Genomic DNA, 55,833 nt, shown 5'->3' with positions numbered 1-55,833 from the left:
ATCGCCGATCTGGTACACACCAGCCGCAACGACAAGCTAACCCCATGACCAATGAGTCTGTGCGGCCAATCGGGAATATCGTGCGGAGATGAAACTGCTAAAAGAACCTTTGGTCCATTTTCTGGGCGGAGCGTTAATGGTATTCGCTTTTTTTTGGGCCACCGGGTCGAACCGTGATCCGGCGGACTATGAAATCACCATCGGTGAATCGGATGTCGCGCGATTACAGGCTGGCTGGGTACAAAATTTCCGCCGGCCACCCACACAGGACGAGCTGGACGGCCTAATCGATCAAGAGATTAAGGAGGAAATTTACTACCGCGAAGCATTGCGTCTCGGTCTGGATCGCAACGATCCACTTATCCGCAGGCGCCTGTTTACCAAAATGCGGTTTCTGGACAATCAGGAAGATGCCGAAGACAATCCATCAGATGCGCTATTGCAGAAATGGCTGGATGACCATCCTGATAAATATGCCCTGTCTTCAACCTATGATCTGGAACAGGTCTATCTCGGCCAAGATCCGGAGTCCTCAACTTTGGCCCAGCTGGATGGCTTGAATCAGGGAGCCGTCGAGCCCAACACAATCAGACAACCAATTTCGCTCCCTGCCAAACTGGTTCAGGCAGAAGTCTCCCAAATTACGCGGCAGTTCGGAGAAAAGTTCGCCGCAAAGCTCAGCACTCTGCCCATTGGTCAGTGGCAGGGGCCGGTAGAGTCAGGATTTGGGCAACATTTCATCAAAATCACCGCGAAAATACCCGGCAAAGCACCGGCACTGAAAGATGTTCGACAATCAGTCAGCAATGATTGGCAAGCCGCACAAACAGCGCGTTTGGAGGAAGCTGCTTTCGACAAATATCGCAAGCAATATGATATTAAAGTTTCTGGCCGGGAATGAAGACCTGCCTGCTCGCCATTGCCTGTTTCGTGGGCCTGTTTTGGGCATCTGACGCCCATGCCGATGAACTGCGCCCCGCTTATGTGGAACTGAACCAGATATCTCAGGACGAGTGGTCCGTACTGTGGAAGGCGTCCGCGCGCTCCAGATTGGGCCGCACGGGAGAGGTCATAATTCCTGAATCCTGTACTCCTGTTGGCGAAGCCGAACGGCGCTTTGCCGCATCCAATATATTGACCCGCCAAACATTAAAATGTTCCGGCTCCATTGCCGGACAGTCCATTGGCCTTAAAGGACTGGAACTCGCGACAACTGATGCGCTGGTCCGGATCGCACCGCTTGATGAAGAAACGCAAACATTGCGCCTGACACCCGATGCACCGATTGCCACAATCGTTCGGGAGGAAGCGATTGCCAATGTCGCATGGACCTATACCGTCATCGGTATCGAGCATATTGTGTTTGGCTTTGATCATCTGTTATTTGTGCTGGCGCTTGTCCTTTTGCTGAAAGGCGGCTGGCTGGTCGCCAAAACGGTGACCGCTTTTACCATTGCCCACAGCATCACGCTGATCGGTTCCACACTGGGCTATCTATCCCTGCCCTCGCAACCGGTGGAGGCGATAATCGCCCTGTCGATTATCTTTCTCGCAGTTGAAATCGTAAAAGCACAAAAGGATCATGAAAACCACGGGCCGCGTCTGTCGGAACGCTTCCCGTGGATCGTCGCCTTCCTCTTCGGTCTGCTCCACGGCTTTGGTTTTGCAGGCGCATTGGCTGAAATCGGATTGCCGCAGGATGATGTGCCAATGGCGCTGCTCACATTCAATCTGGGTGTTGAAATCGGACAGTTGATCATCGTTGCAATTGCCTTTGCTGTGTTGGCTTTGATCCGCCGCTTTCAGCAATCATGGCTACAACCTGCCAAGACAGCGACCTCCTATGCCATCGGCATCATCGCCACCTATTGGTTTATCGAACGGATGATCGCCTGAACGGGTCTAGCCGCGCACATCATCTATTTGAGCGACGCGCAGTTCGATTTTTTTGAGCTCACCCAAAATGGTAAGCGTATTCATCCGGTCGAACAGCCACATTTTCAGCAAACCGATGGCAATGAATGAAATGATACAGCCCGACGACCACAGGATGGTTTCCCGAACTTCTCCGGCTTCGATCGCCTGCCATCCGCAGATAAATGCAAATATGGCAAAGCCAAGCGTGTAGAGGCCCATCAAATAGGTCCAGAAACGCATTGGACCCTGAAAGGTGGTGCCCAGCTGTTCAAACAATCCGCGCCCGTCTTCCAAGTCTTCCAAAAACGCGCGGTCGTCGGCGCTAAGCGAAGCTCCAAGCTTGTCATCAAATTTTGTCATCATGTTTCTCCTTCATTTGGTTCGTCATCCAGCGCTGCCTTTAACTGTCGGCGCGCATGAAACAGTCGGGATTTTGCTGTGCCAATTGCCGTACCCGTTACCTCGGCAATTTCCTTGATCGTCAGGCCTTCACCAAAATAGAGCAAAGCCGCCGTCCGGTGATCATCGCTCAAACGATCAAAGGCTTGATCAATGGTAACCTTGTCTTCGCCGCGCGGCGCTACGGAAATGTCCGCATCTTCAACTGCGACGGCATGAAGACTTCGATGCTTTTTGTTCTTGCTTATCTGGTCTGCACATTTGCGGTGCAGGATCGTGTAAGCCCATGCCGGAAATCGGGAGGGATTGCGCAACCTGCGCCACCCTTTGCAAATACCGCTCCATGCTTCTTGCACGGCGGCACGCGCCTGTTCTTCGTCACGCAAAAGCCGATAGGCTGTACGCATCAGACGCGGATGCCACCTCGCCGCCAATCGCTCTCCCGCGCGCCGGTCTCCGGCCTGAATGCGGTTGAGCAACAATTCGTCATAAATCCGGTCTGTATCACTGTAGCGCATAAACATCCTGATGGCCTTTACCCCTATAGTCGGGGCAAAGCGCCAAAAGGTTCAACTTGGCAAAAAAATTTGCGCTATTGCGCCGTGTAGCCCCCATCGACAACAAATTCCGCGCCAGTGACATAGCTCGATTCATCCGATGCTAGAAACAAGACGCAATTCGCAATATCCCTTGGCTCACCTAATCTGCCTGCCGGTATTGCCGCCTCTATCGCCGCATAATTGTCCGAGTTTGTGTCTGCACCTGCGCTTTGCATATTGGTGCGAATGATCCCCGGGTGCACTGTATTGACGCGAATATTCTCTTCCGCCACTTCCAGCGCCACCGATTTGCTGAACAGTTTTACAGCACCTTTCGATGCTGCATAGCTGGCACTGCCACGGAAACCGACTAGCCCGGCCACAGACGACAGGTTGATAATCGATCCCCCGCCGGATTGCCGCATTGCCGCGACAGCTGCCTGGGTTCCGATAAAACTACCCTCAACATTGACGTCAAACTGACGGCGAAGCGCCGGCACAGCTCTGTCGCTGTTAATCGCCGCCACATCCAATATACCGGCATTATTAACCAGCACGTCCAGCCGTCCATGGTCCGCCAGCACTGCCGCCATCACTTCTTCCCAATCCCGCTGCGAGGTTACATCCTGTTTGACGGCCGTTACATTACCGCCCTTTTCGCTGATCAAAGCAGCAGTTTCCTCTGCTCCGGCATGATCGATGTCGCTGACCACGACGATCGCGTCTTCTTCCGCCAACCGTTCCGCAATGGCAGCACCAATACCCGGGCGAGAGGCACCGCCCGTGACGAGCGCGACCTTGCCTTCCAATCGTTTGGTCATCGAATTAACCTGCAGGTGGTCGGTGCGCGTCGTCTGACCAGTCTTGCCGCATCGCCCATTGCTCCAGCGTTTCAAACTCTACTTCTGGCAAGCGTTGCTGCATGAAGTCTGTGCATACCTCAAAAGGCTTGGTCTCGGCTTTGTTATTATATTCGTAGAAGGCCGCGATTCCCGCAGACATGGTGGCGCGATTTTCTTCCGGCACGTCGTCACCAAATGCACCGACCAACAGGTCACCAAATTCCGTTGGCGTGCAGGGATCATATTTGATCTCGCGACCAAAAACTTTGGATAGGATTTCGGCGACCTGTGGTGGCTTGATACGCTGCGGTCCACCGATATTCATCCATGAGCCTTCAAAATCGGGCCGCTCCATTGCAGCCACCATGCACTTGCCGACATCATCCAGGCTGATCCAGTTCGCCTCCAAATGCGCTTCATGCGGATAGACATAGCGGCTTTCGTCAACAATGAACGGACGGGCCCAGTTGGTAAGCAGGTTATCCATGAACAGCACCGAACCGAAAACCGTAGCCGGAACACCTGAGCGAAAAATCTCATTTACTGCAATCGTGTTATTACCATAGGTGAAAGGATCGCCCGGACGCTCAGGGATCCAGCTGGAAGTATTCCAGATAAAGCGTTTGCCGCCCGCTTTTTGTACAGCCGCAGCAACCCGGCCAGTTAGAGTCGCCCGATCCTCACGTGCTTGCAAAGGATGGGTATAAAAAACCGCATCCGACCCCTCGAAAGCCGGAACCCAGGTTTCTTCGTCATACAAGTCGAAAATCCGCGCTTCATCGGCAACGTTGCTGCCGCCCAGATCAGGTGTTTCGCTGCGAGAAAGCGCTCGCACCCTGTGACCCGTTGCGCCCAGTTGTCTGATTTGTGCCAATCCCTGACGCCCGGTTGCGCCGACCACTGATACCAATGCCATCTCGAATCCTCCTTTATAATTAATCGGGAGGCTAGTCGCACTGGCACCTCTGCCCAATGCTCCATTTTGTCAGGCTATTAATGTTAGGAGGCTTGCTCGTTCAACATCCTCTGCCAGCGCTGCATACCGGTAATCCAGCGCTCCGGATCGCTGCCTTTTTGTTTGATATAGTCCGCCACTTGCGGATGCGGCATGATCAGGAAGCGCTCTTCTTCGATGGCATCCAGCGTAATCTGCGCAACTGCTTCGGCCGTCAGCATACCGTCTTTCGCTACCGTTGATGTATCAATATCGGCTGTCATTGCCGTTGCCACGCCTTGCGGACAAAGCACCGATACTTTCAGCCCGTCATCTCCGTGAGTGATCGCAAGCCATTCGGCAAAACTGACTGCCGCATGTTTGGTCACCGAATAAGGCGCTGACCCAATTTGTGCGAGCAGGCCTGCGGCAGAGGCCGTGCTCAAAATATACCCACCGCCGCGGGCCAGCATTTTTGGAACGAGGGTACGGGCGGCACGAATATGCGCAAGTACATTAATGTCCCAGATTTTCTGCCAGCCATCGTCACCGACCTCGACGCCGCCCTCCATGATAATCCCGGCGTTGGACACAAACAGGTCAATTGGACCAATGTCCCGCTCGACAGTCTCAATAAGAGATGTGATATCAGCCTCCAAAGACACATCCGTCTGTATCGCCGTTCCGTCGATTTCAGTGGCAACGGCTTGCGCGCCCGCAACGTCCCGGTCGGCACATACAACATGCTTGGCACCCACAGCAGCAAAGCGCCGCGCCATAGCGGCCCCGATACCGCTTGCCGCTCCCGTGATAACGATGATTTTGTCTTTGAGATTCATAAATCCGATGTCCTGTCCAAACTGTTTCTCAGGACGTTAGAGGATGGTTTAGGAAATATACAGACCGCGATTGGCTTTTCTGATCAAGCCGGTTCAACAATTTGCCAGGCGGTTGCACTGTCATAGACAAACCGCTCTTTCATGATGCCATCAGCGGACCAGACCTGATGAGAAATTTCATTGAGTCTGCGCGTCACACCTTCTTTGTCCGTTGCATCAAATGTCCACATGATAATCACGTCATCACCATCCACCAGCACCGTTTCAGGTGGATGTGTTTTCATCTCTTGCAACCGGCCCATCGCTTGTTTTTCATGCGCAATCAGATTGTCGCGACCGCGGCGTGGTGGCTCGCAATTTTCCTGCATCGTTGCATCTGCATGATAAAAATCTTTTATGGCCTGGGCATGATCCCCATGCACCACGGCGTGAATAAACTGCTCAACTCTCTTGCGGCTTGGCATTACGAACCTTTCATTCCCAATCTCTCCGCCCAATCATAGCGGTGTTTTTTTCATGTTGACAATTTTATCCACATCTAATTACTACATATATGTAGTTTATTGCAAGAGGAGATTGATATGGGCGCGATTGATGTCTGGGCGCAGATGACAACGGAGCGGATGGCCAAAGCCCCATGGCTGGAGACCTTGCTGCGATGGACAGGTCAGGCTGGAGACCCCCTCATCCCGTCTACCGAGTCTACCTTGCGGGCAATGGACGCAGCGGGCGTGGATATCTCCCTTTTGTCAGCCTGGCATGGACCGCAAGGCTCTCTGATCAGCAATGAAGAAGTAAGCGATCAAATCGATAGCGCGCCGGATCGGTTTCGTGGCCTTGCGACCGTTGATCTCAGCAATCCGATGCAGGCCGTCCGGGATATCCGCAAATGGGTAGACGGTGAAAAATTTGTCGGTGTTCGTGTAGTGCCATGGTTGTGGGATCTTCCGCCCAATGACCGCCGTTATTATCCCGTTTATGCGGCCTGTGTTGATCTTGGCGTACCGTTCTGCACGCAGGTCGGGCATACCGGACCGCTGCTGCGATCAGAAACAGGCCGCCCCATTCCTTATCTTGAAGATGTCTTACTGGACTTTCCGGAGCTGATCGTCGTGGGGGGTCATGTCGGCTTTCCATGGATTGACGAACTAACATCGCTAACCATCAAGTTTCCCAATTTCCATGTCGATACGTCGGCTTATGCCGTTCATCGTCTTCCCGACGACTTTGTCAGCTTCATGAAGGGGATCGGGTCCAAGCGGGTAATGTTCGGAACGAACTGGCCCATGCTTTCTCCAGAACAGTGCCTGCAGCATCTGGATCGGCTCGGCCTTTCTCGCGAACAAGAGGATGCTTTTCTGTTTGGCAATGCCCGCCGTGTGTTCAATCTCTAACCGGTATAGCTGCGGTGGCAAACAGTGCTGAGTAAGCGGCAAGGCGGCGGATATTTTTTGTGCAGACATATTTTAAGAACTCCCTCGATTTGGGGGTGCCCTAGGGACTGCTTGTTCCAAGAATATGCGTTGTTCGTGACTCTGCTGTGACGGTGCTATTGCAGTTTTATGTTCTCACAAATGTCAACCTGATGCGAAGCTGTATTCTCCGCCTTTCTCAAGACCTCTCAGATAAGCAGGGCGCGATTGTAATTCCTTAACAAATGCGGCCAGCTTCGGATGTGTCTCGGCTCTGCCCTGAGCGATGGCCACTTCTGCCGGGAAGCTGAGCATGACGTCTGCAGCGCTGAGGCTATCGCCAATAAAATGACCGGACGGGCTAAGCTCGTTTTCCATGAAGTCGAAATGGCTGGTCAGCTGTTCGTTGATCCGCGGCATTAACGGCGCGCCGGCCTCTTCCAGCCGGCCCACATAGAGGTTCAGCAAAATTGGCGTCATTGCCGACCCTTCGGCAAAATGCATAAGTTCAAGATGACGAACATAGTCATCCGTCCCGCGCTCTGGCACATATTGCCCGCCGCCGTGATGCGCACAGATATGTTCGACAATCGCGCCGGATTCGATGATCATACGTCCGTCATCTTCAATCATCGGTGATTTGCCCAGCGGATGCAGCGCGGTCAGGCTGGGCGGTGCCAAATTGGTCTCGGTATCACGCTGATGGTGGCGAATCTCATAAGGGCGGCCGATTTCCTCAAGCAGCCATAATATCCGCTGGGACCGGCTATTGTTGAGATGGTGGACGATCAATGTCATTTTTGGCTCTCCGGGAAATATGGGTTTAACATGTGTAAAACAGCGGCTACGTATCTCCCTGCATAATGCTAATGCGACAATATCCTAGGATTTTGTTCGTGATAGCGTTCCCAAAGGCAGCCGGAGAATGTGATCAATATGGTCTCAGAAACACCCATCGTAAAAACATATATCACTGCCGACGCCTTGCTGTCGGACAGCTTTCGGCTGGGCATGCAGATATTGAAGAGTGATTTTTCTCCGACCCATATTGTCGGCATCTGGCGCGGCGGTGCACCGGTCGGCATTGCGGTGCAGGAGATATTGGAATTCCACGGCGTCTCGACGGATCATATTGCCATAAGGACATCTTCCTATTCCGGTATTGATAAACAGGAACGATCCGTGCGGGTATTTGCGCTCGGCTATTTGATCGATACGCTCAATCCGGAAGATAATTTGCTGATTGTCGATGATGTGTTTGACAGTGGCCGAAGCATCGAAGCGTTCCTCAAAGAACTTGGAGAGCGATGCCGCCATAATATGCCGAAGGATGTTCGGGTGGCCACGGTCTATAGTAAACCTTCGCGTAACAAGACGGCTCTGAAGCCCGATTTCTTCATTCACGAAACCGAGGACTGGCTGATATTTCCGCATGAGCTGGATGGACTGACCAAAGAAGAAATATGCGCAAATAAATCGGATGCCGCGGTCATTTTTGATGAAGAAGAAATTCCCAACCCTGTCATGATAAAGAGCTAGATATGTCTTTTGCATCCCCCGAACAGCGTCAAGCCTTCATTGCCGGTATTCCGAAAGCCGAACTGCATTTACATATTGAAGGATCGCTTGAACCGGAAATGATGTTTGCGCTGGCGCAGCGCAACGCCATCGACATACCCTTTGCTTCGGCCGAAGAAGTGCGCAAGGCCTATGCCTTCTCAAATCTGCAGGATTTCCTGGATATCTATTATCAGGGAATGAATGTCCTGCGCACCGAACAGGATTTCTATGACCTGACCATGGCCTATTTTCGGCGTATCCACGCTGACAATGCAATCCATGCCGAGATATTTTTTGATCCGCAGGGCCATACCGAGCGCGGGGTCGCCTTTTCGACCGCAATAGACGGCATATTGCGCGCCATGGACGATGCGCAATCGGACCTGCAGATATCCTCACAGCTGATCATGTGTTTCTTGCGCCATTTAAGCGAAGAGGACGCGCTCGCAACGCTTGGCGAGGCAACGCCTTATCTAGATAGAATCGCTGGAGTTGGGCTTGATTCATCCGAACTGGGTCATCCACCTTCCAAATTTTCCAAGGTCTTTGCCAAAGCTAAAGCCCTTGGCCTCAAGGCAGTGGCCCATGCCGGCGAAGAAGGGCCGCCGGACTATGTCTGGGAAGCCCTCGACATTTTGAAGATAGAGCGCATGGACCACGGCAACCGGTCATTGGAAGATCCTCGGCTTGTTCAAAGACTGCAAGACAATCAAATGACGCTAACTGTCTGTCCCTTGTCCAATTTGTCGCTGTGCGTAGTGGATGATCTTAAGGATCATCCGCTGAAAAAAATGCTGCACCTCGGCCTGCGCGCCACCATCAATTCCGACGACCCATCCTATTTTGGCGGATATCTGAATGATAATTACGAGGCAACGGCGTCAGCCCTGGACCTCGACAAGGATGACATTGTCGCGCTAGCCCAAAATAGCTTCCGCGGTTCGTTTCTCGACGAGGAAACCATTGCGCAATCTCTCCGCCATATTGACGACTATGTTGCGCGATTTGATGGATAAATGGGCTGAACCGAAGCCAGTTCATTGGAATTCTGTGTTTTTTGCTGTTACTGCGCCAGACAATGGTCCCGAATGACCGAGGAATGAATCTATGAACCAGATGGATGACAAATTGCATCATTCTAACACCATATTGGTTACCGGCGCAGCGGGATTCATCGGCCACGCGGTTTCTCAACAGCTGATCGCGCGCGGGGAGAGCGTCATCGGTATCGATAATCTGAATGATTATTATGATCCGAAGCTGAAAGCGGCGCGGCTTGAAAACTTACAGAAATTGCCAGGGTTTCAATTTGCCGAACTGGATGTTTCCGACGCCAATGGTGTCAGCAAACTGGTGCAAGAACATGCCGTGAAGCGCATCATCCATCTCGCCGCCCAGGCCGGTGTGCGTTATAGCATCGACAATCCATTCGCGTATCAAAAATCGAATCTGGAAGGCCATTTAAGCCTGCTGGAGGCCAGCCGCCATGCGCCGGATTTTGAACATCTGGTCTATGCGTCATCCAGCTCTGTCTATGGCGACAAACCGATGGGCGGCGCGGGTTTTGTAGAAGAAGAACCCGCTGTTGATCCTGTGTCGCTTTATGCAGCGACCAAACGCTCCTGCGAATTGATGAGCGCATCCTATGCAAAGCTTTACGGCTTTCCGCAAACCGGCCTGCGGTTTTTCACCGTCTACGGGCCATGGGGCCGGCCGGATATGGCCTATTTCGGATTCACCAAAAAGATCCTCGCTGGCGAGCCCATCGAAGTTTATGGCGAAGGCAAAATGGCCCGGGACTTCACCTATATTGACGATATTGTTGATGGTATATTGGGGTCTTTGGACAATCCGCCAGCCTCTGGCGAACATCGGGTCTTGAATATCGGTGACAGCCGGCCCGTCGGTCTGATGGACATGATCGAAGCGCTGGAGCAGGCACTGGGTATGGAAGCGGAAAAAATCATGCGTCCCATGCAGCCCGGAGACGTCACCGCGACCTATGCCGATGTGTCGAAACTGCATGCGCTGACGGGCTATGAACCGGAGGTCATGCTGGAAGACGGCTTAAAGTGCTTTGTCAGCTGGTATCGCGACTTTTACGGCAATTCACCGCCGGAATAATTATTGATCGAGATATTCTCGCCGGTGCGAACCACGCATAACCTGTTGGGCGACAAGGTGGAGCTGCTCGTTCACGCTTTCATCCGTACATAGTCCGTCTTTGAATATTCCGCCGGACGCATTGATCCCCACACCAAGCGGTGTCGGCCAGCCGCGCAGCGCATGAACAATCGAACGCATCGCCGCCAAGGTTGAACCCGTCGCTTGCCAGCCATAGGCGGTAACAATCAATCCGACGGGCAGGCCATCCAGATAGACCCGATCATCGCCCGCCGTTTCCTCAACATAATCAACGGCGTTTTTGACCAGACCCGAGATGGTCCCATGATAACCGGGACTGGCCAATATGATCCCATCAGCTCGGCGGACGGATTCTACAAGCGCCTTACCAGTTTCATTGAGTCCGGCAGGATCCGAAAGATAATGCGGAAGAGCGCAAAGCCGTTCCGATCCGAACAATTCTGTCTCAGCACCGGCTTCCGAAGCGGTCTTCAGGGCAATGGCCAATGCCTGTTCGGTCGAGCTGTGCGGATTGGTTGTGCCGCCAAGGCCCAATATGAATGGTCTGTCTTCATTTTTCGCCATTGAACCTCTTAACAAGGCTTTTCAAATAATTGCAACGGCCAACTGGGATCAGCGATCATGGCAAAAAGAACAGGTTGCAGCCGGTGTCCGGACCATGTTTTAATTGACCAGTTAAAGCCGATTCGATATCGCGCTTGACGGCCATATTGGCGCTTATCAGATAAATTCGAAGGATTCCTCCCATGCGTAAATTTACCGAAGAACAGCATATGTTCCGCGATGCTTATCGCCGCTTTCTGGCTGATGAAGTTGCTCCGCGCATGGACGAATTTCGCGAAGCAGGCATAGTCGATCGGGAAATTTTCAAGAAAGCTGGTGATCAGGGCTTCCTGATGATCTGGCCAGACGAAAAATATGGCGGGATGGGCGATGATGATTTCCGCTATGAGCAGATTATCATTGAAGAAACCACCCGGGCAGGCTGCGCCGAATGGTATAATACTCTGCATAGCCGTTTGGTTGGCCCCTATTTCAAGAATATCGGCAACGAGGAACAGCGTGAGCGTTTCCTGCCCAAATGCGTGAGCGGCGAAACCATCCTTGCCGTCGCGATGACCGAACCCGGCGCGGGCAGTGATCTCTCCGGCATGAAGACCACAGCGACTGACAATGGTGATCACTGGGTGCTGAACGGATCGAAGACGTATATCTCCAATGGCATCAATGCCGACGTCGTAATTGTTGCAGCCAAGATTGCCGGCCTTGATGACAAGCATGCGATGGTGTTGCTGATTGTCGAGCGCGGCATGGAGGGTTTTGAGCGCGGCCAGAATCTGGAAAAAATCGGTCTGCACGCTCAGGATACGGCCGAGCTTTTCTTCAACAACGTCAAGATTCCAAAAGAGAACCAGCTCGGCACACCGGGCAAGGGGTTTATCCATCTGATGGAAGGCCTCGCGGAGGAACGGCTGATCGGCATGGTTGGATATGGCGCCTCCGCTCGCCGCGCCTTTGACGTGACTCGTGAATTTGTCATGGAACGCGATGTGTTTGGCAAGAAGCTGTCGGACATGCAGAACACCCAATTCAAGATGGCCGAGATGGATGCCAAGATCGATATGCTGCAAGTCTATATCGACCATTGCGTCGAGGTGCATAACCAGGGCGGGCTCAATGCCAATATCGCGGCGAAGGGCAAGATGCTGGGCAGTGAAATTGAATGGGAAATGGCCGATCTGGGTCTGCAATTGCATGGCGGCGCGGGTTATATGAAGGAATATGAGATCAGCCGCATTTTCACCGATGCGCGGATGAGCCGCATCTATGCCGGCAGCAGCGAGATCATGCGCTATATTGTCGGCCGTGATGTGTTCAGCCAGAAATATCAAAGCATCCTGGAATAGGGCCTGACTCGAACAAGGTTCTGGCTTGAACAGGCGCCCGCCTCGGTTAGACTGATCAGAAGCAGAAGAAAGACAGGGCGAGTCGCCTATCTTTCGCGATTGACGTTTACGTAAACTGCTTGACTGTGCTGCAGCGCAACATTAACTATGCACTTAATAGTTCAGATTTTTTCAAAATAAGGAATATCGCATGACCGAAGCCTATATTTATGACGCTGTGCGCAGCCCGCGCGGGAAAGGCCGCAGCGACGGCAGCTTGCACGAAATCACTGCCCTGGATCTTGCATCTCAAGTGCTTGCTTCGGTCAATGACCGCAACGAACTGGACGGTCATGAAGTCGAAGATATTGCTTATGGCTGCGTCTCTCCCGTGGGTGAACAGGGCGCCGTGATCAGCCGTATGGCAGCGCTGAAAGCCGGCTATGCCGACACCACCTCCGCTATTCAGGTCAACCGTTTCTGCGGTTCTGGCCTCGAAGCCGTTAATATCGCAGCTGGCAAGGTTAAATCGGGCGAAGCGGATCTGGCCGTTGGCGGCGGCGTTGAGTCCATGTCCCGCATCCCCATGGGCAGCGACGGTTTGGGCGGCATGGCTGACCCCACCCTCGTTTTTCAGGAATATTTCGTGCCTCAGGGCATTTCCGCCGATCTGATCGCAACCAAATATGGCTATAGCCGCGATGATGTCGACGCCTATGCGGTTGAGAGCCAGAAACGCGCTGGCAAAAGCTGGGAAGAAAAACGCTTCGACAAATCCATCCTGCCAATCAAGGACGTCATTGGCGAAACCGTTCTCGACCATGACGAATTGATGCGTCCCGAAACCGACATGCAGTCTCTAGGTTCGCTTAACCCTGCGTTCCAGATGATGGGTGAGCAGATGCCCGGCTTTAACGATGTCGCGATCCTGAAGCATCCTGACGTCGAGAAAATGAATCATGTCCATCACGCTGGCAACAGCTCGGGTATTGTTGACGGTGCAGCGGCCGTGCTGATCGGTAACGAAGAAGCAGGCACAAAATATGGCCTGAAACCGCGAGCCCGGATTGTTTCCATGGCCTCTATCGGTTCAGAGCCCACCATCATGCTGACCGGCCCTGAATTTGCTGCCCAAAAAGCGCTTAAGCGCGCGGGCATGGATGCCAGCGACATTGATGTTTGGGAATTGAACGAGGCATTTGCCGCTGTGGTCCTGCGCTTCATGGAAGCAATGAATGTCGATCATAGCGATATCAATGTGAATGGCGGCGCGATTGCCATGGGCCATCCTTTGGGCGCCACGGGCGCGATGATCCTTGGCACGGTGCTGGACGAGCTGGAACGCTCCAACAAACAGACCGCTTTGTCGACGCTGTGTATCGGCGGCGGCATGGGCATTGCCACCATCATTGAGCGAGTGAACTAGAGCGCGGCGAGAGCCTCCAATCACTCCAATCCCATATTTAGCAGGACAAAATTCATGACTTACGAAACACTCACCGTCGATATTGACAGCGACGGCATTGCCCTTGTCACCATCGACCTTCCCGGCCAGTCGATGAACGTCTGGAACGAAGGCCTGATGGCTGACTTCCCGAACTTCGTCGACGAGCTGATTGCCAATGACGACATTAAAGGCGCGGTTATCACGTCGGGCAAGAAATCCGGCTTCCTCGCCGGTGCCGACCTCAACATGCTTGGCTCTTCCAAGGCTGAAACAATGAAAGAAGCCTTTGAGCAAGCCTGGGGATTGAACGCTATCTTGCGCAAGATGGAAACCGGCGGCAACAGTGCCAAAGACCTGCTGAAAGGCAAGGCGCATGCGAAACCTGTCGCTTGTGCAATCAACGGTCTGGCTCTGGGCGGCGGATTGGAGCTGGCACTGGCCTGCCATTACCGTGTCTGTGCCGATCATCCGAAATTACAGCTCGGCCTTCCCGAAGTGCAAGTCGGTCTGCTGCCGGGTGGCGGCGGAACCCAGCGTCTGCCGCGCCTTGCAGGATTGCAAGCTGCGGGCATGGCCATCATGATGGGTCAGCCGATGAATCCCCAAGCTGCTCTCGCACAGAAAATTGTCGATGAAGTCGTTCCTGCGGAAGACGTGGTCGCCAAGGCCAAAGAATGGGTTAAAGCCAATCCAAAGGCTTCTGCTCCGTGGGACAAAAAGGGCTGGAAATTCCCCGGTGGTGCCGGTTCCATGGACCCGCGCGCTGTGCCGCTTTACCTCGGTTCATCCGCGATGGCGCTGAAACAGAGCAAAGGCAATTATGAAGCGGTCAAGGCGATCCTGTCCTGTCTCTATGAAGGCTCAATGCTTCCAATTGACACCGCGCTCAAAGTGGAAAGCAAATATTTCACCAAACTGCTCACCGGCCCGCAAGCCAAGAATATGATCCGGACCTTGTTCGTGAACAAACAGGCCGCGGACAAAGGTGCTATGCGTCCCGAAGGCGTTCCACCGACTGATCTCAAGACCGTTGGCGTTCTCGGCGCGGGCCTGATGGGCTCTGGTATCACGCATGTGACGGCCAAGGGCGGAATGAATGTCATCGTCCTCGACCGCAATATGGAAGAAGCGCAAAAGGCGATCGACTATAGCCAGAAGATTGTCGACAAAGGCGTGAAGCGCGGCAAGATGACGCAGGAAAAAGCCGATGCCTTCATGGCGCGGATTACCCCGACCGATAATTATGACGATCTGAAAGATGTCGACCTGATCATCGAAGCCGTTTTCGAACGCCCAGATGTCAAAGCCGATGTGATCAAGAAAACCGAAGCAGTGATTGGCAAGGATGTGATCTTCGCCTCCAACACCTCCACGCTTCCGATCACCGGTCTGGCCAAAAACAGCGAGCGCCCCGATCAGTTTATCGGCATGCACTTTTTCTCACCGGTTGAGAAAATGCCATTGCTCGAGATCATCCCGGGTGAAGAAACCGGCGACAAGGCCCTGGCCGTGGCGCTCGACTATAACGCCAAAATCCGCAAGACGCCGATTGTGGTGAAAGATGTGCGCGGCTTCTATACCAACCGCGTCTTCCCGCCTTATGCCAATGAAGCAACCATGATGGTGGCTGAAGGCGTCAACCCTGCGCTGATCGAGAATGCCGCCATATCCATGGGCATGCCTATCGGTCCGCTGGCGATTGTCGATGAAACCACTCTGCAGCTTGGCTATGATATCATGACGTCAACCAAGGAAGAAATGGGCGACGCCTATGTTCCTAGCGGGACCGAGGATTTGATGGAGCTGATGGTCAAGAAGATCGACCGTCGCGGACGGCGTTTTGGCGGTGGTTTCTATGAATATGCCGACGATGGCTCCAAGAAACTCTGGCCCGGTCTGAAAGAGCATTTCCCGCTCGCCGAAGACCAGCCAACGGTTGAGGAAGTCAAGCAGCGCTTGATGTACATTCAGCTGATTGCCACAGCGCAATGTTTCGACGAAGGCGTTGTCTCCGATCCGCAATCTGCCGATCTCGGCGCGATCTTCGGATGGGGCTTTGCGCCATGGACCGGCGGCCCTATGAGCCATATCGACACGATTGGCGTCGACAATTTCGTGCGCACCGCCGATATGCTCGCCCAGAAATATGGAGAGCGGTTCAAGCCGCCGATGAGCTTCCGCGAAAAAGCGGATGCGGGTGAGAGCTTTTACAAAGCGGCATAAGCCAGCTTACAAAACGAACAGGAAAGGGCTCCTTCGGGGGCCCTTTTTATTGGGTCTTTTATTGGGGTAGCCGTCTGGCAAGCGCGTCAAATTGTTCGGAAAGCTGATCCAGTTTCGACGACAGGCTATCTAGCGTCACCCTGTCGGTTTCAATGGTGTCATACGCCACCGCATAATGGCTGTGGAACAGGGATATCATCTCATCCACAACTGGTCCCTGCAGCCGCTCTGTGCGGTCTGTATCCATTGTCATTTCAATCGACCGCGCGCTATATTCCAACGTGCCGTAAAATATATCACGCGCCTGCCAGAGCACCGCATCGCGCCGAAGTTCCCCGCGATCCTGTCCGCGCCGGAACAGACTATCGAACACCGCCACATAATGACGCAGATGATCGCGCGACACGCTGACTTCGCTATTATTGCGGCGCAAGGCAAAGGTCAGGTTGATAAAGTCCGCATTCGCAATAACGGTACCCAGGTGATATTCCGCCAGCGCCTGTAAACGTTCAAAAAAATCATCCACTTGCGCAGACGCCATGACCGCTTCCGCCTCCAAGGTCAGGCCATCCCAAAATTGCTGTAACACCGCCAGCATCAATTCCGCTTTGGATTCATAATAGCTATAAATCGTGCCTTCGCCGATGCTGGCGCGGCGGGCAATTTCGGACATGCGTGCGCCATCAAAGCCATGCTCAACAAAGACGCCACGCGCGGCTTCCAGAATAGCGCGCTCCTTGCGCTCCAGCTTGGCACGCTGTGTCTCCGGATTGGCTGCTTTGGTGGTCAAAACCTGTCCCTTATTGAGCTTGACTCGAAAATGCCGAGTGCTATTCAAATAGCCATAGGAGACTCGATGTGTCAAATGACAAGATCATCCGGATTGGCGGAGCCAGTGGTTTCTGGGGCGAGTCCGATATGGCGGTGCCGCAGCTTTTGAAAGCAGCTGAGAATGGCAGCGGTCTTGATTATATCGTCTTCGATTATCTCGCGGAAATTACCATGTCGATCATGGCGCGGGCCCGGGCGAAAAATCCCGATCTCGGCTATGCGACCGATTTCGTCTCTGCAGTGATCAAGCCGAATATTGGCGCTATCGCCAAACAGGGTATCAAGCTGATCTCCAACGCTGGCGGTACCAATCCGGTTGCCTGTGCAGCGGCCGTGCGCGAGGTGATTGCAGAAGCCGGGCTGGATATTAAAGTCGCCGTTGTGACTGGCGATGACCTGACCGCCCGTGCGGCGGACTTTGCCGGCGCTCATGAAATGTTTTCCGGCGAAACTTTTCCAGACCCGAAGAACATCGCGAGCATCAACGCCTACCTCGGTGCTTTTCCGATTGCAGCCGCTCTCGATCAGGGAGCAGACATAGTGATCACCGGCCGCTGTGTTGATAGCGCTGTGACACTCGGAGCCTGCATCCATGAATTTGGTTGGAGCCGTGATGATCTGGACCAACTGGCAGGCGCCAGCTTGGCCGGACACATATTGGAATGCGGGCCGCAAGCGACCGGTGGCAATTTCACAGACTGGAAAAGCATCGCGGACAGCATGGACAATGCCGGCTACCCGATTGCAGAAATTTCCAGGAACGGCAGCTTCATCGCCACCAAACCGCAAGGCACAGGCGGTATCGTCAATATCGGCACGATCGGCGAGCAGATGCTCTATGAAATTGGTGATCCGCAAGCCTACATGCTGCCGGACGTGGTTTGCGATTTCAGCGCGGTGACTTTGGAGCAGATAGGCGATAATCGCGTCGCCGTTTCCGGTGCCATCGGCCATGCCGCGCCGGACAGTTACAAGACCTGTGCCACCTACTCCGATGGCTGGAAGATGGTCGCGCCGTTTTTCTTCATCGGCATGGACGCGAAAAGAAAAGCAGAGAGCTTTGCCGAAAATGCTCTCAAGCGGACACAAGCCAAATTGCGCGCGTCCAATGCCGGTGATTTTGACGAGGTGCTGATTGAGACACTAGGCGATGACAGTCATTTTGGTGCCTTTGGACAGGCTGCGGAAACACGCGAACTGGTTCTGAAAATCGGCGTCAAACATCGCGATCCGAAAGCAACTATGTTGCTGCTCAAGGAAGCAACCGGCATGGGCCTCGCCACGCCGCCGGGATTGGCGCTGTTCGCTGGTGGGAGGCCCAAGCCCTCCCCGGTAGTGCGGCTGTTCTCCTTGCTGGTGCCGAAATCGGAAGTTTCGCTTTCCGTGACGGTAGGCGATGATAGTCAAGAATTTGCTGAAGCCAAGGGAGCGGCTTTTAATACCGCATCCATCCAGCGCCCTGATCCACCTGCTCAGCCTGGCAACGCAGAGCCAATGACAGACGTGCCGCTGGTCACCCTCGCCTGGGGCCGGTCCGGGGACAAGGGCGACAAATCAAACATCGGCATCTTGCCGCGTGACCCGAAATTCGCGACCTATATCTGGGCGGCACTGAGCGAGGAGAAAGTGCGTGAACGTTTTGCCCATTTCCTCGCGAAACCCGACGCGCCGGACAGCGTGGAACGTTTCTATATGCCCGGCACCGGTGCGATCAATTTTCTGCTTCATGATATTCTCGGCGGCGGCGGGGTTGCATCCATGCGTAATGATCCGCAGGGTAAGAGCTATGCTCAGATCCTGCTCGCCGCTCCCGTTTCCATACCGCAATCACTCCAATCTTCTTTGGCAAAGGCGCTTTGACCATGCCCCAGTTTAAATCCAAAATTTCCACGGCTTCCGAAAGCTTTGCTCAGAATCGCAAGGACATGCTGGCACTGATCGACCAATTGCGCAGTCTGGAAGAGCGCGCCGTGGCGGCATCCGAAAAACGCCGCCCGACTTTTGAAAAACGCGGCCAGCTGACCCCTCACGAACGGCTGATCCGGTTGCTTGACCCCGGCATGCCGTTTTTGCAGCTTTACAACATGGCCAATTATCTGGTCGAGGATCCCAATCCCGACACCAGCATTCCCGGCGGCAGTGTCATTCTCGGCATCGGCTTTGTCAAAGGCGTGCGATGCATGATCTGGGTTGATGACAGCGGCATTCGCGCAGGTGCAGCAACGACTGGTGGATGGGATGCGTCAAAGGGCGCGCAAAAAATGGCGCAGGATTTGAAACTGCCCTTCATCCATCTCGTCGAGAGCGCGGGCGCGAACCTGATGGAATATAAAGTCGAGCTATGGGCCTATGGCGGGATGCTGTTCCGCAATCTCGCCTGGCTGAGCGCAGCGGGTATTCCCACAATGGTAGTCCTGCACGGCCCCTCAACCGCAGGCGGCGCCTATATGCCCGGAATGTCCGACTATGTGATCGGCGTGCGCGACAATGGCATGGCGGCCTTGGGCGGTGCGGCCTTGGTCCATGCGGCAACCGGCGAAGTGGCCGATGACCGCGAACTGGGCGGCACGGAAATGCATGCCAGCACGACCGGCACTGTCGAATATCTGGCGGATGATGATGCGCACGGCATCGAGATTGCCCGCGACACCATGGGGCGGATTGACTGGAACAAGAATACCGCGCCGATCCGGCAGAATGATTACGACGAACCCGTCTATGATATTGACGAAATCGCTGGCATCGTGCCCACCGATTACACCATCCCCTATGATGTCCGTGAAGTTGCGGCACGAATTGTCGATGGTTCCGATTTTGAAGAATTTAAAAGCCGCTATGGCCCCGGCACCGTCTGTATGCAGGCGAGCATCATGGGCCATGCGGTCGGCCTGATCGGGAATAACGGCCCGTTCGATCCCGAGGCCGCGGCCAAGGCAACGCACTTTTTCCAGCTTTGTGATCAGTCCAAACTGCCGATCATCTTCCTGAACAATACCACCGGATATATTGTGGGAACGGAGTCCGAACATAAAGGCATGATCAAACTGGGCAGCAAGATGATCCAGGCGGTGTCCAATGTGCGTGTGCCGAAGCTCTCGCTCTATATCGGCGCCAGCTTTGGTGCAGGCAATTACGGCATGAGTGGTGTCGCCTTTGAACCGGATTTTCTGTTCTCATGGCCCAATGCCAAAACCGGTGTGATGGCGGGCGCCTCTGCCGCCAATACCATGAGCCACGTGGCAAAAGTGCAGGCCCAGCGCAAGGGCATTGAGCCCGACGAGGAAGCCATTGCCAAACAGAACCAGCGCATCCGGGATATTTTTGAAGCGCAGGAGAGCGCTTTCTTCACGTCCGGCCGGGTGCTCGACCATGGCGTTATCGATCCGCGGGACACGCGCAAAGTGCTTGGCTTTGCGCTGGAGACAATTTTTGAATCGCAGAACCGCACGCTTCACCCCAACGCTTTCGGAGTTGCGCGCATATGACCGATCTTCCTGAAACCAAAACGCTGGAGCTTGATCTTCGGCAAGGCTGGCTCACCATCTGGTTCAACCAGCCGGATAATCGAAACGCCCTGAGCGACGCCTTGGTGGCAGAATTAGCCTCTGTTTTAAAAGGCGTTCGTGATGACCGGACGGTCAGGGGCATCACCTTGCGCGGACGCGGCGGGGTGTTTTGTGCCGGTGCGGATTTGAAAAATTTCAAGGAGAATTTTCAGGCGAGTGGGGACCGCGAAGCGACCATCACCATGTCAACAGGGGCGGCGGAAATATTCGACCTGGTCAATACCGCACCGCAAGTGGTCATCGTCCTGATCGAGGGCGCAGCGATGGCAGGCGGATTTGGCCTGTCCTGCTGCGCCGACGTGGTCATCTGCGAATCTGGTGCGCGTTTTGCAATGACCGAAACCGCGATCGGTGTGACGCCAGCACAGATATCGCCTTTCGTCATTCAAAAGCTTGGTTATGCAACCGGCCGCCGGTTGATGCTGACCGCTGCGCGCTTCGACGGCACACAGGCGCATGAACTTGGCTTTGCCGATTTCATTGCGGATGATGTTCCCGGGCTTGAAGCCATAGAGATGCAGCTCAGGAAACAGGTGCTGGGCGCAGCGCCCGGCGCCGTGGCCGCAACCAAGGAACTGCTTGGCCAGATCGCGGGCAAACCGCGCGAAGAGGTGATCCGCCTCGCCGCCGAGAATTTCGCAGACCGCATGGTCAGCGACGAAGCCAAAGAGGGCGTCGCCTCCTTCTTTGATAAGCGCAAACCCAACTGGGTTGTGAAACCGGAATAAGGAACCAGAGATGACACAAATATCCACCCTCCTTATTGCCAATCGCGGTGAAATTGCCTGCCGCGTCATGCGCACGGCCAAAGCTCAGGGCATCCGAACGGTTGCGGTCTATTCCGACGCCGACGCCGATGCGCCCCATGTCCGCATGGCTGATGATGCGGTGCATATCGGGCCCGCGCCGGTCAATGAATCCTATTTGCTGATTGATACAATCATCCAGGCCGCGAAAGACAGCGGCGCCGATGCCGTTCATCCCGGCTATGGTTTCCTGTCCGAAAATGCGGCTTTCTCACAAGCCTGTGCCGACGCCAATATCATCTTTGTTGGACCGCCCGAAAAAGCCATAGATGTGATGGGTGACAAGGCGCGTTCCAAACGCGCGATGATCGAAGCAGGCGTCCCTTGCATGCCCGGCTATCAGGATGATGATCAATCCGATGCAACTCTGATCGCAGAAGCGGAAAAAATTGGCGTACCGCTGATGGTCAAGGCCGCCGCGGGCGGTGGTGGCCGCGGCATGCGCCTGGTCCATGATCAGGATGAGGTTCCCAATGCGATCAAACTCGCGCGATCGGAGGCGGAAAATGCCTTTGGCAATGGCGAGCTGATTCTTGAAAAAGCGATCATCAAACCGCGCCATGTCGAGATTCAGGTTTTCGCCGACAGCCATGGCAACACCATCCATCTGGGTGAGCGCGATTGTTCGGTCCAGCGGCGGCACCAAAAAGTCATTGAAGAAGCGCCCTGCCCGGTCATGACCGAAGAACTGCGCGCCGAAATGGGTGCGGCGGCCGTGGAAGCGGCCCGCGCAGTCGATTATCGCGGCGCGGGTACAGTGGAATTTCTGCTCGATCAATCCGGCAGTTTTTACTTTCTCGAAATGAACACTCGGCTGCAGGTAGAGCATCCGGTAACCGAAGAAATAACCGGCCTCGATCTCGTCGCGCTGCAGCTCAAAGTCGCGCAAGACGACAAATTAGGGCTCAGCCAAGAAGATGTCACACTGACCGGCCACGCTATGGAAGTGCGGCTCTATGCCGAAGATCCCGCCGATGATTTCCTGCCCAGCACCGGCCATATTGACCTTTGGCATCCATCGGAAAATGCCCGTATCGACAGCGGCATTGCCACCGGTGGCGAAGTTTCTCCTTTCTACGACAGCATGGTTGCAAAGATCATCACCCATGGCGCAACCCGTGAAGATGCGCGGCGGCAAATGGTCAAAGCCCTGTCCCAGACTGCCCTGTTCGGTCCGAAGACCAATCGTGATTTCCTGATCGATTCACTCGGCAAACAGGATTTTATCGACGGTCAGGCAACCACCGCTTTCATTGCTGAAAATTACGGCGAAGAAGGTGTTGATCTGGGCGAACATAGCTTTGACGCTTTTGCCATCGCTGCTGTCTTGCAACACAAACTGCGCCAGCAGGCGGCGCATGGATTGGCGCTCAACGTGAATCCGGAAATGTTGGACTGGTCAACCAATGCCAACCTGCAAACCGTAACCCAGTATGCTAGCCTTGGCGAAGCGACCGATAGTGATGGCGCCATCCATGTGCATGTTCGCAAGCCCGGCCATTATCATGTCGAAGCTGCTGGACAAGAGGCACAGATTGCGCTGCTGGCCATAACCGGTGACACCGCGAAACTGCGCGTCAATGGCCGGACGGTCGATGCCATTTATCATGCCGGCGGCCGCAATCTTCATCTCGCGCTGCCGCAGCGGTCGCTGTCGGTCACCGATATGACGGGCCTGAGCGCCATGGAGGATATGGCTGGCGGCGGCACGGTGGTTGCACCGATGCACGGCCTATTACTTGAGATACTCGTAGAGCAAGGCGCGGCTGTGGCAAAAGGCGACAAGCTGGCGGTTTTGGAAGCGATGAAGATGCAGCATGAGATTTTGGCAGAGATTGATGGCACCGTCGAAACCGTTGCGGCTGTCGCTGGAAACCAGATTGCGGCCGATGACCTGATCATGGAAATTACCGCTGATGAGGCGGGTGAAGAGGACGACGCGTGATGAAAAACCCGATTTGCGACATGCTGGGAATTGAGTTCCCGCTCGTCGCGTTCAGCCATTGCCGCGATGTTGTCGCTGCGGTTTCGAGAGCGGGCGGCATGGGGGTTTTTGGCGGCGTAAACTGCACGCCCGAAACGCTTGAAGAGGAACTGAGCTGGATTGACGATCAGGTCGATGGCAAGCCTTATGGCCTGGATATCATTGTCCCCAATAAGGTTGAAGGCAAAGGCGAACAGATCGATGTCGATACGACGCTGGCGATGATTCCCGATGAACATAAGCAATTTTCCAAAGACATCATGGCGCGTCATGGCGTCGATCCCGGTGACTTGGAAGAGCTTCGCCGGGAACATGCGGTCGGTGCAGATAATCTACGCGGCGGCAATGCGGGGGCCTTGCTGGAGGTTGCCTTTCAGCATCCAATCAAGTTGATTGCCAATGCGCTTGGCATACCGCCGCAGGTCATGACCGATATGGGGCGGGAACATGGTGTGCCAGTGGCTGCGCTTATCGGCACCAAGGAACATGCGATGAGCCAGGTCGCCGCTGGCGTCGATATCCTGATCGCAGTGGGCGGAGAAGCGGGCGGTCATACCGGCGATGTCGCGACCATGGTTTTGATACCGGAAGTATGTAACGCCTTGCGTGATATTGGTGATGATACACCGGTACTTGCTGCAGGCGGTATCGCTACAGGGTCCCAAATGGCGGCCGCTATGGCCATGGGTGCAAGCGGCGTATGGTGCGGATCGGTCTGGCTGACCACGGCAGAGGCTGAAACCAATCCGGTGGTGAAAGAAAAAATGCTCAACGCCACGTCGCGCGATACGGTCCGGGCGCGCTCCCGCACCGGCAAACCATCGCGGCAATTGCGATCCCCCTGGACCGATGCTTGGGAGGCGGAAGAAGCACCGCGACCACTGCCCATGCCTTTGCAATCATTAGTTGCCGAACCGCCGCTCCGATCTATCGACAAATTGAGTCAGGGCGACAATCAGGGTGCGAAAGATCTGTCAACCTATTGGGTTGGGCAAGGCGTCGGCCTGATGAACCAGCCTATGTCGACCGCTCAGGTGGTGCAGGAATTCAAGGAAGATTTTATCGCCGCCTATGAAAGGCTTGCCGCCAATCTGGAAGAATGAACGGGGAGACAATATGGCAGAGGTGACAGCACAGCAGCCGCTGGCCGGGATCAAGGTCGTGGAATTTTCGACGATGATTACCGCGTCCCTCGCCACCATGATGTTCGCGCAGCAAGGGGCTGACGTCATCAAGGTGGAGCCACCCGGCATTGGTGATCCGATGCGCTGGCTAGGCAGCCGAAAGGAAAGCATCTCCGGCCTGTTCAACAATTGCAATCGTGCCAAACGATCGATCACGCTTGATCTGAAAACCGAAGACGGCGTTGCCACGGCGCGCAAACTTTGCCTCGATGCCGATATTGTCATTCACAATTATCGTCCCGGCGTGATGCAACGTCTCGGCCTCGACAGCAAAAGCCTGCGGGCCGAAAAACCGGAACTTATCTATTGCGCCATTACCGGCTTTGGCCGCGAAGGGCCGATGGCAGATCGCCCGGCCTATGATCATGTCATGCAGGCCATGGCGGGATTCATGGGAACGCAGGGCCATCCCGACGGCTTTGCCTATGTGAAGACTCTGCTGTGCGACAAGCTGACCGCCTATACGGCAGCGCAGGCGATAACGGCGGCGTTATTCGCCCGCGAACGCAGTGGTGAAGGGCAGCATATTGATCTGTCGATGCTCGCCAGTTGCATTGCCTTCCTCTGGCCCGACGGGGGCATGCACCTGACGTTGATGGACGATGATGTGATGCATGCCTCGCCCTTTGCCGACTATTACCAGATGCCGCTACGCACGACCGACGGGGCCATTGCCTATGCGGCAATGAGCGACGAGCATTGGCAAGTCGTGTTCGAAATGGTGGGCCGCGAAGATTTGAAGTCGGAGGAAAAATATCAAGGCCTCGAAAATCGCAGCATGCATATGGCCGAGCTTGCGCAGATTGTTTCGGCCGAACCGCCGCGCCATGATACCGATACGATGATAGCCGGCTTGACCAAAGGCGATGTACCAGCCGCTCCATGCCTGCGCCTAGACGATGTGAAATCACATGCGCAGATCATGGCAATCGAGGCGTTTGAGGAACAGGATCACCCGCTGCTGGGCACCATCCATAATGCCGCCTCACCAGTGCATATCAATGGTCAGAAACTGCCCGCCACCGGGCCAAGTCCGGCGCTCGGCGAGCATAGCGAAGAAATAATGCAGGAAATAGGAACTAAGTAATGATGGAGCAGGCACAAGATTTTCTCGACGAAAGCGAAGCCATTTATGCGCTCGTCAAAGATCTGTCCGATGAGGAGATGGAACAGGAAACCGGTTTCAAAAGCTGGACGATCAATGCGATCCTCCGCCATCTGCATATCTGGAACATGGCGGCCTATTGGTCGCTGACCGAGCCGGAAAAATTCCATGGCTTTTTCAAAGAGGCGATGACCGGGATGAAAGAGAGCGCAAAAAAAGGCCAGACGTCCATGCGGTTCTTTGAGGCGGACTATCTAGACAATCTGTCCGGCGCGGGCCTTGTGAAGACATGGCGGGATTTCTATCAGAAAATGGCGCCGGAATTTGGCGCAGCCGATCCGGCAATGCGGGTCGAATGGGCAGGCCCTTCCATGAGTGTGCGTTCCTCCATCACGGCGCGGTTGATGGAAAACTGGTCCCATGCACAGGCCATTTATGATGTGCTGGGCCTCAAGCGGGAGAATGCAGATCGTATCCGCAATATCGTGATGATTGGCCTCAACACCTATGGTTGGACCTTCAAGGTCAATGGCGAGGAAGCCCCGCAGCCTGTGCCCTATCTCAAGCTTACTGCCCCGTCTGGCGCGGTCTGGGACTATGGAGATGAGAGCACGGAAGAGCGGATTGAGGGGCTGGCCGAGGAGTTCTGCCAGGTCGTCACACAGACCCGCAACATTGCCGATACGGACCTGCAGGTTACCGGACCAAATGCCACAAGATGGATGGCCATAGCCCAATGTTTTGCCGGGGGTGCGGAAAAACCCCCAGCACCGGGCATGCGTTCTATCAAAACCGGGTAAATAAATCTATCGCGTCTATCTATTGTGAATCACCTTTTTCTGGTTATGTTCAAAAGAAAAAGGAGAGATTCGCATGAGCTGGCAAATGGCCGATATCTGGGAAAATATTGCCCAGGCGATACCCGACAAACCCGCAATTGTAGACGGCGACAAGCGTTATAGCTGGGCCGAATATGAAGAGCGTGCCGCACGGCTGGCGCAAGTTTATACGGATCATGGCCTGAAGCCCGGCGCGAAACTCTCCATTTACGCCTATAACTGCGCAGAATATATGGAAGCGCAATTTGCCGCCTTCAAAGCACGTATTTGCCCGGTCAACGTCAATTACCGCTATCTTGAGGCAGAGCTGACCCATGTCATCAACAATAGCGACAGCGAAGCCCTGGTATATCACGCGCAGTTCGCTCCGCGTGTCGCGGCGATCAAGGATCGGCTGGAGCATGTGAAGCTTTTCCTGGAAATTGATGATGGCTCCGGCGAACATCTCGAAGGCGCGGTGGACTATGAAACGGCTTTAATTGCTGCTGATCCGATGCCGATCATCCCGCGCTCCGGTGAAGATCTCTACATGCTCTATACGGGCGGAACGACTGGCATGCCCAAGGGCGTGATGTATGATCACCAGACTTTTTCCAGTGCCTTGTTCACCAAGGGCTTTGAAATGCGGGAAATGACCCTGCCCGAGGGCGCCGAAGGTTTTGGCCCATTGGTTCAGGCACTTCATGCCGCAGGCGCCACCAGCCGCGCGATCCCCGCTTGCCCGATCATGCACGGGACCGGCATGTGGATCGGCGCGATGATTCCGCATGCGCTCGGCGGCTGTGTCATCCTGTTCAACAACCGGCATTTTGATCCGCACACGCTTTGGAAGCTGGCCGATGATGAGAAAGTGACCGACCTGACCATTGTCGGCGACGTGTTTGCAAAGCCAATGCTTGCAGCTCTCAACGAAGCAAAGGAAGCCGGCAAGCCTTATGATTTATCATCGGTTCAAATGATGGGATCATCCGGCGTGATGTGGTCGTCGGAGGTCAAGCAAGGCCTGCTCGACCATATTGAAATGGTGATTGTCGATAGCATGGGATCAACCGAAGGCAGTATGGGTGCATCGGTCATGACCCGTGAAAACAGCCAGATCGTCAAAACCGCGAGCTTTGACATGGCCGATACCACCAAGATTCTGACCGAAGATGGAAAAGAGGTCAAACCAGGCTCTGGCGAAATCGGTATGATCTGCAATGGCGGGATGGTTCCGATCGGCTATTACAAGGATGAGAAAAAGAGCGCCGAGACATTCAAGACGTTTGACGGCGTGCGCTATTCGATTCCTGGTGATTTCGCGATGGTCGAGGCTGACGGCAGCGTTACCTTGCTCGGCCGTGGTTCGGTCTGCATCAATAGTGGCGGTGAGAAGATTTTCCCTGAAGAGGTCGAAGAAGCGCTCAAAACCCATGACAGTATCTATGACTGTCTGGTGGTCGGCGTGCCTGATGATCGCTTTGGCGAGAAGGTCACTGCGGTCTTATCGCTGGCTGATGGACATGGGCTGGACGAAACTGCTCTTAACGATCATGTCCATGGCATACTCGCCGACTATAAGTCGCCGCGCGCGTTTCTGGTGGTCGATGATGTACCGCGCGCCGCCAATGGCAAGCCCGGTTACAAGGATGCCAAGGAACTCGCGCTAAAAATGCTGGATATGGTCGCCGCTTAAGGCTTCCAGTCAAATTCCCGATGATAGCGCGGGATGAACAGTTTCTTGCCCTTGATGGCGGAGGTTAAAAACGGCCCCGTCACACCAAAAGGCAGTACACTGGCTCCTTTATCTGGTCCTAATGGCAATAATATCAAAGGCTTGGACCACGACTTGTAAGGCTTGATATCCTCGATCCGCTTGCCGCGGAGATGGGCTTTCAGGGCTTTTTTCAGCCACCCAACCTGACGCGTCAGGCCGACGATGGTCATCGTATCACCAGTGCTGGCAATGTCGCCAATGATGTACAGATCGGGGTTGGCCGTGGGGCGCAGCCAGCCGTCCACCTTGGCGCGGCCATGATCATCAAAGCTCACGCCGTCCAGAGCCTGCAAAAGTTCGGTCACCGGTTTCGACCCGATAACCGGAATCACCAGATCGGCATCAATCGGAAATCCGTCGGACAGTTTGATCTTGTTCTTGGTCGGCACGAACGGCGCACCAGTCTGTTTCAGTTTTGCAATCCGTTCGCCCAGCCGGACCTTCACGCCCAGCTCCCCCAATTGTCGCAGCATCGAGCGTCCGAGCTTGGCTGGATAGTCCGGAAACAGATTTTCATCAGCCGAGATCAGCGTGACCTGTTTCTCCGGCCGCGCAAAAGCCAGTTCCCCCGCCAGTTCGCTACCCACCGCGCCCGCGCCAACAATTGCGATATTTTTCGCCTTGTCGATTTGGGTGATCACCCGCTTGGCTTTGGTCAGAAACGCCGCTTCATCATCGCCCTGCATTTTAAACGGCGCCGCATAAGTTGATCCCGTGGCGATGATGATCATGTCTCCGGCAATCTCGGTTCCATCTTCCAATATTGCGACATTGCCATCAATCGAAGCTGCACGGCCGCGAATGATTTTGCCGCTTTTCAGCAAGGCGTCATAGGGTATCACAATCTCATCAAGCAGTTCCGGCCGTGCCATCGCCCGGATCATCGCGACATTGTGGACCCATTTCTCCCGCGGTTCGATCAGACTGATTTCGGCATGCTGGTCCAGCTCCTTGGCCAACATGGTTCCGGCATAACCGCCGCCAATAATTGTAATTTTTTTGGTCATGGGATGATTCATAAAACGGTTTCACCGCGATGAACAACTCTATTCCATCTTGGTCATTGACGCGGCGGGAAAACTGTCGCCATGTCGATCCAATGATTGTTCAACTGATCCACAATCCGGCATCCGGTACCCATCACGAATTGCGCCTTGGTGTTCTTGCACAGGCTTTTGAAGCGTGTGGTGCAAAAGTCGTCATGGGAACAACAGAAATTGATGGTAGTATGAAACTTGCCAGCGACAGTGATCTGATCTGTGTATCGGGCGGTGATGGAACATTGCGCCTGGTGATCGCCGCGATGCAAAAAAGCGGATCGCAAACACCGCTTTGTATTTTCCCTGCAGGAACCGTGAATCTGGTGGCCCGTGAGATCGGCTACGCGTCAGAGCCGGAGCAGTTTGCGAGCGAAGTCATGCGCGGTTTTCTTGCCGGCACAGATGCGCGTTTGAAAGAGCCCATTGTTACCAGTGACCATGGCCCCTTCGCCGCCTGCTTGAGCGCCGGTCCCGATGGTGTTGCGGTGGCCCAACATTCTCCCACGCTCAAAAAGAAAATCGGGCGCGCGGCCTATGCCTGGTCATTTGCCAAACTCTTCCTGCGCTGGCCGCGACAGCAATATTCACTGGAGATTATCGCGCGAGACGGATCGGAAAATAGTTTGGCCTGTGAAGCTTTTTATATTGCCAAGGGACGATATTTTGCCGGGCCATGGACGCTTACGCCAGAGGCTGGCCTGGGCGGCGATGTTTTCCACCTGATCGCCCTGTCCCGCGCGGGCCGCTGGAATTTTATCCGGTTCATGCTGTCGATCGCACGTGGCCGTCATCCACGAAACCTGTCTTTCGCCCGTCAGTATCCCGCGATCTCCATGACGATCGGGGCTGGTGACGAACCAGCGAATATTCTTTTTTATCAAGAAGATGGAGACAGTATGAGGCATGTCCCGATGCAGGTAAAAATGACCGATTATGCCGTGGAATATTGCCTGCCGCTGGACGATTAAGCCAGTGGATCAAATCGGTTCATGCGGCGCGACAATGCTCCGCAATCACCTCGACCATCCACGGCAATTTGCTCGGAGGCAGGTCATGGCCCATGCCATCCACCAGTTCGAACCGTGCGTTATTAACGTTCGCTGCTATGTCCGCGCCGCAGGGATGGGGAATAAGCCGATCGGCTGTCCCATGGATCACCATGGTCGGCACAGATATGCTCTGCGCCTTAGGCCGCAGGTTGCCGGTCTCGATAATCGCTGCCATCTGCCGGCGGCGGCCAGCGGGATAGAAATTCCGTTCCAGCGCGGTCTTCATCAACGTTTCCCGCTCTTCTTCACGCGCCCGTCCTTCTTCGGATGCAACGATGCTGGAAAAGGCCATGCCGGTTGCCAAGGCTTCATCAATCGTGCTGGCCTTTGCTCGCGCCGACTGGATCAGTGCCTTGCGTACCGCTGGATCTGCGCCGGGCAGGCCCGGGGCATTGGTGGAAGACATCACAGGCGTAAAAGACAAAACCCGCTCTGCATGATCGGCGGCAACCAGCTGCCCGATCATGCCGCCCATGGATGCGCCGACAATATGCGCCTTGTCGATATCCAGCGCATCGAGAACGCCGACCGTGTCCCGCGCCATATCGCCAAGGTCATAGGGCGCCAGATTGCGGTTTGGAAAAAACCGTTTCGCAAATAGCTGCCTGATCGGTCCGGGAGCCCTAACGCCATCATATTTATAAGAAAGCCCGACATCACGATTGTCAAAGCGGACGACACGAAACCCTTTTTCGACCAGCCCGTTGACAAAATCCATCGGCCAATAGATCAGCTGCGTGCCGTAACCCATGATAAGGAGGATCGCCGGATCCTTTGCATTTCCATGATCTTCGACTTCGATGTTGATACCATTAGCGGTAACTTGCATATTCTTGTCCTGATAAGGGTCCGGTTCCGGACGATAAAACAGTCCAAAACCCTAGCAGAACCGGAAAATCGCACAAGTCAGGACATGAAGGAAATCAGGGCTGCGGCGCTCCTGCAGGTGCACCGGTGGGCACGTCGGCCAGTTTGGCCATGACGGCATCCGACTGCGCAATGACTGCACCCAGTTTGGCTACCTGATTGTCATCATCCACGACTGCGCGGATGTTAAGCACGGGCGTAACGCCTATAGCCTGCGCCGACAGCTCCTGAATGCGTAGCGTATAGGCTCCGTAAGGCACTCCTTCGAACAGGAAGAAGCCGTCAAATTCACTCTGTGTCTCATGCGTGACTCGGCCTTCAACATCCAGCAGCTCCAGCCCCACGCCTGCCAGCGCGCCGCCGCCTTTGCGCATCAATGTGCCCTCTACCTCGCCTGCGCTAACCAGTGGAAGTTCCACTCTGGCAGCGACACCGGGGCGCGGCGTAACGACCACACCGGGAAGTGCCGGCTGCACATAGGGGTCGGGCAGGCTGCTGCTATCGATACCGATTAATATCGGCCGGAAAGGTGCGAGATTGTCGATAATCGACTGTCCCGTGGCATCCGTTGGTGTCAATGCGGTGGATTGCCCGGCCGTCAGTTCGACATTTTCAACCAGTTCTTCGTCCGGCTGCCTTTTGCCGTCGCGATTTTCGTCCCGATAAACAATGGCCAGGGCTTGACCACTATTGGCGAGCTTGTTGTTCGACAGGCGGAATTTGCCATTGCGTGGATCGGGGCCAAAGCTGAAGGCCAGATTCAAGCCGGCGGCGATAGATCCATCGGTTGCCGCTTCTGCACTGGCGGTGAGCGAGAATTTGTCAAACCGGCGGATAATCCCGATGCCGGCCCTGCCCCGGTCGAGCGCAACATCATAGCCAAGCTCCGCGCGCCAGTCGGCACGATCACCCGCACGCCATTCGCCGGTAAAATTAACCCTTTCGAAACGTTTTTCCGGTGCCAGGCGATAAGTTGCCTCACCGCGCAGCCGCACACCCGCAACCCGCCCGTTGGCGAGGAGCCGCGCTTCAATCCGGTCTGTCGAGCCGCCGCCGTCGATAAACTGCTTTTCCCAATTTACCTCACCCGTGAGTGAAAAGCGCCGCAAATTCAAAGAAGTCCTGCCGGTAAAATCCAATATAGATCGTCCATCCGTCCGCGTTTCATATTGGGCATCAATATGAAAGGGAACGAGCTTGCTGCCGAATTTGAAATTGTGGTCCAGCGAGAGTCGATGCCTTCCGTTCACGTTTTGTTCAATACGGTCTGACCGAAAGCCGCCCCTGGCCCAGATAGTTTCAGCGGTGATCAGGGTATTCCCGAGTTCGCCAAGCAATTGGCCGCGGAAAGCCATACCATTTTCAAGGTCGGATGAAGCTGTCAGCTCGACAAGCGCTGGTCCCACCGCACGGCGCACCGATCCTTCGGCATAATTATACCGCTTCCCGTCAATCTGAAGACTGAATAGCGAAGCTGCGACTGACGTTTTTGCATTCAAGCCGCGCTCCACACCAAAACCGCCACGCCACCCAGCCTGCCGCAGATTTTCAAAGTTATTGAAGTTGATCAGGTCTTTGCCAGCCTCCTGTCCGCCGGCCCAATAATAGGTTTTACGTGGCGGAATGGAATCCAAGCCGACAGGAACGGACTTGCTATCCCTGCGAATCTGGCCTTGCGGGCCATAGAGCACCACTTCGAACCGGTTTTGGCCGTATAACAGCGGTACATCGATAAATTCATAACGGCCATCGGATCGGTTCTCGGCAAAGGCAAGCAATTGCCCGTTGCGATATAGTTCCGCATCCCAGCCAGCCGGCAATTCTCCGCGAAAACTGGTACGATCAAAATTATCCGGGCGATCAACTGGCCGGTTCGTGATAATCGCGCCGCGTCCTGCGGTGCTCTGCGAAACCAGCGGCGTTGAAAAGTTCGAAACATCGCCAATAGCGACATGTGTCGCCTTCAAAGGACCCAGCAGCTCCCCTTTTGGATCTGTGCGATAGGCACGAAGCCGCAGGCTTTCCGGCACGCCTTTGTCATCGGACGACAATCGCGCATCAAAAGAGGCTTTTCCGACTTCCCCAGCGGCAAACAGCTCGTAACGCACATCGAGTTCCTGCCCCGATCGCTTGTCGCGCAGCCCGCCAGCCGACACGACGGCATCTACCGACGGAGTTCTCCAGAATTTATATGGTTCGGTGGATTGCGGCAGGCTGGAAAGGTCGAAATTTCTACGTGGACGGATTTTTGCTGCACGTTCCTTGCGCTCGAGAGCCTTTTGAAACGGCAGTTTCCGCTCTGTCTCGATAACCAGCAGCGCGTTGGACAGATCCGGCCGCAACTCGATATCAAGCCAGCGTGATAGCGTTTTGACATTGACGCACCAGCCTTCCGGCGTGTCGTAAATCTCGCCAGGTGCCAGTTTTCTGCGGTCATTCATCCGTTGTGCACTGCTGGCGTCGCGTTCGATGGTGAGCGTTTCGCGCTCCGCAAACACCCATCCAGTTGCGCGGCGCGACTTTTTATCTAACCTTATTGGTAAATCCATCCCGATGATAACATCGGCAAAGTCAACACAGACGCCTTTGTCTGTCTGATAACCTCTTATTCCATCGCCAAGACGGTATTTTCCGGATCGCAGATCAAACAGCAGCGCATCATCATCATTGGCCGACCAACTGCTTTGGGGCTGAACGTCCTGGGCCTGAGCCGCAGGCACCATAAACGGCGAAGCCGCAGAGGTCATTGTGATCCCCGCGGCCAAGGCCAACGATTTTAACCGCTGGCGGAATATGGTGAGTTGCTGCTTCATTGCGAATATCTTGGCGGCTTAACGGACCGAAGTCAGTTCATACCATTGACATAAAATGATTATCTGAGAACCAGCTCGGTCTTGGTAATTAACCCACCGCCAATATTTCGCGGTTCATAATATTCGATCGACAGCGGCCCTTTCAGCTGTGCAGCAACCTCCGGCGGTACCGGCAGAGAAACTTTCCGGCTGGCTAACTCTGGATATACTGCGATCCCGCGGACCAGCAACAGAGGTTCATTCACACCCTGCTTCATCACACGAATCTCGCCATAGGTAGAACGATCACCGGTTCGGCTGAGGTCGAAAGCAAAGGCTTTCCCCTCATCTCCTTGCTCAATACGGGCATTTGCGATGGCCGCTGTAGCACTTAAGTTGCCTTGACGAATGATAACCGGAATGGTTACACCATATATTGGAGTAAGTGCGATGGAAAAGCCATCCGCCTGCTCCGGCGAAGCGGTGACAGACCTGGCCTTTGGAATCGCCCGGAACAGCAGATGGACACGATACTCGCCATCTGCCAGATCCTTCGGCGCTCTGACGCCAAGACGGATCGCTTGAGGTTGATTGGGTGGCAGAGTTACGCGGCGCGGAGCATAGCGAATCATTTCCTTCGCAGCCTGCTCCAGCTCATTCGCGTCTTCAGGACTAACTTCTGTCAGTCGGCCCTCTGCGGTCATCCGCCGAAGTTCCAATGAAATGCGGTAAGTTGCTGTTTCTGAACCGATATTGTTCAGAATAATCTCGGTTCCACGCTGACCATCGAGAACGATACGGGTAGGAGCAACCAGAAGGTCGCCAGCGGCCTGAGCCGGGGACAGCGAAAGTGCAACGGTTGATGCAGCTACTCCCAAACTCACACAAATATTACGCAGTCGTTTTAGACCCCTGATCGTCATCTTATTCTCCGGTTTTAATACTGGTCATCCGGACAGGCGGTCTCCCGCACATATCCCCACGCGATGACTATGCCGAAAGAGGGTTACCAAAGCGCTAACCACGCCCATTATTTGCTTACAAACCAACGTGAATGGGATGACCCGGGATCAAACAGCAAGAACCCGCCCGCAACATATGTCGCGGACGGGTTTCTTGTTGTTGACAATCATTACCCTACTAACAGGGCAATGAAGAAATCAAGGATAGTCAACGGTTACCGTGAAGGTACCGAGATAAGCGCCATCGGCCTGAGTAGCGGCAACGTCGAGCGCACCACCTACAGAAAAGGCACCATTGCCTGAACCATCCAACGCGGTCAAAGCGGTTGAAGACAGGTTAGCGTTCATGATCGCGCCACCAGGACCAGAAAGAGTAACTGAAGCAGGTACGGTCAGGGTAACAGCTTCAGAAGCCGAACCGGTAACCGAGAAATCAGCTGCATCAGAAGCACCTGAACAAACAACGTTCACACAAACGGCGCGAACACCGTCTGTACCAACGGTTACGGTTTCAGCCGTTCCGGTTGTAACAATCGTACCGAAGTCAAGATCGGTGCCAGCATCTTTGGTAACGGTCAGTTCTTCCAAGATGTTTGCACGTGCATCGGCATTTGCGGTAGCGGCGTGAGCGGCATTCGCACCCATAACCGAAGCGGCAAGAACGGAAGAAGCCAAAGCGGCTTTAATAAATTTAGACATATTTTCTGGTCCCTATATTTCACTACTTTACATCGAAAGGGCGTCTACGGTGCATCCGGCCAAACCCACTGGCCAAATGTCGCTATACGCCAACATTCGACATTGCTTATCCACAGGAAAGGATAAGGCTTTGCTGCCAGTCATGGTTAAAAGAATCTAAACCAGCTAATACGCTGATAAATATAGGTTTAATCAGGTGATTTTACAGGATTATAGATTTCAAAAGAAGTGATTCGGGGCTTGAATTCAAACAAAATCCGACGGAAAATTAAATATGTTCACCTGTTAGGCGCTGACAAATCAGATCCAGTTGATCGAGATTGCTATATTCAATGGTCATCGAGCCAGCACCCGCGTGGCCTTTGGACTGAATGGTCACTTTCAGGCCCAATAAATCACCCAAATGGCTCTCAACCGCACGGATATCGGCATCGCTTTCGCTAATTCCCGCCGACTGAGTCTTGCTCTTACGCCGTGACCCTCCCAGCGCCTTGCGTACCAGTTTTTCGGTATCACGGACGGAAAGTCCTTGTTTTACAACTTGTTGAGCCAACCCCACCGAATCAGGCGCATTAATCAACGCCCGGGCATGACCCATAGTCAGTTTTTCCTCACCCACCAGCGTCCGAACCGATTCGGGTAGCTCCAGAAGTCGCATGAGATTGGCGATATGACTGCGGGATTTCCCAACCAGCTCCGCCAACTTCGCCTGGCTGTGGCCGAAATCATCTTTCAACTTCACATAGGCTTCTGCTTCTTCAACAGCGTTGAGATCTCGTCGCTGAACATTTTCAACAATCGCTATTTCAAGAGTTTCCGCATCATTGAGACTGCGGACAATTGCTGGAACACGGTGCAGCCTTGCCCGCTGTGCCGCACGCCAGCGGCGCTCACCTGCGACAATCTGAAAATTCTTGCCATGGGGGCGAACAACAATTGGCTGAATCACACCACGCAGCTTCATGCTGTCAGCCAGTTCATCCAGTGCTTCATTATCGAACGTCTGGCGTGGCTGATCCGGATTGGGGCGGATATCGGAAACAGCGATGGAACGCAGTCCGTCAGTCCGGGTCTCCGGGCCATCGTCATCTATCTCGGTTTCAGGGGCCTGAATCAGCGGTTCTTCCCGTTGAATCTCGCCAAAAAGCGAATTTAGCCCCCTACCCAAGCCGGTAGCTTTCTTAATTGCAGCTTTTTTGGGCAATGGAGCTTCCTCTTCTTTCGCCATCACGCGGCCACCTTCCGTTCCGGCAGACGGGAAATCAATTCCCGCGCCAAATTGATATAGGCTTCCGATCCGGGGCATCGATGATCATAAATCAATGCGGGCAAACCGTGGCTTGGTGCCTCTGAGAGCCTTACATTTCTAGGGATTACTGTATCGAAGACGACATTGCCAAGACAGGCCCGCACATCGTCAGACACTTGTTCGGTCAGTTTGTTACGGCGATCATACATGGTCAGAACTACGCCCATGACCGACAGACCGCGATTGAATCGCGCCCTGATGCGTTCAACAGTCTGCAATAGCTGACTAAGCCCTTCCAATGCAAAAAACTCGCATTGCAGCGGCACGAGCAGAGATTCGACCGCAACCATGGCATTGAGCGTCAGCAATCCAAGAGATGGTGGGCAATCGATCAGGCAGATGTCCCACTGACCATCATCGCCGGCATCAAGCGCTTTTTTCAGCCGGTGGGTGCGTTCTTCAAACTCGACCAACTCCACTTCAGCTCCTGAAAGATCAACAACGGCTGGCACAATATCTAGGCCTGGTACAGGAGTGTTGATGACGCAATCCACCAATGGTGTATCAGAAATCAGCAGATCATAGCTGCTATGCGTGCGTTCCGCTTGATTCAAACCCAGTCCTGTGGACGCGTTGCCCTGCGGATCGAGGTCAATCAACAGAACTTTCCATCCACTAGCGGCAAGAGCTGTAGCCATATTAATGGCTGTTGTTGTTTTACCAACACCGCCTTTTTGATTTGCTATCGCTATCCGGACCATTTTACGCAGAACCCTTCGCTAAGCTGATATAAAATAACGTTTTCAGCCCAATCCCACCAATATTCCCGCTTCTGGGTCGGTCAAACTTTGTTCCACGTGGAACATTTTTTGCCGTTTTGGGGATAGACCTTTTAACTCCCTTACCGCATTTTTGCCTTTTGGTAAGAGCCAAACCGTATTTTCTGTGGAAAACCGGTGCGAAAGTGAAAGCAATTTTTGCAACGGGGCAAAAGCTCTGGCGCTAATGACATCGACGGAATGGCTTTCAACATTCTCCAATCGATCCCCAAAAACCAAGGCTTTTTCGGCCAGCCCCAGTTTTGCCACGACAGATTCCAGAAAGGCTATCCGCCGGGTGCGTGATTCAACCATCTGCACCTTATAGTCACCCAATATGGCAATGATGATCCCGGGAAAGCCAGCGCCGGTCCCAAGGTCCATCCAAATTTTGTCGCCTTCGCCCTTGGGGGCGTGGAGTAGAAGTTGTGCGCTATCGACAACATGGCGCTCCCAGACATGGTCCGCGCTCGATTTGGAGATAAGGTTTTGGCGCTGCATTTCTTCTGCCAATATTGCCAGGAAATGCTCCAACCGATCCCATGTTTCACGTGGAACATCGAATGTTTTGCGCAACCAGTCCTGCGCCTCTTGTTCGGTCATACCGTGATCATGCCGCGAGATTTTTGGCTTCGCGACGACGCGTATGAACCAGGATGGCGGCCAGCGCCGCGGGGGTAATACCTCGAACGCGCGAAGCAGCCGCGAGTGTTTCAGGCCTCGCGCCGTTCAGTCGCTCAACCATTTCATTCGACAAGCCGGCTATTGCCGCATAGTCCAGATCATCGCCCAAACGGATCTGCTCATTGGCACGCAAGTCCTTCAGTTCCGATTCCTGCCGCTGCAGATAGGGCGCATAGCGCGCGTCTTCTTCAACCTCAGCCAGCAAGCCGGTATCCAGATCATCAACAGATAGACCCAAGTCCTTAAGCGCCGCTATCGAAATATTGGGGAAACGCAACCAGTCAAAAAGCGATTGTTTGGTACCATCACGCCTGACCTCCATCCCCTGATCGGCGATAGCCTCGCAGCTATATACTGTCTCCAGTTCTTCCAGAACCCTAGCGCGCCGTGATTGCCGGTCATCGAACCAGCGCCTTCTCTCATCGCCCAGACAGCCGATAGATGCCGCGACCGGGCTAAGCCGCGTTGTCGCATTATCTGCCCGCAACCGCAGACGATATTCCGCTCGGGCCGTGAGCATCCGATAGGGTTCGGTCACGCCCTGGAGCACTAAGTCATCAACCATCACGGCCATATAACTGGTGCCACGATCCAGTTGCGGAGCATCCTTCCGCTGTATCGCGCAGGCGGCTCCGATACCGGCGATCAGTCCTTGCGCCGCTGCCTCTTCATATCCCGTCGTGCCGTTGATCTGGCCGGCACAATAAAGGCCATCTAGGTCCTGAACCTTTAACGACCGATCCAAAGCGCGCGGATCGATATGGTCATATTCCACCGCATAGCCCGGCACGATTATTTCGGCCTTTGACAGACCGTCCATTGTCCGAACAAACGCTTCCTGAACGTCAGCGGGTAGAGATGTGCTGATGCCGTTGGGATAGACGAGGTTGGTGTCGAGCCCTTCCGGTTCCAGAAATACCTGATGGGAATCCCGGTCGGCGAATCGGTGAATCTTGTCTTCTATCGATGGACAATAACGCGGGCCCTCTGCATCGATAGCTCCGCTGAACAGAGGTGATCGATCGAGATTATCACGAATAATATCATGGGTAGCAGCACTGGTTCGGCTGACCGCACAGAATATCTGCGGTACATCCCGACGTGATGATATGGGTGACATTGTCCAGTCATCATCATCCGATGGCTGCTCCGGCAACGTAGCCCAATCAATGGTGCGGCCGTCGATGCGCGGCGGTGTTCCGGTTTTTAAACGTGCAATCGGAAGACCAGCGTCACGAATCTGCTGACCGAGGGAGATGGAACTGGCTTCACCGGTCCGGCCGCCAGCCACTGCTTCTTCGCCCTGGAACAGCTTGCCGTTCAGGAACGTTCCTGTCGCTAATATGACAGCCGCGGCCGTAATTTGGCTTTCATCTGCAAGAGTAATCCCGCTGACCGTTTGGCCATCAAAGATCAATGAAGCAACTTCGCCTTCAACGATAGACAGATTGTCCTGCGCGTCCAGCATCCGATGGATTGCCGCTTTGTAGAGCTTGCGATCCGCCTGAACTCGTGGCCCCTGAACCGCCGCACCCTTGGACAAATTAAGCATGCGATAGTGGATTGCGGCAGCGTCTGCGGCGCGCCCGATCAACCCGTCAAACGCGTCCACTTCTCGTACAAGATGGCCCTTGCCTAATCCACCAATTGCCGGGTTGCAGGACATCGCACCAATACTGTCTTTGGTAAAACTGACCAAAGCCGTGCGCACACCGATGCGCGCAGCCACAGCCGCGGCTTCACAGCCGGCATGTCCGCCGCCAACGACAATAAGATCAAAATCGCGATTCATGCTGCGCCCATAGCGGAATGGGGGTTTCAGGTCAAAATGATCTCGCCCTGGTGAGGAATAGTGGTGGTCCTGTTCCACGTGGAACAGTTTTATTTTCCGATGCAGAATTTCCCAAACAGGCCGTCGAGCATATCTTCGGTGCTCGCCCTGCCCGTCAGCGCATCAAGTGCAGCCCGGGCCAAGCGCAATTGTTCAGCAATGATCAGATAATCCTGCACCTCTGGTATCTGATCTAGGCTGACCTGTGCTTCAGCAAGATGATCGGCCTGGCGTTTGTTGACGCTAATCTCGTCACCGCGCGGTACAATTTCTTTGGCGCGTTCAACAAGCAGCGCCACAAGCTCGTCCATCCCTGGCCCCGCCAACGGAGATACAGAAAGCACGGTTGGAGACTTGGGTTGATATTCGGGATGATCCTGACGCGATGCAATTTCGACCAGTTTTAGGCTATCAGGGCCCTCTCCCTCTGGACCAAGCCACAGGATGATATCAGCCATATCAAATTGCGCGCGGGCGCGATCAATGCCTATCCGTTCAATTTCTTCCGCCCCTTCATCTCTTATGCCGGCTGTATCAATGAACAGAAATGGTATGCCCTTTATCGCAATGGGTACCTCAATAACGTCCCGCGTGGTTCCGGCAATAGCTGAAACAATCGCCGCCTCTCTTTCCACCAAGGCATTAAGCAAAGTCGACTTGCCGCTATTGGGCGGACCGCCCAAAACAACTCGCACCCCTTCCCGCAATTTTTCGGCGCGCGGTCGGACGAGGATGTTGTTCATCTCTTGCGCGAGATCAGCGACCGATGATTGCACCACTTCTAGCTGCGCTGGAGTGACATCATCCTCGTCCGAAAAATCCAGTTCAGCCTCCACCATCGCAGACAGGCGCAAGATGGCGCTTTGCCAATCTTCCACTTTTCGAGATAAGGTGCCACCAGCCGCCTGAATGGCAGAACGGCGTTGTAGCTCCGTTTCTGCAAATAACAGATCAGACAAACCCTCTGCTTCAGCGAGATCCATTCGCCCATGAGTAAAGGCCCGGCGGGTAAATTCTCCCGGCTCCGCCTGACGCAAACCATCCATATTATCCAACGCCGATTCCAGCGCGCGCACAACCGCCCGGCCGCCATGGCAATGGATTTCAGCCAGATCTTCACCGCTCGCGCTATTGGGGCCCGGAAACCATAATACCAGTGCTGTATCGAGCGGCTGTTTACTTACCGGGTCCGTTAACTTCGCCAGACGGGGGCGCCGCACCTCCGGCAACGATCCGCTCAAAGCCTGCAGAGCATTTGATGCTTTTGGACCGCTAATCCGGATAATACCAATGGCCGCTGGTGGCTGCCCACTCGACAGCGCAAAGATTGTATCACCAGCAGACATGTTCTATCTATTTGATATCTAGTCTTTTTTCTTGGACGAAGAAGATTTTCCGTTACCGCCACTCATCGCTCCGCCCAAGAAGGAAGAGAACATCTTGATGCCGGCTTCACCCATGGGAGCGATGATCTTCGTGAAATTTTGCAGTTGCTCAACAGAACTGGCCCCCTGCAGAAACTTCGACATTTCCTTGACATAAGTCTCGTTGAGCTTTGCGACATCAGGCAAACCCATCATCCGGCGTGCTTCTTCCGGTGTGCAATCCAGTTCTACGGTTACTTTCATTATGTGCTTCCTCTTATCTTAATCGTTGAAGCGAAGTTCCCCCCTCACCGCAACAGATGATCTTCCACCTTGCCACAACAGGATATGGGGATATTGTGCACCATTAATCAAGTCATGATGCAAAGGAGCGCAAAAAATGGGTGATATGAAGCCGATCAAAACATTGAGCGGAGATGGGGAATTTCCTTGTTATGTTGCTGCTCCGGAAGGAACCGCGACTGCTGCGATCATCGTGATTCAGGAAATTTTCGGCGTGAATAAGGGAATCAAGGCGAAATGCGATAGCTGGGCAAAGGCCGGTTATATGGCCATTGCGCCAGACCTGTTCTGGCGGGTCAACGAAGGCACGGATCTGGATGCCGATGTTGAGGAAGAATTTCAGGTTGCGCTCGACCTGATGGGTAAATTTGATCAGGATCAGGGCATCAGAGATATTGAAGCAGCGATTCATTTCGCACGCGACGCTGTAAATGGCGGAAAAGTAGGCTGTGTTGGCTATTGCCTCGGCGGCAGACTGGCTTTCATGACGGCAGCCAGAACCGATATTAACGCTTCTGTTGGCTATTATGGCGTGGGTATTGATGGCCTGCTTGGCGAGAAAAACGCGATTGCGCATGATGTCATGCTCCATATCCCGACAGCCGATGGCTTTGTGCCTGCCGATGCACAGGCCGCCATGCACGAAGGGCTGGATGATCATCCCAAGGTCACCTTATATGACTACGAAGGACTGGATCACGGTTTTGCCGCCGAATTTGGCGCGCGCCGTAACGAGACAGCAGCGACACTGGCCGACAGCCGCACAGCAGAATTTTTCAAGGAGCAACTGGCATGAGCGCACGCGAGAATCTGAAAGCCTGGCATGCACGCATGGCCGATAAAAGCGAAGCCGCGCTAAGCGCACAACTCGCCGATGATGCGGTATTCCACTCCCCTGTCGTACACACACCGCAAGCCGGGAAGCCCATTGTCATGGCTTATTTGACCGCCGCCGACAGCGTGCTCGGCAATGACAGTTTCCGCTATGTCCGCGAGATTGTCGACGATGATGCCAATATGGCGATGCTGGAGTTTCAGCTCCAATTGGATGATATTCAAGTCAACGGCGTCGATATCATCAGCTGGAATGACGACGGCAAGATTCAGGATTTCAAGGTCATGGTCCGGCCGTTGCAGGCGATCAACAAAGTCTGGGACGAAATGGGTAAGATGCTGGAAAAAATGAAGAAATCAGCCTGACACCCAAAATCTTTCGAATCAGAAAAGAGTCAAGATTCCGATCGTTTGTTCATCGCCAACCAGACCGGAATAGATCATTTTTCCAGCGACATAGACGATCACCGCCAGACCGAGATAAGCTATCCACTTATAGCGCTCGATATATTTGGCGATGATGTTGGCGGCGAGCCCCATTAGCGCCACCGACAACAACAAGCCAACAACCAATATGCCGGGATGTTCGCGCGCGGCCCCAGCGACGCCGAGGACATTATCGAGGCTCATCGATACATCGGCGGCCATTACCGCCCAGGCAGCGGCCCAAAAGCTTTTCTGCGCCTTAACACCGCTATGTTCATCGCCGGCAATCTCTGGCGAACCCGGCGATTCTCCTTCATGGAAAATCTCGCGATAAAAATTCCAGGCGACCCAAAGAAGAAGCAACCCGCCAGCAAAGACCAACCCTACAATTTGCAACAATTGCACGACGATCAGCGCAAAAATTATACGCAAAACCAACGCCGCACCGATACCCAGCATGATGACTTTGCGTCGCTGATCCGCAGGCAATCCGCCTGCCAGTGCACCGACAACAATCGCATTGTCGGCAGCAAAAACAAGATCGATAAGAATAACCTGGCCAAAGGCAGTCAAAGCTTCCGGCGACCCCATGTTGGAAAAATCATGAACAATTGCAGCCCAGATTTCCGCCGGTGAACCCAAACCGCTCGGCACCGCAGCAGTCAAAATCGTCAGCAGATCAATCATGAAAAAATCGTTTCCCCAAAATAGGTTACACTCGGCATAGGGTCATAAAAGTCATGAAGCAAGGCGCGCCATTGGGCATATTCCGGTGATTTGCGGAATCCGTTGCGGTGCGCCTCAACACTTTTCCATTTAACCAGTAAGAGAAACTGATTCGGCCGATCGACAGAGGGGCGAACTTCTATGGATTGAAAACCTGACTGCGCAGCGATAAGCGGCTTTGCTTTTTGCATTGCTGAGACAAACTGGTCGGACTGACCCGGTTTTACCTGCAGCAAAGCCTGTTCAATAATCATCGCGGCGGCGCCCCTCCCCGCAATCCTACTGATTCATGCTGTCGAAGAAATCGTCGTTGGCTTTGCTGTCTTTCATCTTGTCGAGCAGGAATTCCATTGCGTCGATCGTGCCCATTTGCATGAGGATACGGCGCAGCACCCACATTTTCTTGAGCTTGTCATCCTCGACCAGCAATTCTTCCTTACGCGTACCGGATTTGCCAACATCCAGCGCTGGGAAGATCCGCTTGTCGGCAACTTTGCGATCCAGCACGATTTCGGAGTTACCGGTGCCTTTAAATTCTTCAAAGATAACCTCGTCCATCCGGCTGCCGGTGTCGATCAGAGCCGTCGCAATGATCGAAAGCGAACCGCCTTCCTCAATATTACGCGCGGCACCAAAAAAGCGTTTCGGACGTTGCAACGCATTGGCGTCGACACCGCCGGTCAGCACCTTACCGGAGCTGGGAACGACCGTATTATAGGCACGGCCCAGACGCGTAATCGAGTCGAGCAGGATGACAACATCATGCTTGTGCTCGACCAGACGTTTAGCTTTTTCAATAACCATTTCAGCAACTTGCACGTGGCGCGTCGCGGGTTCATCAAAGGTAGAGCTGATTACTTCGCCCTTCACAGAGCGCTGCATATCGGTCACCTCTTCCGGCCGTTCGTCGATCAGCAGAACGAGCAGATAGACTTCCGGATGGTTGTCGGTAATCGCCTTGGCGATATTCTGCAGCAGCACGGTTTTACCGGTCCGCGGCGGCGCCACGATCAAGGCACGCTGGCCCTTACCTTGCGGCGAAATAATATCGATGACGCGCGCCGATTTGTCTTTGACCGTGGGGTCGAGACTATCGAGCGTCAGCTTCTCATCCGGATAAAGCGGTGTGAGATTATCAAAATTGACCCGGTGGCGGACCGCATCGGGCTCATCGAAGTTGATGGCCGTCAGTTTGGTCAGCGCAAAATATCGCTCGCCATCCCGCGGTGCACGGATTTCGCCTTCGACCGTATCACCCGTGCGCAAACCGAATTTGCGAACCTGGTTCGGTGAAACATAAATATCATCAGGACCAGCTAGATAATTAGCTTCCGGTGAGCGCAAAAAGCCAAATCCATCGGGCAGCACTTCAATGGTGCCGAGGCCCATGATCAGTTCATCATTATCCGCAAGTTCTTTGAGAATCGCGAACATCAGATCCTGTTTGCGCAGCGTTGATGCGCCTTCAACGCCCAGTTCTTCCGCCATAGAGACGAGATCAGCGGGCGATTTTTCTTTTAGTTCTTTTAAATGCATGGAGTTTTATCCAAAAATATCAGGAAGTTATATATTATTTTTGCATGTGTGCAGCGTGTGCGCCGTCAAATTTTCACATGAAAGATCGCCCGGACGGGCTTTGGCGGTCAATTACGCCTTTGCCCTTTGGCTGTCAACAAAAGCTGAAACCAAAACGGACAGACCCGATCAGAACGGTTTCACAATCACCAAGATCACGGTTATCGCCGCCGCAATTCCGGGCACTTCATTAACCAACCGCAACTTTTTATCCGTCATCGTCCGTTCGCCGCGCGCGAGTTTTTTGACATAGCCCATCATCCAGCCATGATAGCCGGAGAGCAGCAGGACAATAAGTAATTTCCCGTGGAACCAGCCCTGGCTGAACGCATCGATATGATAAGCCAGCAACAATCCTAAAACCCACGTTATGATCAGCGAAGGATTCAGAATGATCTTGCGAAGCCTGTTCTCCCGCTCGATCCATTTGGAATCTTCTTCTGATCCGACGGCTGATTCCTGATGATAGACGAAAAACCGGGGCATCATGAACAGGCCGGCCATCCAGAAGATAACAAATATAAGATGAGCGGATTTTAACCAGAGATAGAGCATGGAAAGATATTCATTCATTGCCGGACAAGTGTAAGCAGCTTTTCAACATGTTCAATGGGCGTGTCGGGTAAGATGCCATGACCCAGATTGAATATGTGCGGGCGGTCTTCAAAGACTTGCAAGATATGTTTGACAGATTTTTCAAGAGCTTGTCCGCCTGCAATCAGGGCAAGAGGATCAAGATTGCCTTGCAGGGGCAGATCGGCTGGCAAGGTATCGTGCGCCCATTGGGGATCCACGGTTTCATCCAGACCAATTGCATCGGCGCCAGTTTCATTGGCATAGGCGGCCAGCTTTGCCCCTGCTCCCTTTGGAAAACCGATAATCGGCAGATCGGGATGGACGGCTTTTATCCGCGCTATGATTTCTGCGTTGGGGGCGACTACCCATTTTTCAAATTGTGCAGGAGAAAGGGATCCTGCCCAGCTATCGAAAAGCTGAACCGCGTCGACGCCTGCATCAATCTGACCAAGCAGATAGGTAACGGTATTATCAATAATCGCGCTGATCAGCTCTGAAAAAGCTGCTTCATCGCCATAAGCATAGCGTCGCGCAACACCCTGATCCTTGCTGCCTTGCCCATGCACCATATATGTTGCGACGGTCCAGGGGCTGCCGGCAAAGCCCATGAAGGTGGTTTTGTCGTCCAGCTGCGCGGCTACCTTTCGAACCGTGGCATAAATAGCCTCAAAATGCTCCGGAGCAGCCTCAAGAGACGATAAAGCGGCATCGACGAGCCGCGGTGCCAGACGGGGTCCTTCTCCCGTCTCAAACCAGAGCTTTTGACCCATGGCATGAGGCACGATCAAAATGTCAGAAAACAGGATCGCTCCGTCAAAGCCAAATCGCTTTATCGGTTGTATGGTTACTTCGGCAGCTGCCTCAGCATCATAGCATAGTTCCAAAAAACCGCCTTTTTGTGCGCGCAGCTCTCGATATTCCGGCAAGTAGCGTCCGGCCTGACGCATAAGCCAGACGGGCGTTTGGTCTTGTTTCTTGCCGTGCAGGGTGTTGAGCAAAGTTTTTGGAGAGTCGGTACCGTCAGACATAAGATAAGGGTCATCCCATATAATAATATAGTATATTTATAGAATCTTGTTGATGATGATAGAGCGTGGAAAGAGGCGGTAACGCTGCTCTACCGAGATTACAAACAGATTGACAGATGGCTGTTAACGAAAATTTTACCGATTCCCGAATTTGGTCCCCATTATCCACAATCTGTGGATGAAATTTTCAAAACTTGACGGACTGTGGATAGAATTTGGGATGACGGGGATGAAAGTGAAGCCTCCAAAAATCCCGTATTCATCCCTTGCTTTATCCACAATGAAATCACAGGGTTGCGGGTATGAATAGGCTTCACCTTCACATGCTGTCTGACTCGACCGGAGAGACACTGGAAAATATCGCAAAAGCGGCTTTGGCGCAATTTGATGGTGTCGAAATCATCAAACATTTCTGGCCGATGGTGCGCTCCGAAACCCATCTGAACCGGATATTGGTCGAAGTTGCAGATAATCCGGGACTGGTAATTTTTACGTTGGTAAACAGTGACATAAGGGCGCGGTTGGAACGGGAATGCCGCCATTTGGGCCTACCGGTAGTACCAGCACTGGATACCGTGACCGATGCCCTGTCCAACATGCTGGGTCAGGAAGCGAAAGCGCGTCCAGGTCGCCAACATATACTGGATGCCGCCTATTTTGAGCGGGTCGAAGCGATTCAGTTCACCATCGCCCATGATGACGGGATTGGTTGGGAAAATTGGGAAGAGGCAGACATTGTTCTGGCCGGTGTTTCGCGCACGTCGAAAACGCCGACATCAATCTATCTCGCCAATCGGGGCTATAAGACCGCCAATATCCCGATTGTCCCGGAATCACCGCCACCGGATGCGCTGTATCATTTGAAAAATCCTCTGGTAGTCGGATTGGTGGCAGGCGCCGGCCGATTGGTACAGGTAAGGCGTAACCGGCTATTGTCTCTCAATCAGGCGCCGGAAACGGACTATGTAGATGAGGAAAAGGTGAAGGCGGAAATCCAATATGCACGGCGCATGTTTGCGGACAACGGGTGGCCGACGATTGATGTGACGCGGCGTTCGATTGAGGAATCCGCAGCAGCAATCATAAATTTCTATAATGAGCGCCACATTAGCTCGACGAAAAGCGTGAAGGATGAGGGCAATGGATGATCCGGTGACGGAACCCATGCTTGTTCTGGCCTCAAAGAGCAAAGCACGGCGTGCCATGCTCGAAGCGGCAGGTGTAGTCATTGAGTCTCTTGCGCCGAATGTTGACGAGGAGGCTCTGAAAGACGGTTTGCAAGCTGACGGTGTCACGGCGCGGAATCTGGCTGACGCGCTGGCCGAAGCAAAAGCCGTACGCTTGTCGCGGCGGATCGGTCCGGCGCTGGTGCTTGGCGGGGATCAGGTTCTTGCGCTGGAAGACGGCTCCATGCTTGATAAGCCATTGGGCCGCGATGACGCCAAGGCACATCTGCAGTTGCTATCTGGCAAGAAGCATAAACTATTCAGTGCTGCGGTGATTGCGGATCAGGGATCACCGGTGTGGCGGCATGTTGACATCGCGACTTTGACCATGCGGCCATTGAGCGACACGTTTATTGACAGCTATGTTGAGGCAGAATGGGATAATATCCGCCATTGTGTTGGATGTTATGAAATTGAAGCCCGCGGCGCGCAGCTTTTTTCCGACATTAAGGGGAATCATTTTACAATCATGGGTCTGCCACTGCTTCATTTGCTCGACTATTTGCGCGTCAGGGGCGTGATGACGTCATGACCGAAACGCTACCATATGCCGAAGTGATCGGTGACCCGATTGCCCATAGCAAATCGCCGATAATTCATAATTTCTGGCTCAAGAAACTGGGTATAAAAGCCAATTATCAGACTTTCCGCGTGAAACCGGATGAACTGGCGGATTATATTTCTGATCGCCGGGATGATCCAAACTGGCAGGGTTGCAACGTCACGATTCCACATAAATTGGCGGTGATGGATCATGTATCCGACCCGGGAGATGTGCGGGCGTCTATCGGTGCCATGAACACCATCGCACGTAATGACAGTGGGGGTCTTTTTGGCACCAATACGGATGCAGGTGGTTTTTTTGCCCCGATCGCCGATGTGCCGCTAAGCGGTCAGGATGTGATTGTTGTCGGTGCTGGCGGTGCCGCACAGGCAGTATTGTTTGCCTTATCCCGTATCGAGGTTGGATCCGTCACGATCATCAACCGCAACGTGTTGAAGGCATCGGCCCTTTTGGCGCGCTTTGGCTTGAAGGGGCAGGCGTTGGAACATGGCTCGACGCTTCCGCCCGCCCGGCTCCTGGTAAATGCCAGCGCACTTGGCATGAAGGGGCAGGACGAGTTGACTATTGACCTTGATGGTCAACCGGACGACGCAATTATTTACGATCTCGTCTATGTTCCATTGAAAACCAAATTGCTCAGGGCTGCGGAGTCTCGTGGTCTTGATACGATTGATGGATTGACGATGTTAATCGGGCAAGCTGCTGTCGCTTTTGAAATTTTCTTTGGACAAGCTCCGCCGCTCGAACATGATGCTGAGCTGAGAAAGCTGCTTGTCACATGAATGGTCCGATGATCATCGGACTTACCGGTTCTATTGGCATGGGAAAGTCGACAGTTGCACAAATGTTTGCCGATGAAGGGGTACCGATATTTGATGCTGATGCCGCCGTACATGTCTTGCAGGGCCCCGGCGGCGCTCTTGTAGCGCAGATTGAAGCCCTGTTTCCCGGCACAACTGATGAGAAAGGAGTGGATCGTCAAAAACTTGGTCCTGCGGTGCTTGGCAATCCGGATGCCCTAAAACAGCTCGAAGCGCTCATTCACCCGGCTGTTGGTGCGATGCGGATGGATTTTTTAGAAGATAATAAGGCTGCACCCATGATCCTTTTCGATATTCCGCTCTTGTTCGAAAAAAGCGGGGCGGCCGGTGTCGATCATGTGATCGTGGTGTCCGCCACAGAGGATGATCAGCGTGAACGGGTTTTGCGCCGGCCCGGCATGACTGCGGACAAGTTTGAGAAGATTAAGTCCCTGCAAATGCCGGATGAAGAAAAACGCAAACGCGCCGATTTTGTCATTGATACATCAAGGCCTCTCGAAGAAACACGGCAGCAAGTGCAAAATACCATAGAAAAATTGAAAGCTTCCCTTGCGTAACCGGAAATTGAGTCCGATATTGGTGTTATGCGCGAGATAATTTTCGACACCGAAACCACCGGATTCGACCCGCAAAGCGGCGACCGGATGGTTGAGATAGGCTGTATTGAAATGATCGACCGGGTTGAAACAGGTAACAGTTTTCACTGTTATTATAATCCCCAGCGCCCGATGCCCAAATCAGCGGAAGAAATACACGGGCTTTCCGATGTCTTCCTGTCGGACAAGAAACTCTTTGCCGATGGTGCAGAAGAATTGCTTGAATTTCTCGGCGATGCCAATCTGGTCGCCCATAATGCGCAATTTGATTTCAATTTCCTCAATGCCGAGCTGGTCTTGTGTGGAAAAACCGCAATTTCGCAATTTCGCATGGTCGATACGCTGGCTATTGCGAAGGTAAAGCATCCGGGGGCAAAGCTGTCTCTCGACGCGCTCTGTAGTCGATACGGCATTGACCGTAGTCATCGGGTAAAGCATGGCGCGCTGCTGGATGCCGAGCTACTCACACAGCTTTATATTGAGCTTACTGGCGGCCGGCAAATCGGTCTTGGTCTGGCGGATGACAAGCCCGCTGCGGAAACTAAAGAGCGCCAGCCTTCACAAAAGGAATCGGCGCTACGCAGGCAGTTTATTGCACCGCGACCGCATAGCCCCAGCACAGAAGAACTGGAGCGTCATGCCGCTTTCATGGAAGGTATTAAGAATCCGCTGTGGGCTGAAACCTGACCAGCGAGATATCTTTTCCGGCTGAATATCTATAAAATAGTGCGTAACCATAATGGAGAAAAAATATGGAAATTCGTGTTTCAGGACATCAGGTGGACACCGGCGATGCGCTACAAGGCCATGTTGACGATCGAATGAATGCGATAGCCGACAAATATTTTCCCAAGGCGATTTCCAGCCATGCAACATTTGGCAAAGCCCCCCATAACCACTTTCAATGCGATATTGTGTCCCACATCATGACTGGTTTGATGTTGAAATCAGAGGCCAAGGCTGGCGATGCACATCAAGCCTTTGACCAAGCGGCGGACAAGATTGAAAAGCAGCTTCGTCGATATATGCGCCGTTTGAATGATCACCATGTTCAGGCGCAGTATGCGGCAAAGCAGGAGGAGGCAGCTTACCGCGTATTTGACGCCGGTGACGATGAGGTGGAAGTCGAAACTGTTTCCGAAGACCCGCCCATTATTGCTGAAACCAGTACCGATATCCCCGAAGCAAGCGTATCCGATGCGGTGATGATGATGGATTTGCGCAATACCAGTGCGCTATTGTTTAAAAATGCTGGAACTGGATCACATAATATGGTTTACCGCCGCTCGGATGGCACTATCGGCTGGGTCGAACCACAGAAATAGCGTCTTTTCGATTTTGATTCCCCCGGTTCGCCAGAGAAACTTGGCGAACAGATGTTTGTGATCAGCTGCATCCTGCGATGGCGATTCGCCTCTTATGATGTTTTGCGTAGTGAAAATTCAGACCAGTCGGTCTGAGAGGAAAAAATGGAATATTTGTCAGTCTACATTGACCCTGCCGCCATTATGGCGAGCGCCACGGTTCTATCAAAGCAACAGATTTTTACCGCATTGGCGGAAAACGCGGCTCAATCATATGGCTTGGACGCAGATTTGGTGCTGGAACGGCTTCATGACCGTGAAGCCATAGGTTCTACGGGTTTTGGCGGGTCGGTTGCGATTCCCCATGCAAGGATCAAACAGCTCGACAAATGTGTCGGGCTTTTTATTCGCCTTGCGGAACCCATAGGCTTTGATGCTCATGACGGTCAGGACGTTGATTTGATCTTTGGCTTATTGTCTCCGGAACAAGGTAGCGCCAATCATTTGAAAGCGCTGGCAGAAGTATCACGGTTTCTGCGTGATGAATCTGTCGTTACCAAATTGCGGGGCGCGGCGTCCGAGGATGCCCTATATGCGCTGCTTACGGGACAACAGGGTCAGCAAGCGGCTTGACCATGGCTGTCCGGAATGATTCAGATCAGGAAAATAACGGGTCACACCAACATTTCCGGGCTTTAGAGCGGCTCTATAAGGCAGCGCCGATCAATCAACTGTTCGAATCCAATCTTGAAATTTCCGAACGCGGTTTTGCGCGCATTACATTTGCAGTAGATGAGCGTCACTATCATGCAGCCGGCGCGGTTCATGGGACCAGCTATTTCAAGATGCTAGATGATGCTGCCTTTTATGCTGCTAACAGCCTGGTCTCCGACCGTTTTTTGCTTACCACAGCGTTCAACCTGCTGTTTACCCGGCCATTGAAGTCCAGCACCGTGACTGCTGAAGGCCGTTGGGTCAGCGGAAAAAGGCGGGTTTTTGTTGCTGACTCCCGGCTTATTGATGAGGAAGGTGAGGAAATTGCCCGCGGAACCGGTACGTTCATGCGGTCGCATATCCCGCTAGCGTCTCTCCCCGGATATAAGCAGGATTTATGATAGAACCGCGGTTGTCTGCGGAGATGATTGTGCAGTCCTTGTTGCGCAAAGTGAATCAGGAGGGCGGCTTTGCAGCGATCCTTAGAAAAGGCGATCGAATCTCTGGCGCGATCCTCATAATATGCGTCGAAAAAGGTAAAGATCCGCGACTTTTGGAGAAAATGCCAAGTCTTGATGGTCCTTCGACCTGGCAGGTGGTATGGCCGCAAAGCACTGATAATAAACAAGATTTAGACGGGTATTTGGAACGCCGGAGCGGATTTGATCCGGACTTATGGTTAATTGAACTGGACGTCGCGGATGCGGAACGGCTCATCGCTGAAATGACCTGATTTCTTGACTTTGTTGCACTGCACCCTATTTCGCGACCAACTTTGAAGCGAAGGTTGTTCCGAGGGATTGTCCACAAGGACGCGGAATAAACATGCAGACGGAGGGAACAGGGATAAGCCGTTGGTTGGTTTTTAGGCTTATTTACGCGGGTTTTTGGCCCGCACTGGACTCGCCGCATAAAATAACAGGTTTATGAGCAAAATTTTTAAAGCTGCAAGCGTGTTGTCGCTTGCATTTTCTACGGTCGCCGCTCTCGCTGTGACCGATGCGTCATTCGCTTTAGAAGCCAATGACACTACTCCAGAATCCGAGATTGTCATTGATCCCGATATGCTGGAATCTACCGATGAAACGGCGCCGGTAATTTTCGGGGAACTGAAGGAAGTAGCGGCTGCTATTCCCCAAGACGTGATCGAGGCAGATCGGCTTGCTAACGAACAGCGTGATGCTGTTGAAGCAGTTGATTTTACCAATAATGGCGCTGGGTCACTACGGGAACTGGTCCGGCAGCAATCGGTGGACGGGGCGCTCAGCAAAGAGATGCAGTGCCTTGCTGGAACCGTCTACTTTGAATCCAAAGGTGAAACACTGGCTGGTCAGCTAGCCGTCGCACGGGTTGTAATGGCGCGGACCAAATCTTCGCGCTTTCCCGACACAATGTGCGGTGTTGTGTATCAGCGGAAGCAATTCTCCTTCATTCGGAACGGCAAAATGCCGCGGATTGATAAAGGACACCGCCATTGGCGCAATGCAGTTGCGATTTCAAAAATCGCTATGAACGATGGTTGGAAAAGCCCTGTCGAAGGCGCACTGTTCTTCCATGCCCGCTATGTATCGCCCGGCTGGCGGTTAAAGCGGATGGCAACGATTGATAATCATATCTTCTATCGGTGATACCGATTCACAAACTGATTTCATAAAGGCTCCCAATCGGGGGCCTTTATTTTGTTCTATTTATGTTCTAACTTCTTTTCATGATGATAGAACAAAGTGATTCGCCCTTATCAGTCGCCGCTTTGACACTGAATCCCGATCAGATCGAGGAGAATACGGTGCCATTAACGGGGGCTGCTGCAGTTGCCCGCGGTGTGGCGCGCCTCTTTTCCCGCCACGATATAATGGTTCTGTCTGAAGTCAGCCTGCCCAATAAGAGGCGAGCGGACCTGATGGGTGTTGATGCCAAGGGACAGATTGTGATTGTGGAGATCAAGGTCGCGCGCGGTGATTTGTTGGGCGACAATAAGTGGACAGAATATCTCGACTATTGTGACCGCTTCTACTGGGCATTGCCAAGCGATTTTGATGCGTCTCCCTTGGATAGACCGGATTTTATGCCAGAACGTGCCGGGTTGATCATCGCTGATGCTTATGATGCGGAAATGGTCCGTTCTGCAGCAACCCATGCACTTGCCCCTGCGCGGCGGAAAACAGAAACAATGCGGCTGGCACGTCGCTCCATGCAGCGATTATCGGTAGTCCATGGTTGGATCGACCCACAGGCACGGGAATTCTATTAAAATTTGGTTGAAAGACTTAGCCTTCAGGACCAAAAAACCGACCGGTAGTTTCCGGTTTTTTCTCTTTATCCGCTTTTTCAATTTCGGCCAATATCGCAGAAGCACGGCGATCGCGGGTTGCATAATCGCGCGCTGACAGGCCGGCCAGGGTATCGGTGCGATCTGGATCTGCACCATTTTTCAACAATAGCCGAGTCATTTCAGAATCGCGCAACTGGACAGCACGTATCAAGGCTGTTTCGCCGCGGTTATTTGTCTGATTAACATCGGCCTTTTTTTGCAGGAGTACTCTCGCCCCTTCGATAAACCGCAATCGGGTGGCGAGCATGAGCGGGGTTGTACCGCTTTTATCCCGAACATTCGGATTGGCACCTTTTTGCAAAAGAAATCCGGTCCAGGTGGCGTCTCGCCGCGCTACAACAATATGCAGCGCCGTCTCGCCTGTCGAAAGGTCCTTTGTGTTAACAATAACTGAGCCCGGCTCATTCAAGAATTTTGTGGCTTCGGTGCCATCCCTGTCTTTCACAGCTTTCAGAAAATTGTAACTCGCCGAAAATTGGGCATTTGCGACACTTGGAGCTACCAGCGAAAAAGCTGCCAATATCAGCGCGTAGAAACGAACCATCTTGTTTCCCTTGCGGATGTTTGAAAATCTGTTTCTGCCCCGAAGCATAATGAGCTGCCTTATATAAATTTAACGCGCGTAAACTTGAAAACCAGTTGCCGCCTGACAATAGAATCCATCAATTATCAGTTGAATAATCATCCATAGCAGACCATGTCTGGCCGCATGATGAATAATTTACTATCTGCTTTTTCTGCTGCCCTTTTAATGTTGCTTCTCGCCGCTTGCAACCCGGCCTCTTCCGGCAGCGCAGAAACCGAAGCCCCTCTCGCAGGAGCAGATATTGGTGGCAGTTTTACGCTAACCAATCAAGATGGCGGAACAAGTTCCGATACGGATTTCACCGGAAAATACCGGATCATCTATTTTGGCTTTACCTATTGCCCTGATGTCTGCCCGATAGATCTTGCGAATCTGATGAACGGCTTGACGTTGGCCGAAAAGGAAGACCCTTCTCTTGCGGAGAAAATTCAGCCGATCTTTATTTCGATCGATCCGGAGCGTGATCGCCCGGAACAACTGAAACAATATGTCGGGAATTTTCACCCCCGGTTGATCGGTCTGACGGGCAGTGTCGATGAGATTGCCGCTGTCGCAAAGAAATATCTGATCATCTACAATAAGCGCGAAAGTCCGGGTTTTAGCGAATATCTGGTTGACCATAGCCGGCAAGGCTATCTGTTCGGACCAGAGG

At 53.5% G+C, this 55,833-nt stretch carries 59 protein-coding genes (2 of these 59 running past the window's edge); 33 read left to right on the top strand and 26 right to left on the bottom strand.

The annotated features are described in order from the left end of the window. The 3 genes in view from AC6I9Z_RS03105 to AC6I9Z_RS03095 are tightly spaced (at most 48 nt apart) and all read left to right on the top strand, a layout consistent with a single transcriptional unit that may run on beyond the window. Positions 1-40, top strand: the 3' portion of a protein-coding gene (locus AC6I9Z_RS03105; protein ID WP_461457119.1) for a DUF3604 domain-containing protein. 1,862 nt of this gene lie to the left of the window's left edge; 40 of the gene's 1,902 nt are visible here — the last part of the coding sequence; its start codon lies beyond the left edge, outside the window; it ends in the stop codon at positions 38-40. Between the two features lie 48 nt (positions 41-88). Beyond that, entirely contained in the window at positions 89-901 is an 813-nt protein-coding gene (locus tag AC6I9Z_RS03100) for a peptidyl-prolyl cis-trans isomerase (protein ID WP_461457121.1), read from the top strand. Further along, positions 898-1,896 (top strand): HupE/UreJ family protein, encoded by a 999-nt coding sequence (locus AC6I9Z_RS03095; protein ID WP_461457123.1) that lies wholly within the window; start codon positions 898-900, stop codon positions 1,894-1,896. The genes AC6I9Z_RS03100 and AC6I9Z_RS03095 overlap by 4 nt, the downstream gene beginning before the upstream one ends. A gap of 6 nt (positions 1,897-1,902) precedes the next feature. On the opposite strand, the gene AC6I9Z_RS03090 is transcribed toward AC6I9Z_RS03095, so the two are convergent. The 6 genes from AC6I9Z_RS03090 to AC6I9Z_RS03065 all read right to left on the bottom strand — a co-directional run bounded on the left by AC6I9Z_RS03090 (position 1,903) and on the right by AC6I9Z_RS03065 (position 5,934). After that, positions 1,903-2,280, bottom strand: a complete 378-nt coding sequence (locus AC6I9Z_RS03090) for a DUF6768 family protein (RefSeq protein ID WP_497811175.1) — start codon at positions 2,278-2,280, stop codon at positions 1,903-1,905. Continuing rightward, positions 2,277-2,840 (bottom strand): RNA polymerase sigma factor, encoded by a 564-nt coding sequence (locus AC6I9Z_RS03085; protein ID WP_461457127.1) that lies wholly within the window; start codon positions 2,838-2,840, stop codon positions 2,277-2,279. Before AC6I9Z_RS03085 ends, AC6I9Z_RS03090 begins: the two co-directional genes overlap by 4 nt. Before the next feature lie 68 nt (positions 2,841-2,908). Next, positions 2,909-3,676 (bottom strand): SDR family NAD(P)-dependent oxidoreductase, encoded by a 768-nt coding sequence (locus tag AC6I9Z_RS03080; RefSeq protein WP_461457129.1) that lies wholly within the window; start codon positions 3,674-3,676, stop codon positions 2,909-2,911. Between the two features lie 4 nt (positions 3,677-3,680). Continuing rightward, a complete protein-coding gene (locus AC6I9Z_RS03075; RefSeq protein WP_461457131.1) occupies positions 3,681-4,613 on the bottom strand; it encodes an SDR family oxidoreductase in 933 nt (310 codons plus the stop codon). Between the two features lie 83 nt (positions 4,614-4,696). Continuing rightward, positions 4,697-5,470, bottom strand: a complete 774-nt coding sequence (locus tag AC6I9Z_RS03070; RefSeq protein WP_461457133.1) for an SDR family oxidoreductase — start codon at positions 5,468-5,470, stop codon at positions 4,697-4,699. Positions 5,471-5,553: 83 nt separating this feature from the next. Beyond that, on the bottom strand, positions 5,554-5,934 hold the full coding sequence (locus AC6I9Z_RS03065) for a nuclear transport factor 2 family protein (protein ID WP_461457135.1): 381 nt from the start codon (positions 5,932-5,934) through the stop codon (positions 5,554-5,556). Positions 5,935-6,051: 117 nt separating this feature from the next. On the opposite strand from AC6I9Z_RS03065, the gene AC6I9Z_RS03060 reads away from it, so the two are divergent. Next, positions 6,052-6,864, top strand: a complete 813-nt coding sequence (locus AC6I9Z_RS03060) for an amidohydrolase family protein (RefSeq protein ID WP_461457137.1) — start codon at positions 6,052-6,054, stop codon at positions 6,862-6,864. A 183-nt stretch (positions 6,865-7,047) separates the two neighbouring features. Here AC6I9Z_RS03060 and AC6I9Z_RS03055 read toward each other — a convergent pair whose 3' ends face one another. Next, positions 7,048-7,680, bottom strand: coding sequence for a glutathione S-transferase family protein (locus AC6I9Z_RS03055; RefSeq protein WP_461457139.1), 633 nt, complete (start codon positions 7,678-7,680; stop codon positions 7,048-7,050). A gap of 138 nt (positions 7,681-7,818) precedes the next feature. Here AC6I9Z_RS03055 and AC6I9Z_RS03050 point away from each other — a divergent pair, with 138 nt between their 5' ends. The 3 genes from AC6I9Z_RS03050 (at position 7,819) to AC6I9Z_RS03040 (ending at position 10,566) form a co-directional block, all read left to right on the top strand. Next, positions 7,819-8,421 (top strand): phosphoribosyltransferase, encoded by a 603-nt coding sequence (locus AC6I9Z_RS03050; protein WP_461457141.1) that lies wholly within the window; start codon positions 7,819-7,821, stop codon positions 8,419-8,421. Positions 8,422-8,423: 2 nt separating this feature from the next. Continuing rightward, positions 8,424-9,458 carry an adenosine deaminase gene (locus AC6I9Z_RS03045; protein WP_461457143.1) on the top strand — a complete coding sequence of 345 codons (1,035 nt, stop codon included), beginning with the start codon at positions 8,424-8,426 and terminating at the stop codon, positions 9,456-9,458. Between the two features lie 91 nt (positions 9,459-9,549). Further along, entirely contained in the window at positions 9,550-10,566 is a 1,017-nt protein-coding gene (locus tag AC6I9Z_RS03040) for an SDR family NAD(P)-dependent oxidoreductase (protein WP_461457145.1), read from the top strand. Here the strand turns inward: AC6I9Z_RS03040 and AC6I9Z_RS03035 are convergent, their stop codons facing one another. Next, positions 10,567-11,151 carry an NADPH-dependent FMN reductase gene (locus AC6I9Z_RS03035; protein ID WP_461457147.1) on the bottom strand — a complete coding sequence of 195 codons (585 nt, stop codon included), beginning with the start codon at positions 11,149-11,151 and terminating at the stop codon, positions 10,567-10,569. Between the two features lie 182 nt (positions 11,152-11,333). Between AC6I9Z_RS03035 and AC6I9Z_RS03030 the strand changes: the two genes are divergently transcribed. The 3 genes from AC6I9Z_RS03030 to AC6I9Z_RS03020 all read left to right on the top strand — a co-directional run bounded on the left by AC6I9Z_RS03030 (position 11,334) and on the right by AC6I9Z_RS03020 (position 16,143). Continuing rightward, positions 11,334-12,494, top strand: coding sequence for an acyl-CoA dehydrogenase family protein (locus AC6I9Z_RS03030; protein WP_497811173.1), 1,161 nt, complete (start codon positions 11,334-11,336; stop codon positions 12,492-12,494). A 190-nt stretch (positions 12,495-12,684) separates the two neighbouring features. After that, the gene (locus AC6I9Z_RS03025; RefSeq protein ID WP_461457151.1) at positions 12,685-13,899 is read left to right on the top strand and encodes an acetyl-CoA C-acetyltransferase; all 1,215 of its coding nucleotides are present in this window, start codon (positions 12,685-12,687) and stop codon (positions 13,897-13,899) included. Between the two features lie 54 nt (positions 13,900-13,953). Next, a complete protein-coding gene (locus AC6I9Z_RS03020) occupies positions 13,954-16,143 on the top strand; it encodes a 3-hydroxyacyl-CoA dehydrogenase NAD-binding domain-containing protein (RefSeq protein ID WP_461457154.1) in 2,190 nt (729 codons plus the stop codon). A 58-nt stretch (positions 16,144-16,201) separates the two neighbouring features. Here the strand turns inward: AC6I9Z_RS03020 and AC6I9Z_RS03015 are convergent, their stop codons facing one another. After that, positions 16,202-16,933, bottom strand: a complete 732-nt coding sequence (locus AC6I9Z_RS03015) for a TetR/AcrR family transcriptional regulator (protein WP_461457156.1) — start codon at positions 16,931-16,933, stop codon at positions 16,202-16,204. A gap of 68 nt (positions 16,934-17,001) precedes the next feature. Between AC6I9Z_RS03015 and AC6I9Z_RS03010 the strand changes: the two genes are divergently transcribed. The 8 genes from AC6I9Z_RS03010 (at position 17,002) to AC6I9Z_RS02975 (ending at position 28,133) form a co-directional block, all read left to right on the top strand. Continuing rightward, on the top strand, positions 17,002-18,834 hold the full coding sequence (locus tag AC6I9Z_RS03010; RefSeq protein WP_461457158.1) for an acyclic terpene utilization AtuA family protein: 1,833 nt from the start codon (positions 17,002-17,004) through the stop codon (positions 18,832-18,834). Positions 18,835-18,836: 2 nt separating this feature from the next. Further along, positions 18,837-20,459 (top strand): acyl-CoA carboxylase subunit beta, encoded by a 1,623-nt coding sequence (locus AC6I9Z_RS03005; RefSeq protein WP_461457160.1) that lies wholly within the window; start codon positions 18,837-18,839, stop codon positions 20,457-20,459. Next, positions 20,456-21,268 (top strand): enoyl-CoA hydratase-related protein, encoded by an 813-nt coding sequence (locus tag AC6I9Z_RS03000; protein WP_461457162.1) that lies wholly within the window; start codon positions 20,456-20,458, stop codon positions 21,266-21,268. The genes AC6I9Z_RS03005 and AC6I9Z_RS03000 overlap by 4 nt, the downstream gene beginning before the upstream one ends. A 10-nt stretch (positions 21,269-21,278) precedes the next feature. Continuing rightward, entirely contained in the window at positions 21,279-23,291 is a 2,013-nt protein-coding gene (locus tag AC6I9Z_RS02995; protein ID WP_461457164.1) for an acetyl/propionyl/methylcrotonyl-CoA carboxylase subunit alpha, read from the top strand. Next, complete coding sequence (locus tag AC6I9Z_RS02990) at positions 23,291-24,433, top strand: NAD(P)H-dependent flavin oxidoreductase (protein ID WP_461457166.1); 1,143 nt, start codon at positions 23,291-23,293, stop codon at positions 24,431-24,433. Before AC6I9Z_RS02995 ends, AC6I9Z_RS02990 begins: the two co-directional genes overlap by 1 nt. 13 nt (positions 24,434-24,446) lie before the next feature. Then, positions 24,447-25,601 (top strand): CaiB/BaiF CoA transferase family protein, encoded by a 1,155-nt coding sequence (locus AC6I9Z_RS02985; protein ID WP_461457168.1) that lies wholly within the window; start codon positions 24,447-24,449, stop codon positions 25,599-25,601. After that, on the top strand, positions 25,601-26,419 hold the full coding sequence (locus AC6I9Z_RS02980; RefSeq protein WP_461457171.1) for a TIGR03084 family metal-binding protein: 819 nt from the start codon (positions 25,601-25,603) through the stop codon (positions 26,417-26,419). The genes AC6I9Z_RS02985 and AC6I9Z_RS02980 overlap by 1 nt, the downstream gene beginning before the upstream one ends. A 73-nt stretch (positions 26,420-26,492) precedes the next feature. Beyond that, positions 26,493-28,133 (top strand): acyl-CoA synthetase, encoded by a 1,641-nt coding sequence (locus AC6I9Z_RS02975; RefSeq protein ID WP_461457173.1) that lies wholly within the window; start codon positions 26,493-26,495, stop codon positions 28,131-28,133. Here AC6I9Z_RS02975 and AC6I9Z_RS02970 read toward each other — a convergent pair. Beyond that, positions 28,130-29,221: an NAD(P)/FAD-dependent oxidoreductase gene (locus AC6I9Z_RS02970; RefSeq protein ID WP_461457175.1), complete on the bottom strand. Its 1,092-nt coding sequence runs from the start codon at positions 29,219-29,221 to the stop codon at positions 28,130-28,132. The genes AC6I9Z_RS02975 and AC6I9Z_RS02970 overlap by 4 nt on opposite strands. A gap of 29 nt (positions 29,222-29,250) precedes the next feature. Between AC6I9Z_RS02970 and AC6I9Z_RS02965 the strand changes: the two genes are divergently transcribed. Continuing rightward, complete coding sequence (locus AC6I9Z_RS02965; RefSeq protein WP_461457177.1) at positions 29,251-30,222, top strand: diacylglycerol/lipid kinase family protein; 972 nt, start codon at positions 29,251-29,253, stop codon at positions 30,220-30,222. A gap of 19 nt (positions 30,223-30,241) precedes the next feature. On the opposite strand, the gene AC6I9Z_RS02960 is transcribed toward AC6I9Z_RS02965, so the two are convergent. From AC6I9Z_RS02960 to AC6I9Z_RS02915, 10 genes are all read right to left on the bottom strand, one after another. Then, entirely contained in the window at positions 30,242-31,132 is an 891-nt protein-coding gene (locus tag AC6I9Z_RS02960) for an alpha/beta fold hydrolase (protein WP_461457178.1), read from the bottom strand. 94 nt (positions 31,133-31,226) lie between these two features. Further along, complete coding sequence (locus tag AC6I9Z_RS02955) at positions 31,227-33,983, bottom strand: MSCRAMM family protein (protein ID WP_461457180.1); 2,757 nt, start codon at positions 33,981-33,983, stop codon at positions 31,227-31,229. A 59-nt stretch (positions 33,984-34,042) separates the two neighbouring features. Next, entirely contained in the window at positions 34,043-34,885 is an 843-nt protein-coding gene (locus AC6I9Z_RS02950; RefSeq protein ID WP_461457181.1) for a fimbrial biogenesis chaperone, read from the bottom strand. A gap of 237 nt (positions 34,886-35,122) precedes the next feature. Beyond that, the gene (locus tag AC6I9Z_RS02945) at positions 35,123-35,623 is read right to left on the bottom strand and encodes a DUF4402 domain-containing protein (RefSeq protein ID WP_109356008.1); all 501 of its coding nucleotides are present in this window, start codon (positions 35,621-35,623) and stop codon (positions 35,123-35,125) included. A gap of 268 nt (positions 35,624-35,891) precedes the next feature. Continuing rightward, positions 35,892-36,851, bottom strand: a complete 960-nt coding sequence (locus tag AC6I9Z_RS02940; RefSeq protein WP_461457183.1) for a ParB/RepB/Spo0J family partition protein — start codon at positions 36,849-36,851, stop codon at positions 35,892-35,894. Next, positions 36,851-37,633 carry a ParA family protein gene (locus tag AC6I9Z_RS02935; protein ID WP_461457185.1) on the bottom strand — a complete coding sequence of 261 codons (783 nt, stop codon included), beginning with the start codon at positions 37,631-37,633 and terminating at the stop codon, positions 36,851-36,853. The genes AC6I9Z_RS02940 and AC6I9Z_RS02935 overlap by 1 nt, the downstream gene beginning before the upstream one ends. Positions 37,634-37,675: 42 nt before the next feature. Continuing rightward, the gene (gene rsmG, locus AC6I9Z_RS02930; protein ID WP_461457187.1) at positions 37,676-38,293 is read right to left on the bottom strand and encodes a 16S rRNA (guanine(527)-N(7))-methyltransferase RsmG; all 618 of its coding nucleotides are present in this window, start codon (positions 38,291-38,293) and stop codon (positions 37,676-37,678) included. 7 nt (positions 38,294-38,300) lie between these two features. Further along, positions 38,301-40,166 carry a tRNA uridine-5-carboxymethylaminomethyl(34) synthesis enzyme MnmG gene (mnmG, locus tag AC6I9Z_RS02925; RefSeq protein WP_461457189.1) on the bottom strand — a complete coding sequence of 622 codons (1,866 nt, stop codon included), beginning with the start codon at positions 40,164-40,166 and terminating at the stop codon, positions 38,301-38,303. An 89-nt stretch (positions 40,167-40,255) separates the two neighbouring features. Continuing rightward, a complete protein-coding gene (mnmE, locus tag AC6I9Z_RS02920; RefSeq protein ID WP_461457191.1) occupies positions 40,256-41,551 on the bottom strand; it encodes a tRNA uridine-5-carboxymethylaminomethyl(34) synthesis GTPase MnmE in 1,296 nt (431 codons plus the stop codon). An 18-nt stretch (positions 41,552-41,569) separates the two neighbouring features. Continuing rightward, the gene (locus AC6I9Z_RS02915) at positions 41,570-41,833 is read right to left on the bottom strand and encodes a DUF6489 family protein (protein ID WP_109356013.1); all 264 of its coding nucleotides are present in this window, start codon (positions 41,831-41,833) and stop codon (positions 41,570-41,572) included. Positions 41,834-41,969: 136 nt separating this feature from the next. On the opposite strand from AC6I9Z_RS02915, the gene AC6I9Z_RS02910 reads away from it, so the two are divergent. Together AC6I9Z_RS02910 and AC6I9Z_RS02905 are read left to right on the top strand one after the other, a co-directional pair. Then, the gene (locus AC6I9Z_RS02910; RefSeq protein WP_461457194.1) at positions 41,970-42,668 is read left to right on the top strand and encodes a dienelactone hydrolase family protein; all 699 of its coding nucleotides are present in this window, start codon (positions 41,970-41,972) and stop codon (positions 42,666-42,668) included. Next, entirely contained in the window at positions 42,665-43,072 is a 408-nt protein-coding gene (locus tag AC6I9Z_RS02905) for a nuclear transport factor 2 family protein (protein WP_461457196.1), read from the top strand. Before AC6I9Z_RS02910 ends, AC6I9Z_RS02905 begins: the two co-directional genes overlap by 4 nt. Before the next feature lie 18 nt (positions 43,073-43,090). Here the strand turns inward: AC6I9Z_RS02905 and AC6I9Z_RS02900 are convergent, their stop codons facing one another. From AC6I9Z_RS02900 to hemE, 5 genes are all read right to left on the bottom strand, one after another. After that, positions 43,091-43,819 (bottom strand): TerC family protein, encoded by a 729-nt coding sequence (locus AC6I9Z_RS02900; RefSeq protein WP_461457198.1) that lies wholly within the window; start codon positions 43,817-43,819, stop codon positions 43,091-43,093. After that, a complete protein-coding gene (locus tag AC6I9Z_RS02895; RefSeq protein ID WP_109356017.1) occupies positions 43,816-44,112 on the bottom strand; it encodes an antibiotic biosynthesis monooxygenase family protein in 297 nt (98 codons plus the stop codon). Before AC6I9Z_RS02895 ends, AC6I9Z_RS02900 begins: the two co-directional genes overlap by 4 nt. 25 nt (positions 44,113-44,137) lie before the next feature. Continuing rightward, entirely contained in the window at positions 44,138-45,394 is a 1,257-nt protein-coding gene (rho, locus tag AC6I9Z_RS02890; protein ID WP_461457200.1) for a transcription termination factor Rho, read from the bottom strand. A 168-nt stretch (positions 45,395-45,562) separates the two neighbouring features. Beyond that, entirely contained in the window at positions 45,563-46,006 is a 444-nt protein-coding gene (locus AC6I9Z_RS02885) for a CopD family protein (RefSeq protein WP_461457202.1), read from the bottom strand. Further along, positions 46,003-47,037: a uroporphyrinogen decarboxylase gene (hemE, locus tag AC6I9Z_RS02880; RefSeq protein WP_461457204.1), complete on the bottom strand. Its 1,035-nt coding sequence runs from the start codon at positions 47,035-47,037 to the stop codon at positions 46,003-46,005. The genes AC6I9Z_RS02885 and hemE overlap by 4 nt, the downstream gene beginning before the upstream one ends. A gap of 302 nt (positions 47,038-47,339) precedes the next feature. Between hemE and AC6I9Z_RS02875 the strand changes: the two genes are divergently transcribed. From AC6I9Z_RS02875 to AC6I9Z_RS02825, 11 genes are all read left to right on the top strand, one after another. After that, positions 47,340-48,185, top strand: coding sequence for a pyruvate, water dikinase regulatory protein (locus AC6I9Z_RS02875; RefSeq protein WP_461457206.1), 846 nt, complete (start codon positions 47,340-47,342; stop codon positions 48,183-48,185). Between the two features lie 16 nt (positions 48,186-48,201). Next, positions 48,202-48,795 (top strand): Maf family protein, encoded by a 594-nt coding sequence (locus tag AC6I9Z_RS02870; protein ID WP_461458215.1) that lies wholly within the window; start codon positions 48,202-48,204, stop codon positions 48,793-48,795. Beyond that, a complete protein-coding gene (gene aroE / locus AC6I9Z_RS02865; RefSeq protein WP_461457208.1) occupies positions 48,792-49,610 on the top strand; it encodes a shikimate dehydrogenase in 819 nt (272 codons plus the stop codon). Before AC6I9Z_RS02870 ends, aroE begins: the two co-directional genes overlap by 4 nt. After that, positions 49,607-50,206, top strand: coding sequence for a dephospho-CoA kinase (coaE, locus tag AC6I9Z_RS02860; protein ID WP_461457210.1), 600 nt, complete (start codon positions 49,607-49,609; stop codon positions 50,204-50,206). The genes aroE and coaE overlap by 4 nt, the downstream gene beginning before the upstream one ends. A gap of 27 nt (positions 50,207-50,233) precedes the next feature. After that, on the top strand, positions 50,234-50,932 hold the full coding sequence (dnaQ, locus tag AC6I9Z_RS02855) for a DNA polymerase III subunit epsilon (RefSeq protein WP_461457212.1): 699 nt from the start codon (positions 50,234-50,236) through the stop codon (positions 50,930-50,932). A 65-nt stretch (positions 50,933-50,997) separates the two neighbouring features. Then, the gene (hpf, locus tag AC6I9Z_RS02850; protein WP_461457214.1) at positions 50,998-51,570 is read left to right on the top strand and encodes a ribosome hibernation-promoting factor, HPF/YfiA family; all 573 of its coding nucleotides are present in this window, start codon (positions 50,998-51,000) and stop codon (positions 51,568-51,570) included. Positions 51,571-51,714: 144 nt separating this feature from the next. Next, on the top strand, positions 51,715-52,182 hold the full coding sequence (locus AC6I9Z_RS02845; RefSeq protein WP_461457216.1) for a PTS sugar transporter subunit IIA: 468 nt from the start codon (positions 51,715-51,717) through the stop codon (positions 52,180-52,182). A gap of 2 nt (positions 52,183-52,184) precedes the next feature. Next, entirely contained in the window at positions 52,185-52,664 is a 480-nt protein-coding gene (locus AC6I9Z_RS02840; RefSeq protein ID WP_461457217.1) for a PaaI family thioesterase, read from the top strand. After that, positions 52,661-52,996, top strand: coding sequence for a DUF1491 family protein (locus tag AC6I9Z_RS02835; protein WP_461457219.1), 336 nt, complete (start codon positions 52,661-52,663; stop codon positions 52,994-52,996). The genes AC6I9Z_RS02840 and AC6I9Z_RS02835 overlap by 4 nt, the downstream gene beginning before the upstream one ends. A 193-nt stretch (positions 52,997-53,189) precedes the next feature. Next, positions 53,190-53,891, top strand: a complete 702-nt coding sequence (locus tag AC6I9Z_RS02830) for a cell wall hydrolase (protein WP_461457221.1) — start codon at positions 53,190-53,192, stop codon at positions 53,889-53,891. Between the two features lie 158 nt (positions 53,892-54,049). Then, on the top strand, positions 54,050-54,514 hold the full coding sequence (locus AC6I9Z_RS02825) for an MmcB family DNA repair protein (RefSeq protein ID WP_461457222.1): 465 nt from the start codon (positions 54,050-54,052) through the stop codon (positions 54,512-54,514). A 16-nt stretch (positions 54,515-54,530) separates the two neighbouring features. Here the strand turns inward: AC6I9Z_RS02825 and AC6I9Z_RS02820 are convergent, their stop codons facing one another. After that, positions 54,531-55,139 (bottom strand): ankyrin repeat domain-containing protein, encoded by a 609-nt coding sequence (locus AC6I9Z_RS02820; protein ID WP_461457223.1) that lies wholly within the window; start codon positions 55,137-55,139, stop codon positions 54,531-54,533. Positions 55,140-55,292: 153 nt separating this feature from the next. On the opposite strand from AC6I9Z_RS02820, the gene AC6I9Z_RS02815 reads away from it, so the two are divergent. Continuing rightward, positions 55,293-55,833, top strand: the 5' portion of a protein-coding gene (locus AC6I9Z_RS02815; protein ID WP_461457225.1) for an SCO family protein. It continues 77 nt past the right edge of the window; 541 of the gene's 618 nt are visible here — the first part of the coding sequence; it begins with the start codon at positions 55,293-55,295; its stop codon lies off the right edge, out of view.

The organism is Parasphingorhabdus sp. (genome assembly GCF_059726685.1).
Note: the sequence above shows the minus strand (reverse complement) of the source record. Positions and strands in the feature narration are given on the sequence as shown.

What these genes read in the sequence shown, in the direction of transcription:
- AC6I9Z_RS03100 (WP_461457121.1), top strand. Translation starts at nt 89, where the DNA reads ATGAAACTGCTAAAAGAACCTTTGGTCCATTTTCTGGGCGGAGCGTTA.
- AC6I9Z_RS03095 (WP_461457123.1), top strand. Translation starts at nt 898, where the DNA reads ATGAAGACCTGCCTGCTCGCCATTGCCTGTTTCGTGGGCCTGTTTTGG.
- AC6I9Z_RS03090 (WP_497811175.1), bottom strand. Translation starts at nt 2,280, where the DNA reads ATGATGACAAAATTTGATGACAAGCTTGGAGCTTCGCTTAGCGCCGAC.
- AC6I9Z_RS03085 (WP_461457127.1), bottom strand. Translation starts at nt 2,840, where the DNA reads ATGTTTATGCGCTACAGTGATACAGACCGGATTTATGACGAATTGTTG.
- AC6I9Z_RS03080 (WP_461457129.1), bottom strand. Translation starts at nt 3,676, where the DNA reads ATGACCAAACGATTGGAAGGCAAGGTCGCGCTCGTCACGGGCGGTGCC.
- AC6I9Z_RS03075 (WP_461457131.1), bottom strand. Translation starts at nt 4,613, where the DNA reads ATGGCATTGGTATCAGTGGTCGGCGCAACCGGGCGTCAGGGATTGGCA.
- AC6I9Z_RS03070 (WP_461457133.1), bottom strand. Translation starts at nt 5,470, where the DNA reads ATGAATCTCAAAGACAAAATCATCGTTATCACGGGAGCGGCAAGCGGT.
- AC6I9Z_RS03065 (WP_461457135.1), bottom strand. Translation starts at nt 5,934, where the DNA reads ATGCCAAGCCGCAAGAGAGTTGAGCAGTTTATTCACGCCGTGGTGCAT.
- AC6I9Z_RS03060 (WP_461457137.1), top strand. Translation starts at nt 6,052, where the DNA reads ATGGGCGCGATTGATGTCTGGGCGCAGATGACAACGGAGCGGATGGCC.
- AC6I9Z_RS03055 (WP_461457139.1), bottom strand. Translation starts at nt 7,680, where the DNA reads ATGACATTGATCGTCCACCATCTCAACAATAGCCGGTCCCAGCGGATA.
- AC6I9Z_RS03050 (WP_461457141.1), top strand. Translation starts at nt 7,819, where the DNA reads ATGGTCTCAGAAACACCCATCGTAAAAACATATATCACTGCCGACGCC.
- AC6I9Z_RS03045 (WP_461457143.1), top strand. Translation starts at nt 8,424, where the DNA reads ATGTCTTTTGCATCCCCCGAACAGCGTCAAGCCTTCATTGCCGGTATT.
- AC6I9Z_RS03040 (WP_461457145.1), top strand. Translation starts at nt 9,550, where the DNA reads ATGAACCAGATGGATGACAAATTGCATCATTCTAACACCATATTGGTT.
- AC6I9Z_RS03035 (WP_461457147.1), bottom strand. Translation starts at nt 11,151, where the DNA reads ATGGCGAAAAATGAAGACAGACCATTCATATTGGGCCTTGGCGGCACA.
- AC6I9Z_RS03030 (WP_497811173.1), top strand. Translation starts at nt 11,334, where the DNA reads ATGCGTAAATTTACCGAAGAACAGCATATGTTCCGCGATGCTTATCGC.
- AC6I9Z_RS03025 (WP_461457151.1), top strand. Translation starts at nt 12,685, where the DNA reads ATGACCGAAGCCTATATTTATGACGCTGTGCGCAGCCCGCGCGGGAAA.
- AC6I9Z_RS03020 (WP_461457154.1), top strand. Translation starts at nt 13,954, where the DNA reads ATGACTTACGAAACACTCACCGTCGATATTGACAGCGACGGCATTGCC.
- AC6I9Z_RS03005 (WP_461457160.1), top strand. Translation starts at nt 18,837, where the DNA reads ATGCCCCAGTTTAAATCCAAAATTTCCACGGCTTCCGAAAGCTTTGCT.
- AC6I9Z_RS03000 (WP_461457162.1), top strand. Translation starts at nt 20,456, where the DNA reads ATGACCGATCTTCCTGAAACCAAAACGCTGGAGCTTGATCTTCGGCAA.
- AC6I9Z_RS02995 (WP_461457164.1), top strand. Translation starts at nt 21,279, where the DNA reads ATGACACAAATATCCACCCTCCTTATTGCCAATCGCGGTGAAATTGCC.
- AC6I9Z_RS02990 (WP_461457166.1), top strand. Translation starts at nt 23,291, where the DNA reads ATGAAAAACCCGATTTGCGACATGCTGGGAATTGAGTTCCCGCTCGTC.
- AC6I9Z_RS02985 (WP_461457168.1), top strand. Translation starts at nt 24,447, where the DNA reads ATGGCAGAGGTGACAGCACAGCAGCCGCTGGCCGGGATCAAGGTCGTG.
- AC6I9Z_RS02980 (WP_461457171.1), top strand. Translation starts at nt 25,601, where the DNA reads ATGATGGAGCAGGCACAAGATTTTCTCGACGAAAGCGAAGCCATTTAT.
- AC6I9Z_RS02975 (WP_461457173.1), top strand. Translation starts at nt 26,493, where the DNA reads ATGAGCTGGCAAATGGCCGATATCTGGGAAAATATTGCCCAGGCGATA.
- AC6I9Z_RS02970 (WP_461457175.1), bottom strand. Translation starts at nt 29,221, where the DNA reads ATGACCAAAAAAATTACAATTATTGGCGGCGGTTATGCCGGAACCATG.
- AC6I9Z_RS02965 (WP_461457177.1), top strand. Translation starts at nt 29,251, where the DNA reads ATGAACAACTCTATTCCATCTTGGTCATTGACGCGGCGGGAAAACTGT.
- AC6I9Z_RS02960 (WP_461457178.1), bottom strand. Translation starts at nt 31,132, where the DNA reads ATGCAAGTTACCGCTAATGGTATCAACATCGAAGTCGAAGATCATGGA.
- AC6I9Z_RS02955 (WP_461457180.1), bottom strand. Translation starts at nt 33,983, where the DNA reads ATGAAGCAGCAACTCACCATATTCCGCCAGCGGTTAAAATCGTTGGCC.
- AC6I9Z_RS02950 (WP_461457181.1), bottom strand. Translation starts at nt 34,885, where the DNA reads ATGACGATCAGGGGTCTAAAACGACTGCGTAATATTTGTGTGAGTTTG.
- AC6I9Z_RS02945 (WP_109356008.1), bottom strand. Translation starts at nt 35,623, where the DNA reads ATGTCTAAATTTATTAAAGCCGCTTTGGCTTCTTCCGTTCTTGCCGCT.
- AC6I9Z_RS02940 (WP_461457183.1), bottom strand. Translation starts at nt 36,851, where the DNA reads ATGGCGAAAGAAGAGGAAGCTCCATTGCCCAAAAAAGCTGCAATTAAG.
- AC6I9Z_RS02935 (WP_461457185.1), bottom strand. Translation starts at nt 37,633, where the DNA reads ATGGTCCGGATAGCGATAGCAAATCAAAAAGGCGGTGTTGGTAAAACA.
- rsmG (WP_461457187.1), bottom strand. Translation starts at nt 38,293, where the DNA reads ATGACCGAACAAGAGGCGCAGGACTGGTTGCGCAAAACATTCGATGTT.
- mnmG (WP_461457189.1), bottom strand. Translation starts at nt 40,166, where the DNA reads ATGAATCGCGATTTTGATCTTATTGTCGTTGGCGGCGGACATGCCGGC.
- mnmE (WP_461457191.1), bottom strand. Translation starts at nt 41,551, where the DNA reads ATGTCTGCTGGTGATACAATCTTTGCGCTGTCGAGTGGGCAGCCACCA.
- AC6I9Z_RS02915 (WP_109356013.1), bottom strand. Translation starts at nt 41,833, where the DNA reads ATGAAAGTAACCGTAGAACTGGATTGCACACCGGAAGAAGCACGCCGG.
- AC6I9Z_RS02910 (WP_461457194.1), top strand. Translation starts at nt 41,970, where the DNA reads ATGGGTGATATGAAGCCGATCAAAACATTGAGCGGAGATGGGGAATTT.
- AC6I9Z_RS02905 (WP_461457196.1), top strand. Translation starts at nt 42,665, where the DNA reads ATGAGCGCACGCGAGAATCTGAAAGCCTGGCATGCACGCATGGCCGAT.
- AC6I9Z_RS02900 (WP_461457198.1), bottom strand. Translation starts at nt 43,819, where the DNA reads ATGATTGATCTGCTGACGATTTTGACTGCTGCGGTGCCGAGCGGTTTG.
- AC6I9Z_RS02895 (WP_109356017.1), bottom strand. Translation starts at nt 44,112, where the DNA reads ATGATTATTGAACAGGCTTTGCTGCAGGTAAAACCGGGTCAGTCCGAC.
- rho (WP_461457200.1), bottom strand. Translation starts at nt 45,394, where the DNA reads ATGCATTTAAAAGAACTAAAAGAAAAATCGCCCGCTGATCTCGTCTCT.
- AC6I9Z_RS02885 (WP_461457202.1), bottom strand. Translation starts at nt 46,006, where the DNA reads ATGAATGAATATCTTTCCATGCTCTATCTCTGGTTAAAATCCGCTCAT.
- hemE (WP_461457204.1), bottom strand. Translation starts at nt 47,037, where the DNA reads ATGTCTGACGGTACCGACTCTCCAAAAACTTTGCTCAACACCCTGCAC.
- AC6I9Z_RS02875 (WP_461457206.1), top strand. Translation starts at nt 47,340, where the DNA reads ATGAATAGGCTTCACCTTCACATGCTGTCTGACTCGACCGGAGAGACA.
- AC6I9Z_RS02870 (WP_461458215.1), top strand. Translation starts at nt 48,202, where the DNA reads ATGCTTGTTCTGGCCTCAAAGAGCAAAGCACGGCGTGCCATGCTCGAA.
- aroE (WP_461457208.1), top strand. Translation starts at nt 48,792, where the DNA reads ATGACCGAAACGCTACCATATGCCGAAGTGATCGGTGACCCGATTGCC.
- coaE (WP_461457210.1), top strand. Translation starts at nt 49,607, where the DNA reads ATGAATGGTCCGATGATCATCGGACTTACCGGTTCTATTGGCATGGGA.
- dnaQ (WP_461457212.1), top strand. Translation starts at nt 50,234, where the DNA reads ATGCGCGAGATAATTTTCGACACCGAAACCACCGGATTCGACCCGCAA.
- hpf (WP_461457214.1), top strand. Translation starts at nt 50,998, where the DNA reads ATGGAAATTCGTGTTTCAGGACATCAGGTGGACACCGGCGATGCGCTA.
- AC6I9Z_RS02845 (WP_461457216.1), top strand. Translation starts at nt 51,715, where the DNA reads ATGGAATATTTGTCAGTCTACATTGACCCTGCCGCCATTATGGCGAGC.
- AC6I9Z_RS02840 (WP_461457217.1), top strand. Translation starts at nt 52,185, where the DNA reads ATGGCTGTCCGGAATGATTCAGATCAGGAAAATAACGGGTCACACCAA.
- AC6I9Z_RS02835 (WP_461457219.1), top strand. Translation starts at nt 52,661, where the DNA reads ATGATAGAACCGCGGTTGTCTGCGGAGATGATTGTGCAGTCCTTGTTG.
- AC6I9Z_RS02830 (WP_461457221.1), top strand. Translation starts at nt 53,190, where the DNA reads ATGAGCAAAATTTTTAAAGCTGCAAGCGTGTTGTCGCTTGCATTTTCT.
- AC6I9Z_RS02820 (WP_461457223.1), bottom strand. Translation starts at nt 55,139, where the DNA reads ATGGTTCGTTTCTACGCGCTGATATTGGCAGCTTTTTCGCTGGTAGCT.